Source organism: Ruegeria sp. CL3 (assembly GCF_056536505.1).
Genome location: NZ_JBQFPT010000008.1, coordinates 57422 through 115092 on the forward strand (window position 1 = coordinate 57422; position 57671 = coordinate 115092).

55 protein-coding genes (2 of these 55 running past the window's edge) are annotated in these 57671 nt (G+C 59.5%); 33 read left to right on the plus strand and 22 right to left on the minus strand.

The genetic code is table 11. From position 1 onward, the window contains the following. The 8 genes from ACR0NO_RS13300 to glnT all read left to right on the plus strand — a co-directional run. Window positions 1-920 carry the 3' portion of a GHMP family kinase ATP-binding protein gene (locus ACR0NO_RS13300; RefSeq protein ID WP_170675906.1) on the plus strand. The gene continues 211 nt to the left of window position 1, outside the view, so the window shows 920 of its 1131 coding nt (coding positions 212-1131); its start codon lies off the left edge, out of view; its stop codon occupies window positions 918-920. Next, a complete protein-coding gene (locus ACR0NO_RS13305; RefSeq protein ID WP_480724286.1) occupies window positions 917-1819 on the plus strand; it encodes a mevalonate kinase family protein in 903 nt (300 codons plus the stop codon). The genes ACR0NO_RS13300 and ACR0NO_RS13305 overlap by 4 nt, the downstream gene beginning before the upstream one ends. Next, complete coding sequence (mvaD, locus tag ACR0NO_RS13310; protein ID WP_480724287.1) at window positions 1812-2816, plus strand: diphosphomevalonate decarboxylase; 1005 nt, start codon at window positions 1812-1814, stop codon at window positions 2814-2816. Before ACR0NO_RS13305 ends, mvaD begins: the two co-directional genes overlap by 8 nt. Window positions 2817-3076: 260 nt before the next feature. After that, a complete protein-coding gene (locus ACR0NO_RS13315; RefSeq protein ID WP_480724288.1) occupies window positions 3077-3700 on the plus strand; it encodes a helix-turn-helix domain-containing protein in 624 nt (207 codons plus the stop codon). A gap of 201 nt (window positions 3701-3901) precedes the next feature. Then, window positions 3902-4825, plus strand: a complete 924-nt coding sequence (locus ACR0NO_RS13320; protein ID WP_480724289.1) for a class II glutamine amidotransferase — start codon at window positions 3902-3904, stop codon at window positions 4823-4825. A gap of 1 nt (window position 4826) precedes the next feature. Further along, entirely contained in the window at window positions 4827-5510 is a 684-nt protein-coding gene (locus ACR0NO_RS13325; protein ID WP_480724290.1) for a protein GlxC, read from the plus strand. Window positions 5511-5530: 20 nt separating this feature from the next. After that, window positions 5531-6859, plus strand: coding sequence for an FMN-binding glutamate synthase family protein (locus ACR0NO_RS13330; protein ID WP_480724395.1), 1329 nt, complete (start codon window positions 5531-5533; stop codon window positions 6857-6859). An 81-nt stretch (window positions 6860-6940) separates the two neighbouring features. Further along, window positions 6941-8269, plus strand: a complete 1329-nt coding sequence (glnT, locus tag ACR0NO_RS13335) for a type III glutamate--ammonia ligase (protein ID WP_480724291.1) — start codon at window positions 6941-6943, stop codon at window positions 8267-8269. A 138-nt stretch (window positions 8270-8407) separates the two neighbouring features. Here glnT and ACR0NO_RS13340 read toward each other — a convergent pair whose 3' ends face one another. From ACR0NO_RS13340 to ACR0NO_RS13405, 14 genes are all read right to left on the minus strand, one after another. After that, a complete protein-coding gene (locus tag ACR0NO_RS13340) occupies window positions 8408-11047 on the minus strand; it encodes a molybdopterin-dependent oxidoreductase (RefSeq protein ID WP_480724292.1) in 2640 nt (879 codons plus the stop codon). Continuing rightward, window positions 11047-11379, minus strand: a complete 333-nt coding sequence (nirD, locus tag ACR0NO_RS13345; RefSeq protein WP_480566745.1) for a nitrite reductase small subunit NirD — start codon at window positions 11377-11379, stop codon at window positions 11047-11049. Before nirD ends, ACR0NO_RS13340 begins: the two co-directional genes overlap by 1 nt. Beyond that, on the minus strand, window positions 11376-13811 hold the full coding sequence (nirB, locus tag ACR0NO_RS13350) for a nitrite reductase large subunit NirB (protein ID WP_480724293.1): 2436 nt from the start codon (window positions 13809-13811) through the stop codon (window positions 11376-11378). Before nirB ends, nirD begins: the two co-directional genes overlap by 4 nt. 4 nt (window positions 13812-13815) lie before the next feature. Further along, window positions 13816-15495: an ABC transporter ATP-binding protein gene (locus ACR0NO_RS13355; protein WP_480724294.1), complete on the minus strand. Its 1680-nt coding sequence runs from the start codon at window positions 15493-15495 to the stop codon at window positions 13816-13818. 5 nt (window positions 15496-15500) lie between these two features. After that, entirely contained in the window at window positions 15501-16583 is a 1083-nt protein-coding gene (locus ACR0NO_RS13360; protein ID WP_170378572.1) for an ABC transporter permease, read from the minus strand. A gap of 73 nt (window positions 16584-16656) precedes the next feature. Further along, window positions 16657-18021: a CmpA/NrtA family ABC transporter substrate-binding protein gene (locus tag ACR0NO_RS13365; protein WP_480724396.1), complete on the minus strand. Its 1365-nt coding sequence runs from the start codon at window positions 18019-18021 to the stop codon at window positions 16657-16659. Between the two features lie 270 nt (window positions 18022-18291). Beyond that, window positions 18292-19461, minus strand: coding sequence for a CmpA/NrtA family ABC transporter substrate-binding protein (locus tag ACR0NO_RS13370; RefSeq protein ID WP_480724295.1), 1170 nt, complete (start codon window positions 19459-19461; stop codon window positions 18292-18294). After that, window positions 19458-20042: an ANTAR domain-containing response regulator gene (locus ACR0NO_RS13375; protein WP_170467312.1), complete on the minus strand. Its 585-nt coding sequence runs from the start codon at window positions 20040-20042 to the stop codon at window positions 19458-19460. Before ACR0NO_RS13375 ends, ACR0NO_RS13370 begins: the two co-directional genes overlap by 4 nt. A 148-nt stretch (window positions 20043-20190) precedes the next feature. Continuing rightward, the gene (locus tag ACR0NO_RS13380; protein WP_480724296.1) at window positions 20191-21123 is read right to left on the minus strand and encodes a hypothetical protein; all 933 of its coding nucleotides are present in this window, start codon (window positions 21121-21123) and stop codon (window positions 20191-20193) included. Window positions 21124-21129: 6 nt separating this feature from the next. Further along, on the minus strand, window positions 21130-22443 hold the full coding sequence (locus ACR0NO_RS13385) for a TRAP transporter large permease (RefSeq protein WP_170461618.1): 1314 nt from the start codon (window positions 22441-22443) through the stop codon (window positions 21130-21132). A gap of 4 nt (window positions 22444-22447) precedes the next feature. Next, a complete protein-coding gene (locus ACR0NO_RS13390; RefSeq protein ID WP_480724297.1) occupies window positions 22448-22981 on the minus strand; it encodes a TRAP transporter small permease in 534 nt (177 codons plus the stop codon). Between the two features lie 69 nt (window positions 22982-23050). After that, a complete protein-coding gene (locus ACR0NO_RS13395; RefSeq protein WP_170378565.1) occupies window positions 23051-24031 on the minus strand; it encodes a TRAP transporter substrate-binding protein in 981 nt (326 codons plus the stop codon). 50 nt (window positions 24032-24081) lie between these two features. Continuing rightward, the gene (locus ACR0NO_RS13400) at window positions 24082-25332 is read right to left on the minus strand and encodes an NAD(P)/FAD-dependent oxidoreductase (protein ID WP_480724298.1); all 1251 of its coding nucleotides are present in this window, start codon (window positions 25330-25332) and stop codon (window positions 24082-24084) included. Then, window positions 25329-26462 (minus strand): enolase C-terminal domain-like protein, encoded by a 1134-nt coding sequence (locus tag ACR0NO_RS13405; protein ID WP_480724299.1) that lies wholly within the window; start codon window positions 26460-26462, stop codon window positions 25329-25331. Before ACR0NO_RS13405 ends, ACR0NO_RS13400 begins: the two co-directional genes overlap by 4 nt. Window positions 26463-26553: 91 nt before the next feature. On the opposite strand from ACR0NO_RS13405, the gene ACR0NO_RS13410 reads away from it, so the two are divergent. From ACR0NO_RS13410 to ACR0NO_RS13455, 10 genes are all read left to right on the plus strand, one after another. Further along, on the plus strand, window positions 26554-27480 hold the full coding sequence (locus ACR0NO_RS13410; protein WP_475219663.1) for a LysR family transcriptional regulator: 927 nt from the start codon (window positions 26554-26556) through the stop codon (window positions 27478-27480). A gap of 73 nt (window positions 27481-27553) precedes the next feature. Then, window positions 27554-28264, plus strand: coding sequence for an aspartate/glutamate racemase family protein (locus ACR0NO_RS13415; RefSeq protein WP_480724300.1), 711 nt, complete (start codon window positions 27554-27556; stop codon window positions 28262-28264). 172 nt (window positions 28265-28436) lie between these two features. Next, complete coding sequence (locus tag ACR0NO_RS13420) at window positions 28437-30176, plus strand: ABC transporter substrate-binding protein (protein ID WP_170378557.1); 1740 nt, start codon at window positions 28437-28439, stop codon at window positions 30174-30176. Window positions 30177-30262: 86 nt separating this feature from the next. Further along, window positions 30263-31312 carry an ABC transporter ATP-binding protein gene (locus ACR0NO_RS13425; protein ID WP_480724301.1) on the plus strand — a complete coding sequence of 350 codons (1050 nt, stop codon included), beginning with the start codon at window positions 30263-30265 and terminating at the stop codon, window positions 31310-31312. A 1-nt stretch (window position 31313) separates the two neighbouring features. After that, complete coding sequence (locus ACR0NO_RS13430) at window positions 31314-32387, plus strand: ABC transporter ATP-binding protein (RefSeq protein ID WP_480724302.1); 1074 nt, start codon at window positions 31314-31316, stop codon at window positions 32385-32387. Then, a complete protein-coding gene (locus tag ACR0NO_RS13435) occupies window positions 32387-33250 on the plus strand; it encodes a carbohydrate ABC transporter permease (protein WP_085807799.1) in 864 nt (287 codons plus the stop codon). The genes ACR0NO_RS13430 and ACR0NO_RS13435 overlap by 1 nt, the downstream gene beginning before the upstream one ends. Further along, window positions 33247-34044 carry a carbohydrate ABC transporter permease gene (locus ACR0NO_RS13440; RefSeq protein ID WP_170378551.1) on the plus strand — a complete coding sequence of 266 codons (798 nt, stop codon included), beginning with the start codon at window positions 33247-33249 and terminating at the stop codon, window positions 34042-34044. Before ACR0NO_RS13435 ends, ACR0NO_RS13440 begins: the two co-directional genes overlap by 4 nt. Window positions 34045-34052: 8 nt before the next feature. Next, a complete protein-coding gene (locus ACR0NO_RS13445; protein WP_170378549.1) occupies window positions 34053-34454 on the plus strand; it encodes a DUF2160 domain-containing protein in 402 nt (133 codons plus the stop codon). Window positions 34455-34519: 65 nt separating this feature from the next. After that, window positions 34520-34915 carry a BlaI/MecI/CopY family transcriptional regulator gene (locus ACR0NO_RS13450; RefSeq protein ID WP_170643270.1) on the plus strand — a complete coding sequence of 132 codons (396 nt, stop codon included), beginning with the start codon at window positions 34520-34522 and terminating at the stop codon, window positions 34913-34915. After that, the gene (locus ACR0NO_RS13455) at window positions 34902-35999 is read left to right on the plus strand and encodes a M56 family metallopeptidase (RefSeq protein ID WP_480724303.1); all 1098 of its coding nucleotides are present in this window, start codon (window positions 34902-34904) and stop codon (window positions 35997-35999) included. Before ACR0NO_RS13450 ends, ACR0NO_RS13455 begins: the two co-directional genes overlap by 14 nt. 15 nt (window positions 36000-36014) lie before the next feature. Here the strand turns inward: ACR0NO_RS13455 and urtE are convergent, their stop codons facing one another. The 6 genes from urtE to ACR0NO_RS13485 form a co-directional block, all read right to left on the minus strand. Then, complete coding sequence (gene urtE, locus ACR0NO_RS13460; RefSeq protein WP_170643272.1) at window positions 36015-36710, minus strand: urea ABC transporter ATP-binding subunit UrtE; 696 nt, start codon at window positions 36708-36710, stop codon at window positions 36015-36017. A gap of 3 nt (window positions 36711-36713) precedes the next feature. After that, the gene (urtD, locus tag ACR0NO_RS13465; protein WP_170549284.1) at window positions 36714-37454 is read right to left on the minus strand and encodes an urea ABC transporter ATP-binding protein UrtD; all 741 of its coding nucleotides are present in this window, start codon (window positions 37452-37454) and stop codon (window positions 36714-36716) included. Next, window positions 37451-38680, minus strand: a complete 1230-nt coding sequence (urtC, locus tag ACR0NO_RS13470; RefSeq protein ID WP_480724304.1) for an urea ABC transporter permease subunit UrtC — start codon at window positions 38678-38680, stop codon at window positions 37451-37453. The genes urtD and urtC overlap by 4 nt, the downstream gene beginning before the upstream one ends. 3 nt (window positions 38681-38683) lie before the next feature. After that, window positions 38684-40636, minus strand: coding sequence for an urea ABC transporter permease subunit UrtB (urtB, locus tag ACR0NO_RS13475; protein WP_480724305.1), 1953 nt, complete (start codon window positions 40634-40636; stop codon window positions 38684-38686). Window positions 40637-40697: 61 nt separating this feature from the next. Further along, window positions 40698-41978 carry an urea ABC transporter substrate-binding protein gene (gene urtA / locus ACR0NO_RS13480; protein WP_480724306.1) on the minus strand — a complete coding sequence of 427 codons (1281 nt, stop codon included), beginning with the start codon at window positions 41976-41978 and terminating at the stop codon, window positions 40698-40700. A gap of 205 nt (window positions 41979-42183) precedes the next feature. Further along, window positions 42184-42327, minus strand: coding sequence for a hypothetical protein (locus tag ACR0NO_RS13485; protein ID WP_480724307.1), 144 nt, complete (start codon window positions 42325-42327; stop codon window positions 42184-42186). Between the two features lie 169 nt (window positions 42328-42496). On the opposite strand from ACR0NO_RS13485, the gene ACR0NO_RS13490 reads away from it, so the two are divergent. Genes ACR0NO_RS13490 through ureG form a run of 8 tightly spaced genes read left to right on the plus strand, consistent with a single transcriptional unit; the run spans window position 42497 to window position 47463 of the window. Continuing rightward, a complete protein-coding gene (locus tag ACR0NO_RS13490; RefSeq protein ID WP_480724308.1) occupies window positions 42497-43195 on the plus strand; it encodes an urease accessory protein UreD in 699 nt (232 codons plus the stop codon). 1 nt (window position 43196) lies between these two features. Further along, entirely contained in the window at window positions 43197-43499 is a 303-nt protein-coding gene (locus ACR0NO_RS13495) for an urease subunit gamma (RefSeq protein WP_170378531.1), read from the plus strand. Window positions 43500-43514: 15 nt separating this feature from the next. Further along, the gene (locus ACR0NO_RS13500) at window positions 43515-43676 is read left to right on the plus strand and encodes a hypothetical protein (protein ID WP_480724309.1); all 162 of its coding nucleotides are present in this window, start codon (window positions 43515-43517) and stop codon (window positions 43674-43676) included. Beyond that, on the plus strand, window positions 43673-43978 hold the full coding sequence (locus tag ACR0NO_RS13505; RefSeq protein ID WP_170643278.1) for an urease subunit beta: 306 nt from the start codon (window positions 43673-43675) through the stop codon (window positions 43976-43978). The genes ACR0NO_RS13500 and ACR0NO_RS13505 overlap by 4 nt, the downstream gene beginning before the upstream one ends. Next, on the plus strand, window positions 43978-45738 hold the full coding sequence (gene ureC, locus ACR0NO_RS13510) for an urease subunit alpha (RefSeq protein WP_480724310.1): 1761 nt from the start codon (window positions 43978-43980) through the stop codon (window positions 45736-45738). The genes ACR0NO_RS13505 and ureC overlap by 1 nt, the downstream gene beginning before the upstream one ends. A gap of 18 nt (window positions 45739-45756) precedes the next feature. Then, a complete protein-coding gene (ureE, locus tag ACR0NO_RS13515; protein ID WP_170666679.1) occupies window positions 45757-46209 on the plus strand; it encodes an urease accessory protein UreE in 453 nt (150 codons plus the stop codon). After that, window positions 46181-46846, plus strand: coding sequence for an urease accessory protein UreF (locus ACR0NO_RS13520; RefSeq protein ID WP_480724311.1), 666 nt, complete (start codon window positions 46181-46183; stop codon window positions 46844-46846). The genes ureE and ACR0NO_RS13520 overlap by 29 nt, the downstream gene beginning before the upstream one ends. Further along, complete coding sequence (gene ureG, locus ACR0NO_RS13525; protein WP_170461571.1) at window positions 46843-47463, plus strand: urease accessory protein UreG; 621 nt, start codon at window positions 46843-46845, stop codon at window positions 47461-47463. Before ACR0NO_RS13520 ends, ureG begins: the two co-directional genes overlap by 4 nt. A gap of 83 nt (window positions 47464-47546) precedes the next feature. Here ureG and ACR0NO_RS13530 read toward each other — a convergent pair whose 3' ends face one another. Then, the gene (locus ACR0NO_RS13530) at window positions 47547-48581 is read right to left on the minus strand and encodes an NADP-dependent oxidoreductase (protein WP_480724312.1); all 1035 of its coding nucleotides are present in this window, start codon (window positions 48579-48581) and stop codon (window positions 47547-47549) included. Window positions 48582-49053: 472 nt separating this feature from the next. Here ACR0NO_RS13530 and ACR0NO_RS13535 point away from each other — a divergent pair, with 472 nt between their 5' ends. Beyond that, on the plus strand, window positions 49054-50103 hold the full coding sequence (locus tag ACR0NO_RS13535) for a TauD/TfdA family dioxygenase (protein WP_480724397.1): 1050 nt from the start codon (window positions 49054-49056) through the stop codon (window positions 50101-50103). Between the two features lie 45 nt (window positions 50104-50148). On the opposite strand, the gene ACR0NO_RS13540 is transcribed toward ACR0NO_RS13535, so the two are convergent. Further along, entirely contained in the window at window positions 50149-51066 is a 918-nt protein-coding gene (locus tag ACR0NO_RS13540) for a GlxA family transcriptional regulator (protein WP_480724313.1), read from the minus strand. Window positions 51067-51165: 99 nt separating this feature from the next. Here ACR0NO_RS13540 and ACR0NO_RS13545 point away from each other — a divergent pair, with 99 nt between their 5' ends. The 6 genes from ACR0NO_RS13545 to choV form a co-directional block, all read left to right on the plus strand. Continuing rightward, a complete protein-coding gene (locus ACR0NO_RS13545; RefSeq protein ID WP_480724314.1) occupies window positions 51166-52326 on the plus strand; it encodes an acyl-CoA dehydrogenase family protein in 1161 nt (386 codons plus the stop codon). A gap of 2 nt (window positions 52327-52328) precedes the next feature. Beyond that, window positions 52329-54344 (plus strand): acetate--CoA ligase family protein, encoded by a 2016-nt coding sequence (locus ACR0NO_RS13550; protein ID WP_480724315.1) that lies wholly within the window; start codon window positions 52329-52331, stop codon window positions 54342-54344. Window positions 54345-54347: 3 nt separating this feature from the next. Next, window positions 54348-55127, plus strand: coding sequence for a carnitinyl-CoA dehydratase (locus ACR0NO_RS13555; protein ID WP_480724316.1), 780 nt, complete (start codon window positions 54348-54350; stop codon window positions 55125-55127). A 339-nt stretch (window positions 55128-55466) separates the two neighbouring features. Continuing rightward, window positions 55467-56393 carry a choline ABC transporter substrate-binding protein gene (gene choX / locus ACR0NO_RS13560; protein WP_170467374.1) on the plus strand — a complete coding sequence of 309 codons (927 nt, stop codon included), beginning with the start codon at window positions 55467-55469 and terminating at the stop codon, window positions 56391-56393. Window positions 56394-56479: 86 nt separating this feature from the next. Then, window positions 56480-57310: a choline ABC transporter permease subunit gene (gene choW / locus ACR0NO_RS13565; RefSeq protein ID WP_170378502.1), complete on the plus strand. Its 831-nt coding sequence runs from the start codon at window positions 56480-56482 to the stop codon at window positions 57308-57310. A gap of 3 nt (window positions 57311-57313) precedes the next feature. After that, window positions 57314-57671 carry the 5' portion of a choline ABC transporter ATP-binding protein gene (gene choV, locus ACR0NO_RS13570; RefSeq protein WP_170549346.1) on the plus strand. The gene runs 668 nt beyond the window's last position, so 358 of the gene's 1026 nt are visible here — the first part of the coding sequence; it begins with the start codon at window positions 57314-57316; its stop codon lies off the right edge, out of view.

Here is a 57671-nt window from a genome sequence, read left to right on the forward strand (position 1 = left end):
CTCAGTTCAAGTCGTCACTGGATCAGCGCTTTGATCAATTCACGCGCGGCGAGTTGGATGTCCACAAGATCCTCACGCGTCCGGATGATCTGGCGGTCTATACTCTGGCCTCTTTGTTGCATGACAGCCTCGCAGCGCCCGGATCCGTGATCCCCGGCATTGGTGCGATGAACAGCAAACTGGCCCCGGGACAGCTGGCCAGTCGATCAGAGCTACCGATCGGCGCGGGTATGGGGTCGTCTGCCGCCATCGTCGCGGCAACAACGGTGTTGTTCGAAAACCTGTTGGAGCGGCCTAAGACGCTTGAAGAGAGGTATGAGCGGGTCCGGTTTTGCGAGCGTCTCAAGCATGGGCGTGCAGGGCCGATAGATGCCGCCGCAGTTGTCCGAGGCGGCCTTGTGCGTGCAGGCGAAACGGGTATCGCGGCGCCGGAATTGCCGCTGGATCATGGTTTACTGACGGGGAACGGGTGGTATTGGGTCCTGCACGGCCGGCCTGAAAGCAGCACCGGCGAATGCGTCAGTGCGGTCAAGGCCGAACACGCACAGAACGACGCCCTTTGGCAACGTTTCGGCGACTGTACGACCGCGTTTTTGACCGCGATTGCCTCGGGGCATGACCCGGACGATGCGATTTCCGAAAACCAGCGATTGCTGGAAATGATCGGTGTCGTGCCAGACCCTTGCCAAACGTTTGTCAGACAGATCGAAGGCATTAGCGGTGCGGCTAAAATCTGCGGTGGGGGGTCTGTACGCGGTGATTTCGGCGGGGTGGTTCTGGTGCACATGGAGGACCATGACAAAATGGCCGATTTCATGTTGGGCTATCCTCAGATGCAATGGTCCGCGCTGCGTCTGGCCTCGGCAGGTGCAGCGATGGGCAAGGCCCCTAGCCGCAGCTCAGACGGGGCCAATTCATGATACGGGCCAGCGCACCGGGATCGGTCATGATGACCGGAGAACATGCAGTCGTTTATGGCTCCAGAGCCATCGTGGCCGCGATTGAACAAAGACTAACGGTGACGCTGCGACCGCGCACCGATCAACTGGTGCGTCTCTCCTCCGAGATTGCCGAAACGCAAACGGTCGATTTGGATCAGGTGCAAGCTGCAGGGCCCTACAAGTTTGTCCTTGCTGCAATCGCCATGCACAGGGATGCGATTGACGTCGGGATGGATATCTCGATTACGTCGGAGATTGACCCGACGCTTGGGCTGGGGTCGTCCGCCGCCGTGGCCATTGCCGCTCTGGGGGCCGTTCTCACGGTCACGGGTCAGCCGTTGAACGGTATTCACTCCAAGGCCTATCAGATCATTCAGGACATTCAGGGCCGCGGCAGTGGCGCCGATTTGGCCGCCAGCTTGCAGGGCGGTATGCTGGCTTACCGCGCTCCACCAAACCCAGAGATGGTGGCACTGCCTCACCCTCCGACGATCAGCCTGCGATACTGTGGATACAAGACCCCCACCTCGGTTGTGTTGCAAAAGGTTGCTGAACGGATGATCGTAAGAGAGGCCGAGTTCAAAACGCTTTATGCCGATATGGGTGACTTGGCCGATCATGCCATCAATGCAGCAAAGGACCGCGATTGGGTGGCCTTCGCGGACGCCCTGATGAACTATCAAAACCGGATGGAGGATTTGGGTGTGAGCGACGAAACCTTGAACCGGATCATCACATCGGCCCGACAGGCCGAAGGAGTCATGGCGGCCAAGATCTCGGGCTCTGGCTTGGGCGATTGCGTTCTGGCCCTGGGAGCGCCGCCTGACGCGTTCACTCCGATGACACTGGCCAGCGAAGGACTGATCATACATGACTGACGCCGTTCAGACCCTCATTCAGCAAGCGATGCGAGACGCGGACGGGGTTCAAAGCTTCAGCGCCTATGCCCCAAGCAATATTGCGTTGTCGAAATACTGGGGCAAGCGGGACAGAGCGTTGAATCTGCCGCTCAACAGTTCCTTGTCGATCTCTTTGGCGGAATGGGGGTCTCATACAACTGTCGAGCCATCCCAGAGCGGGTCGGATCAGGTTTTGCTGGACGGTCAGCCTCTGCCGCCGACCTCAGAGTTCGCGCGCAAGGCGCTTGCGTTTGCGGATTTGTTTCGCGGTGGCCGCGATGTGCCACTGATGATTTCGACCAGAAACACAATTCCGACGGCGGCCGGTTTGGCATCCTCCGCCTCGGGCTTTGCTGCGTTGACCCGCGCGCTATGTGGCAGTTTCGGGTTGGACCTGCAAGCACAGGACATGAGCCTGATCGCCCGATTGGGCAGCGGCAGCGCAACCCGTTCGCTCTGGCACGGCTTTGTGCGTTGGGACAAGGGCATGCGCGCTGACGGCGGTGACAGCCACGGCGTGCCGCTTGAGCCGGTATGGCCGGAGTTCCGCATTGCCATTGTCGAGGTGGACACAGGCCCGAAACTGCACTCGTCCCGCGATGGAATGAACCACACAGTCGATACAAGCCCTCTGTTTTCCAGCTGGCCCGAGATGGCCGATCGGGACTGCAAGACCATCGAGCAAGCGATCAATGAGAGAGACTTTGAAACCCTAGGCCAAACGGCCGAGGCAAATGCGTTGGCCATGCACGCGACCATGCAAGCTGCGCGCCCTTCGCTGACCTACCTTTCAGATCAAAGCTGGGTGATCCTGCATCGTTTGTGGCAGGCCCGCAAAGATGGTCTTGCAACCTATGCCACGATGGATGCGGGGGCGAATATCAAGCTGGTTTTCCTGAAAGAAGCCGAGGCAGATGTCCTGCAAGCGTTTCCTGACGCCCGCGTGATATCTCCGTTCGAATGGTCAAACGCATAGAAGCCACGACACAAGATTGAGTGGTCGCCGCTGCCGAACGTGTCACGCTTTGGAAGGTGACCGCGCGCGATCCAATGCACGCTCACCAGGCGTTGGAGGTTGGCAATGCCCTCAAGTCTTCCTGCCCTTTGGCGGGCAATAGACTTTCACCAAAGGCTTCGCTATCCAACTTGCAGGCTCAGCGCCTTGCCGAACAGGCTCAAACACTTGTAGCAAGGGCAGTGGATATGACGGCCAACCCAAACGACAGAGCCTCTACAATGAAACTCACGCAGGATCCTCATTCGATCCGGTCTGGTGACCGGGAAAAGGTTCTGGAAGTGGCCATCGGTCGCGAGGTTCGGGCCTTTCGCAAGCAACAGAACACTACTGTTGCCGAGTTGGCGCAGGTTACCGGCCTGTCGATCGGGATGCTGTCCAAGATCGAAAACGGCAACACGTCGCCTTCGCTGACCACGCTGCAACTGCTGGCCGATGCGTTGTCGGTTCCGCTGACCAGCTTTTTTCGCCGTTTTGAAGAACGTCGCGACGCTGTCCACACCAAGGCCGGTGAAGGCGTCGAGTTAGAGCGTGAAGGTACGCGGGCGCATCACCAATACAACCTTCTTGGCCATTTAGGCGCCAATGGTTCGGGCGTGATTGTCGAGCCTTATCTGATCACTCTGACCGCGGAATCGGATGTTTTCCCAACCTTCCAGCATGGCGGGATTGAAACGATCTATATGCTGGAGGGTGAGGTGGATTATCGCCATGGTGATCGGGTTTTTCCGTTGAAACCCGGTGATACTCTGTTCTTCGACGCGGATGCGCCACATGGACCTGAAAGATTGGTCAGCCTGCCAGCGCGGTACCTGTCGGTGATCAGTTACCCTCAGACAAGCTGATCCGCCTTTTAAAAAAATGTTGATGATCAGCTAGCCGAATGGCGCGTTATCCGGACCTACAGGGGACGGCGTATTACTGTGCGCTCAGAGATTAGGCAAAATTTGCCTGGTAGGAAAAAACATTTCCTCTAGTTATTGAGGATCCGATGTTTTGTTGCTAGCGTACATGCGTAACGAAACACGCAAGGAGAGCTGTCTGCCATGTGCGGAATTGTCGGACTATTCCTTAAAGACCAGTCACTGTCGCCCAAGCTGGGTGAGATGTTGACGGATATGCTGATCACCATGACCGACCGTGGCCCCGACAGCGCTGGTATCGCGATCTATGGCGATCCATCTCGGGGCATCACGAAGGTTACCGTTCAGTCTGCAAACCCCGAACAGGACTTTGCCGGACTGGCGGATGAGCTGGGCCAGAGCCTGAATACCTCCGTGACCCAGACGATCAACGATACCCATGCGGTGTTGGATATCCCCGGCGATCAATTCGAGGTTGCACGCGCCGCGCTGGCCGAGATCCGCCCCTCGGTCCGGATCATGAGCCGAGGGGAGAGCCTTGAGATCTACAAAGAGGTCGGACTGCCCAAAGATGTTGCCGCGCGCTTCAACCTCAGCGGCATGACCGGAACGCATGGGATCGGCCACACGCGAATGGCCACTGAATCAGCGGTGACCACGATGGGTGCGCACCCGTTCAACACTGGGGATGACCAGTGTTTGGTGCATAACGGATCGCTGTCCAATCATAACTCGCTGCGGCGCAAGCTGCGCCGTGAAGGAGTACATATCCAGACTGAGAACGACACCGAGGTGGGCGCCGCTTACCTGACGTGGAAAATGATGAACGGCGCGTCTCTCGGCGAGGCGCTGGAAAGCAGCCTTGAAGATTTGGACGGGTTCTTCACCTTTGTCGTCGGCACCAAGGACGGGTTCGGCGTGGTCCGTGACCCGATTGCCTGCAAGCCGGCGGTCATGGCGGAAACCGATCAATATGTGGCCTTTGGCAGTGAATACCGCGCCTTGGTGAACCTGCCCGGCATTGAAGATGCCCGCGTGTGGGAGCCGGAGCCGGCGACGGTCTACTTCTGGTCCCACACAGAATTTCCCAACAAAAAGGCCGCGTAAAATGCAGACCTACGATCTTGAGGCCGACGGCCTGCGCGGGTTGAACGCGTCCTTGCAGGAGCAAAGCAAAGAGACCAACCTGACCAGCTGGGAGGTGGTGAATCCCAAGGGCAGCCACGCCATCGCGGTCGGGTTGGACGCACCGATCGAGGTGACCGTGAAAGGTTCGACCGGGTACTACTGTGCAGGCATGAACCAGCAGGCCACCGTGCGGGTCGAAGGCTCGGTTGGGCCGGGCGTGGCCGAGAACATGATGTCTGGTCAGGTGATCGTCGATGGCGATGCCAGCCAGTACGCTGGGGCCACAGGCCATGGCGGGCTGCTGGTGATCAAGGGCAATGCCAGCTCGCGCTGCGGGATCTCGATGAAGGGGATCGACATCGTGGTGCACGGCAACATCGGCCATATGTCGGCCTTCATGGCGCAGGCGGGCAATCTGGTGGTTTGCGGTGATGCTGGCGACGCGCTGGGGGATTCCCTCTACGAGGCGCGGCTGTTCGTGCGCGGCTCGGTTAAAAGCCTCGGCGCGGATTGTATCGAGAAAGAGATGCGCCCGGAGCATCTCGAGATCCTGAAGGATCTGCTTGACCGCGCAGGCAGCGATGCCAAGCCGGAAGAGTTCAAACGCTATGGCTCGGCGCGTCAGCTGTATAACTTCGACGTCGACAACTCGGCCGCTTATTAAGGATGAAGGGTATGAAAGATATGGACGATCAGACCCCCCGCACCGTGCCGATCCAGTCGGCGACTTTTTCCAACCCGATCAACGCCGAGATCCGCCGCGCGGCGGCCACCGGTATCTATGATATCCGGGGTGGAGGCGCCAAACGCAAGGTACCGCATTTCGATGACCTGCTGTTTCTGGGGGCCTCCGTCTCACGCTATCCGCTGGAGGGCTATCGCGAACGCTGTGATACCTCGGTGACGCTGGGCACGCGTTTTGCCAAGAACCCGATCCAGTTGGATATCCCGATCACCATCGCAGGTATGAGCTTTGGCGCGCTTTCGGGACCGGCCAAAGAGGCCTTGGGCCGCGGCGCTTCAGCGGCCGGCACTTCGACCACGACTGGCGATGGCGGTATGACGCCCGAGGAACGCGGCCACTCGACCAAGCTGGTCTATCAGTATCTGCCCTCGCGCTATGGCATGAACCCCAACGACCTGCGCAAGGCTGACGCGATTGAGATCGTGGTGGGGCAGGGGGCCAAACCCGGCGGCGGCGGCATGCTTCTGGGCCAGAAGATCAGCGACCGCGTGGCCGAGATGCGGACCTTGCCCAAGGGGATCGACCAGCGCTCGGCCTGTCGCCACCCGGACTGGACCGGGCCGGATGATCTTGAGATCAAGATCCTCGAATTGCGTGAGATCACCAACTGGCAGGTGCCAATCTACGTCAAGGTCGGCGCGACGCGGCCTTACTATGACACCGCACTGGCGGTAAAAGCCGGAGCCGATGTGGTTGTCATGGACGGCATGCAGGGCGGCACGGCGGCCACGCAGGATGTGTTCATCGAACATGTGGGCATTCCGACGCTGGCCTGTATCCGACCCGCAGTGCAGGCGCTGCAGGATTTGGGGGTGCATCGCGAGGTGCAGCTTGTGATCTCGGGCGGTATCCGCACCGGGGCAGACGTGGCCAAGGCGATGGCGCTTGGCGCGGATGCGGTGGCGATAGGCACCGCGGCTCTGGTTGCCCTTGGCGACAACGACCCGAAATGGGAAGCTGAGTATCAGAAGCTGGGCACCACAACCGGGGCCTATGACGACTGGCATGAAGGGAAGGACCCCGCGGGCATCACCACCCAAGACCCCGAGCTTGCCGCGCGTCTTGACCCGGTTGATGCCGGGCGACAGCTGCGCAACTACCTGAAGGTCATGACGCTTGAGGCGCAGACCATCGCGCGGGCCTGCGGCCACAATCACTTGCACAATCTTGAACCCGAGGACTTGTGTGCCCTGACGATGGAGGCGGCTGCGATGGCAAAAGTGCCCCTGGCAGGCACCGACTGGTATCCGGGCAAGGCCGGGTTCTGATCTGACATTCGGAAGGCGCGGTCCCACGAGGCTGCGTCTTTCTTCTATTGGGATTGATAAACAGGGAAAGGAAGGCCGACCATGACGACAGATCTGGCAGCTTTCGCCAAAGAAAAAGGCGTCAAATATTTCATGATTTCGTTCACCGACCTGTTCGGTGGACAGCGGGCCAAACTGGTTCCCGCACAAGCCATTGCCGACATGCAGAAAGAGGGCGCCGGTTTTGCCGGGTTCGCCACTTGGCTGGATATGACCCCCGCGCATCCCGACATGCTGGCGGTGCCGGACCCGTCCTCGGTGATTCAACTGCCATGGAAGCCCGAAGTCGCTTGGGTTGCCGGTAATTGCGTGATGCAGGGGCAGGATGTGGCCCAAGCCCCACGCAACGTGCTACGCCGTCTGATCGACGAGGCCGCCGAGATGGGCCTGCATGTAAAAACCGGCATCGAAGCCGAGTTCTTCCTGCTGACCCCCGATGGCGAGCAGATCAGCGACCCGTTCGATACCGCGGAAAAACCCTGTTATGACCAGCAGGCTGTAATGCGCCGCTATGACGTGGTGCGCGAGATCTGCGACTACATGTTGGACCTTGGCTGGGGCCCGTATCAGAACGACCACGAGGACGCCAATGGCCAGTTCGAGATGAATTGGGAATTCGATGATGTTCTGAGAACCGCCGACAAGCATTCCTTCTTCAAGTTCATGACCAAATCCGTGGCCGAGAAGCATGGGCTGCGCGCCACTTTTATGCCCAAACCGGTCGAAGGGCTGACGGGCAATGGCTGCCACGCCCATATCTCGGTTTGGGACGCGCCGGGCGCGGATGCGAAGACCAACGTGTTTGCGGGCGACGGCGACGGCCCTACCGGAGAGGTTGGGCTAGGCGAGCAGGGCAAATACTTTCTCGGCGGCATCATGAAACACGCCAGCGCGTTGGCGGCGATCACCAACCCGACGGTGAACAGCTACAAGCGCATCAACGCCCCGCGCACCATGTCAGGCGCCACATGGGCGCCCAACACAGTGACATGGACCGGCAACAACCGCACTCATATGGTGCGCGTCCCCGGCCCGGGGCGGTTCGAACTGCGCCTGCCCGATGGGGCGGCGAATCCGTATCTGCTGCAGGCGGTGATCATCGCCGCCGGTCTGTCGGGCATCCGCAGCAAGGCTGATCCGGGACCGCGCTACGACATCGACATGTACGCCGAAGGCCACACTGTCACTGACGCGCCCAAACTGCCGCTGAACATGCTGGATGGGTTGCGCGAATACGACAAGGATGCCGAGTTGAAAGAGATGATGGGGCAGGAGTTCTCTGGCGCTTTCCTGAAGATGAAGCATCAGGAGTGGAACTCGTTCGTGTCCCACTTCTCGAACTGGGAAAAACAACATACGCTGGACATCTGAGAGCAAAAAAGAGGCCGCAGCAAAAGCAGCGGCCTCGGTCTTTTTGGCCACGCCTTTAGCGCGCAGGACCACGCGCCAGATATGCTTATCTGTGTGGAGAAATTGGCGACCTTGCAGGACCCAGATCAGGTCCTGCGCCTAGGGTTCGACGTCCTGCAAAATCGGAACCGAGAATTTGGTGAGCAATCCTGACAGTTCCGGGCGGCATGAGCCACAGTTTGTACCCGCCTGCAAGAGCCTGCCAATTTCATCGACATCACCGATGTTCTGGGTACCGATGGCCCGGACGATCGTATTGAGTCCGACCCCGAAACAGGAGCAGATAATCGGCCCGCCATCCTCGACGCCGTTTGCGGATCGTCCGGACAGGAGATGATGAGTTTCGGCATCGGGCAGGGTTGCAATATACTCCCTCATCAAGGTCACAGGTTCCCGAGAGACAAAGAGAACAGCAAGGACGCGTGGACCGTTTGATAGAGCGATCCTGAAAGACCCCCGCTTAGGGTCTTCGACCGATGTGGACAGGGCGTCCGGTAGTTGGAACCAGTCTCGGGCCGTTTTCTCCCAGTCCGAGGGCATCTCATATCCCGCCAGCTCTGTTCTGTAGCCGTTTTCGGTTTTCGCCGTTGCCCTATACTCTGCCGCCGGTGACGGAGGCGTCGCGGAGACTGCAAAACCATACCAACCCGCCTTCATGGGTTGCAGGGACACGGCAGCGGCTTTGCTTTCGGGTTGGCCTGACACAGGATCTGTGACGCCGGGTATCAATGCATCGACACGGGCCGAGGGGGCTGTTTCGCCTGTCCAGTGGATCGGCGCGAACACCTGTCCGGGCGCGACGGCATCGGTTGCCTTTAGTCGGAAGATACATGCCCCGACCGCGCTTTTGACCTCGACCAAGCTGTCGGGGTCTAGCCCGAAACGATCCGCATCATCCGGGTGAACCTCAATGAAAGGCTCAGCAAAGTGCGACGACAGGCGCGGTGACAGGCCAGTGCGGGTCATGGTGTGCCATTGGTCCCGTGTACGCCCGGTGTTCAGAAGGAACGGGTAGCGGTCCGAGGCCTTCGCCTCGGGCGGTCTGTGGCTGACCGGGATCAGGCGGGCTTTGCCGTCAGGGTGGAAGAACTGCCCGTCGCCAAAGAACCTCCCTCCAGTGCCGTCAGGCGTCACCGGCCAGCGGGTTGGTTGCAGCTCGGCATAGTCGTCGTCCGACAAGTCAGCATATCCAGAGATGTCGAAATCGCGCCCAAAGGGTTTGGCCACCAATGACAGGGCAGCGTATTCGCGGAAAATCTGCGCAGGCGAGGTATAATTGAACGCCTCTTGCCACCCCATACGGCGGCCCACCTCCGCGAGGATGTCCCAATCGGCCCGCGCATTGCCCGGAGGAGTCAGGACGGCGCGCTGGCGGCTGATCGTGCGGTCCGAGTTGGTAACGGTGCCGCTTTTCTCGGCCCATCCAGCTGCGGGCAACACCACATCTGCGACGCGGGCGGTGTCTGTATGTTCGGTCAGGTCGCTGACAACCGTGAAGGGACAGGCTTTGATGGCGGCCTGCACCCGGTCGGCCTCGGGCATGGTGACGGCGGGGTTGGTATGGATCACCCAGAGAGCCTTGATCTGCCCTTTTTCGATCTCTCGAAACAGGTCGACGGCTTTCAGCCCCGGTTTCTTGGGCATGTTTGGTGCAGCCCAGAACCGCTGAACCGCCGCGCGGTGGTTTTCGTTTTCGATATCCAGATGGCAGGCGAGCATATTGGCCAACCCACCGACTTCTCTCCCGCCCATGGCGTTCGGCTGCCCGGTGACGGAAAACGGCCCCATGCCGGGTCGACCGATCCGGCCCGCAGCCAAATGGCAATTCAGGATCGCGTTGACCTTGTCCGTCCCGCTGGAAGACTGATTGACACCTTGGCTAAAGATCGTGACCACGCGCTCGGTCCTGATCCACATGTCGCAGAAGGTGTCGAGGTCTTTTTGATCCAGATCGGTCGCCGCCGGGTTGTCCTTTTGCGCGGCGGCCAATGCGTCGGTGAACCCTTTCGTATGGCTCAGAAAACCCGCGTCGACCTTTCCGGATTCGTGAATGCGGCCAAGCAGATAGTTGAATAGGGCCACATCGCTGCCCGGTGCCAGAGGCAGGTGTAGATCCGCCTGATCGCAACTTGCCGTTCTGCGCGGGTCGATCACAACGATCCGGGTCCCACGCGCCTTACGTGCCGCCATGAGCCGTTGATAGAGAACCGGATGGCACCACGCGAGGTTTGAGCCGACCAGAATAACCAAATCGGCCTGATCCAGATCCTCATAGGTTCCGGGCACGGTATCTGTGCCAAAAGCGCGTTTGTGCCCGGCCACGGTGGATGCCATGCAGAGCCGCGAATTGGTGTCGATATTCGCCGACCCGATGAACCCCTTCATCAGCTTGTTGGCGACATAGTAGTCCTCGGTCAGCAATTGCCCCGAGACGTAGAAGGCAACACTGTCCGGCCCGTGCGCCTTGATCGCCGATGAGAACCGATCCGCAACCAGTTCAAGGGCGTCATCCCAGCTGACATCCTCACCAAATGCGCGCGGGTTTCGCAGGCGGTGGTCGAGGCCGAGGGTCTCACCCAAAGCCAAGCCCTTCGAACAGAGCCGGCCATGGTTTGCCGGGTGGTCCGGGTCGCCGCGTACGGCCAGCCCTCCGGCCCCGTCGGGGCGCAGCAGGACGCCACAGCCGACCCCGCAATAAGCGCAGGTCGAGCGGACCTCGGGCAGGCCAGTGCCGTCCATCAGGCGGCGCTCCGGTGAGAGACTGTGCTGGCATCCAACAGGATGCGCCCGCCTTCGAGACGCACCGGATAGGTGGCGATCTGCCCCTCGTCAGCGCCCTGCGCCTGACCTGTGTTCAGGTCGAAGACCCAGTTGTGCAGAGGGCAGGTGACCGAATGCCCATGCACGATCCCCTCGGACAGCGGCCCGCCTTTGTGGGGGCAGCTGTTGGTGGCGGCGAAGACCTCGGCCTCGGCGGTGCGGAAGACCGCGATACAGCCGATATGCGTTTTCACCAAACGCGCGCCACGTAGTGGGATGTCTTCGATATGTCCGATGTCAATCCAGCTCATTCCGCGGCCTCCAGTGTGAAATCTGCGATCGGCGCATAGGTCTGCGCCTTGTCTTTGACGTGTTCCGCCCACGGATCCTTGCGGTAGATGCTTTGGGACAGTTCGAACCGTTCGACCAGAGCGGCACGGTTCTCCCGGTCCTCGACGACCTGAGCCTTGACCCAGTCCATGCCCACCTTGCCCAGCCATTTATACAAGCGGTCCAGATACTTGCCGCCTTCGCGATAGGCCTGAGTGACGGCCATCACGACCTCGATCGCTTCGTCTTCAGTTGGAACCTGACACAGGAGCTCGGTCTCTTTGACGTCCATACCGGCGGCCCCGCCGATGCTGATCTGGTACCCTGATTCCACGCAGACCACACCGATATCCTTGCAGGTCGCCTCGGCGCAGTTGCGCGGGCAACCTGACACCGCCAATTTCAGCTTGTGCGGGGTCCAGGAGCCCCACAGGATTTTCTCAAGCTTGATGCCTAGACCCGTGCTGTCTTGCGTGCCAAAGCGGCAATGATCGGTGCCGACGCAGGTTTTGACGGTACGCAGCCCCTTGGAATAAGCATGCCCCGAGACCAGACCGGCCTGGTTCAGATCAGACCAGATGGCGGGCAGATCTTCACCCTTCACGCCCAACAAGTCGATGCGCTGACCGCCGGTGACTTTCACCGTGGGCACGTCGTATTTGTCCGCCGCATCCGCGATGGCGCGCAATTCTTCGGGGGTGGTGATGCCTCCCCACATGCGCGGGACAACGCTGAATGTGCCGTCTTTCTGGATGTTGGCGTGCTTGCGTTCGTTCACGAACCGGCTTTGCGGGTCGTCTTGGTATTCCAGCGGCCAGTCGGCCAGAAGGTAGTAGTTGATTGCAGGGCGGCAGACATGGCAGCCGTTCGGCGTTGTCCAGCTTAGCTCTTGCCAAACGGCGGCCTGGCTTTTTAGTTCCTGCCCCTTGATCAGACGGCGTACATCTTCATGGGTCAGATCGGTGCATCCGCAGATCGGTTGCGCCGTTGGCATTTGGAACTCATCGCCCAGAGTGACTTGCAACACCTGTTCAACCAGCCCCGTGCATGTCCCGCAGGATGCGCTGGCCTTGGTGCTTGCACGCACGGCGCCCAGATCGCTGGCACCTGCGTTGATCGCCTCGACAATGTCACCTTTGCATACGCCGTTGCAGCCGCAAATTTCCGCCTCAGGCGGCAATGCTGCAACGGCTGAAAGAGGGTCCGCGGTATCTCCTCCCTGATAGGCGGGCCCAAAGATCAGCGTCTCACGCATGTCTTCGATACTGGTGCCGTCCTTGATCAGCCCGAAGAACCAACTTCCTTCGGCAGTGTCGCCATACATGACCGCGCCGATCAGACGATTTTCTTCGATGACCAGCCGCTTGTAGACGCCGCGCGAGGGGTCGCGGAATACGATATCCTCGCGTCCAGGCCCATCCGCGAAATCGCCCGCGCTGAACAAATCGCAGCCGGTGACCTTCAACTTGGTCGAGAGGGTTTTCTGAACAAACGCAGCCTCTTCGCCCAACAGCGCCTGCGCCGCCACTTTCGCCTGATCATAGAGCGGCGCGACAAGGCCAAAGACCGCCCCTTCATGTTCGACGCATTCGCCCACCGCGTAGACATCCGGGTCCGAGGTCAGCATCTGGTCGTCAACGTGGATACCGCGCCCTGTGGCCAGACCAGCCTCTTGCGCCAGAGCCGTATTGGGGCGAATACCCACGGCCATGACCAGCAGATCACAGGGCAGTTCGGTCCCGTCGTCCAGAAGCAGCGCGCGGACTTTGCCATCTTGCCCGAGGATTTCTTTCGAGTTCGCCTGCAGGCAAATCTTGATGCCTTTGTCTTCCAGCGATTTCTTCAGCAGATAGCCTGCGGCTTCGTCCAACTGGCGTTCCATCAGATGGCCCATGATGTGAACGACGGTCACGTCGACCCCATGCGCGGCCATACCCGCGGCGGCCTCAAGCCCCAGCAGACCTCCGCCGATGATGACAACCTTGTTGCCCGAGCCCATGCCCATCATCCGCTGGGTGTCTTCGAGGTCGCGATAGGCGATCACGCCGTCCAGATCATGACCGGGTAGCGGGATGATGAACGGATTTGACCCTGTCGCAATCACCAGCTTGTCGTAGGGCACATGTCCGTTGACGCCCTCGACCACCTTCATCTCACGGTCGATCTTGGCCACCTGCTCGCCAAAGCGGCAGGTGATGCCACGCTCGGCATACCAGGCGTCGTCATGGGTGACGATCTCTTCGTATGTCTTCTCACCCGACAGGACTGGGCTGAGCATGATGCGGTTGTAGTTCCCGCGCGGCTCGGCGTTGAACAGGGTGATGTCGAACGCATCCGGCGCGGTGTCAGTCAGGTGTTCCAGCACCCGGCCTGAGGCCATCCCTGCGCCAATGACAACAAGTCTTTGCTTCATGATCTCACTCCGCTGCAATCGCCTTGGGGGCGCGCGATTTCGGCTTGGCGCCGTGTTCGTATTCTTCGAGGAAATCGAGGACCTCCTGCCGGTAGGCGTAGTAATCCGGGTGCTCCAACAGGGCCTTGCGTGTGCGTGGACGCGGTAGGTCGACATTGGTGATCTTGCCGATCGTCGCCTGCGGGCCGTTGGTCATCATCACCACGCGGTCGGCCAGAAGGATTGCCTCATCCACGTCGTGGGTGACGCAAATTGCGGTGACCTTGGTGCGGGACCAGACCTCCATCAGAACTTCCTGCAATTCCCAACGGGTCAGGCTGTCGAGCATTCCAAACGGTTCATCCAGCAGCAGCAGCTTGGGAGACAGAGCAAAGGCGCGGGCGATGCCGACGCGTTGCTTCATACCGTTCGAGAGATCCGAGGCAGATTTGTCCATCGCGTCAGCCAGTCCGACGCGTTCCAGATAGTACTCCACCACATCCTGCCGCTCGGAGATGCTGGCCTTGGGATAGACCTTGTCGACGCCAATCGCGACGTTCTCCTTGGCGGACAGCCAGGGGAACAGGTTGGGCGATTGGAACACCACCGCGCGTTCCGGGTCGGCCCCTTCGACATGGCGGCCATCCAACTTGATCGCGCCTTTCGAGATGTCGTTCAGACCCGCAGCCATAGTCAAAACCGTGGACTTGCCGCAGCCGGAATGGCCGATCAGCGAGATGAACTCGCCCTTGTCGATCTTCAGGTCGAAATCCTCAACGACGGTCAGGGGGCCTTTGGGCGTCGGATACACCTTGTGCAGCTGCGAGAAGTCGAGGAAGCGGTTCTCGATCATCCCTTTCTGCGCCTCGGCGACCGCTGTTGGAACCCCGTGGATTGGGGTGACATCCGGCAGGATACGAGAGCCTTCGACCTTGGCCTCGATCCCCACATCCATCAGGTATTTGGTGACGTCCGAGCGCAGGCGTTTGAAGGTCTCGTCGTTGTTCATCGCACCACGCTCGCGCGGACGCGGAATCGAAACGCGGAATTCCTGCCCCAGAGTGCCATCCGGGTTCAGGGCAATGATACGGTCGGCCAGAATGATCGCCTCATCAACGTCATTGGTGATGAGGACACAAGTTTTCTTGTCGGCTTCCCAGATATGTTCGATCTCATCGGCCAGATTGGCGCGGGTGAGCGCGTCGAGCGCCGATAAAGGCTCATCCAGCAGCAGAACTTCGGGGTTCATCGACAAGGCACGCGCCACGTTGACCCGCTGGCGCATCCCGCCGGACAACTCCGCCGGGCGGCGCGATGCGGCATGGCTGAGTCCAACCATCTTCACATAGTGTGCGACTTTCTCGGCTTTCTCGGCCTTGCTGAGGCCGGGAAAGACCGTATCCACTGCCAGACCCACATTGCCGCTGACCGTCAGCCAGGGCATCAGCGAGTAGTTCTGGAAGACTACGCCACGCTCAGGGCCCGGACCCTTGATCGGAGTACCTTTGAATGTGACCTCGCCCTTGGTTGGCGTATCCAGACCGGCCATCAGGTTGATCAGGGTCGTCTTGCCAGTGCCCGAGAAGCCGAGGATCACCAGAAACTCACCCTCTTGCACGTCAAGGTCGATGCCTTTCAGCACATCGGTGCGTGCGGTGCCTTCACCGAAGGATTTCGAGGCGTTCTTGAAGCTCAGAATGCTCATCTCGATCACCGGTTATTCGTGAAGGTAAACAGGGATTGCAGCGCGTACATCACGCGATCCAGCAGGAAGCCGATGATGCCGATGGTGAATACTGCGACCATGATCTTGGCGAGCGAGCTAGACGAGCCATTCTGGAACTCATCCCAGACAAACTTGCCCAGACCGGGGTTCTGCGCCAGCATTTCCGCGGCGATCAGAACCATCCAGCCGACGCCCAGCGACAGGCGCAGGCCGGTGAAGATCAGCGGCAGAGCAGAGGGCAGCACCAGTTTTGTGATCTTGGTATAGGTGTTCATTTTCAACACCTTGGAGACATTCACTAAGTCCTTGTCGATCGAGGCTACACCTAGCGATGTATTGATCAGTGTGGGCCACAGCGAACACAAGGTGACGGTGATGGCCGAGATCAGGAAAGACTTGGCGAACCAGCCGTCATTTGTGACGTAAACGGCCGAGACGATCATGGTGACGATCGGCAGCCAGGCCAGCGGAGATACCGGTTTGAAGATCTGGATCAGCGGGTTCAGCGCGGCATTGGCGGTCGGAGACAGGCCGGCCGCGATGCCAAGAGGCACGGCGACCACTGTGGCGATCAGAAAGCCGAAAAACACCGTTTTGATCGAGGTCCAGATTTGCTGGTAATACGAAGGCGCCCCGGTAAAGGCGACTTCCTTCACCTTTTCGGGCTGACCGGCATCAATGAACTTCTGGTTGCGCTTTTCGACCATCGCTTCGAATTTGGCGCGCTTGGCGGCCTTGGCCTGTGCGTCTTCGTTCAGGCTGACCATCTCACTCCAGACCTGCGCAGGTCCGGGCACCGCACCAAGCGAGGTCTGCACCTTGGGGGCCAGTGTGGCCCAAAGCAGCAGAAAGGCACAGATCGACAGCAGGGGAACGATCAACAACCGCCAAATCTCGGTCATCTGGGCGCGTGGGTTGTCTCCTGCGGCGGCCTTCAGGACGGGCGTAGCCCAGCTGAGGCCCAACACCTGGAACCACTTGTCGGCTGCGTTGATGCGGGTGAAAAGGCGGGCGCGACGTTCCTCTCGGGCGGCGTCTGCGTTGAATTCGGGATCGACCGTTGTCATCTGATGTGTCCTTGCGATGGCGGGGCACTTTGGGGTCCGCGCCCGGCGAGGGCCGGGCGCGGCGTTTGGGGGATTAGCCTTGTACGTCGGAACCGACGATCTTCTGCTCGCCCTTCAGACCGATGGACAGGCTTTCGAGATAGGCGTTGGGGGTGCGGCCGTCATAGGCGATACCGTCGATGATATCTTCGGCCGGGGTCGGGGCTTTATAGCCGTCGCTGTCCCATGGGAAATCAGCTTCGTTCGCCAGCCCTTCGTCGACCAGCAGGCGCGCGGCCTCGAGGTAAATTTCGGGCTTGTAGACCGACTTGGCGACTTCGTCATACCAGCTGTCGGGCTTGGCCTCGGCGATCTGACCCCAGCGGCGCATTTGAGTTAGGTACCAGACGGCGTCAGAGTAGAACGGGTATGTCGCATTGTAGCGGAAGAACACGTTGAAATCGGGAACCTCGCGCTTGTCGCCCTTTTCGTATTCGAACGTGCCGGTCATCGAGTTGGCGATGACGTCATAGTCCGCGCCAACATATTCCGGACGGCTTAGGATCTCGACTGCCTCGGGGCGGTTGGCGTTGTCGTTCTCATCCAGCCACTGCGCCGCGCGGATCAGCGCTTTGGTCACAGCCAGAGTGGTGTTTGGGTACTCTACGGCGAACTCGGCCGTGATGCCGAAGACCTTTTCAGGGTTGTTTTTCCAAAGCTCATAGTCGGTGATGACCGGAACACCGATGCCTTTGAAAACGGCCTGTTGGTTCCACGGCTCGCCCACGCAATAGCCATAGATCGTACCGGCCTCCAAAGTGGCGGGCATTTGCGGCGGAGGCGTCACAGATAGAAAGACGTCCGCGCCGATCTGACCGGTCACGTTTTCGGGGCTGTAATACCCCGGATGCAGACCACCAGCGGCTAGCCAGTAGCGCAGCTCGTAGTTATGGGTCGAAACTGGGAAGACCATGCCCATGTTGAACGGCTTGCCTTCGGACTTGTATTTCTCAACGACCGGTGCCAAGGCCTCAGCACTAATCGGGTGCTGCGGGCGACCGTCATCCATCTTTGGGATATTGGGCTTCATTTCTTCCCAAATCTCGTTAGAGACGGTGATGCCATTGCCGTTCAGGTCCATCGAGAAAGGCGTGATGATATGGGCTTCGGTCCCGTATCCGATGGTCGCCGCCAAAGGCTGGCCTGCCAGCATATGCGCGCCGTCAAGTTGCCCGCCGATCACGCCGTCCAGCAGCACTTTCCAGTTGGCTTGCGCTTCCAGCGTCACGAACAGACCCTCTTCCAGGAAGTAGCCCTGTTCGTAGGCGACGGCCAACGGGGCCATATCCGTCAGCTTGATAAAGCCAAAGGTCAGTTCGTCTTTTTCCAGTTCCAGCTCGGCCAATGCCGGAGAGACAAGCGCGGTAGACGCAATAAGGCCCAGAAGTAGCTTTTTCATCTCGATCCCTTTCGGTTCAGCCCAATCGCGTTGGGCAAACAAAAAAGCCGCCGACACACACCGCCGGGAGGATTGGCGGGTGGTCGAGCGGCTCTGCTCTTGGTGGATGCCCATTTCGGCGGGCGAATTCTTACGGTGGGCGTCGTTGCCTGCCGTTGACCCGATTAAGCCTTGTCGGGTTTGGGTCGTCATCCTTTTTTGGCATTTCAGAGGTACTTTTTCTGCAATGCAGCGTTGTCGAATGCTGCACTGCAAAAAAATTAGGCAATCTTAACCGGTCGGCTCGAAAATGCGCCGGTCGAAAAAGACATTCGGGGGCAGAATCAGGCTGCCATGGGTTGAGGCCACAGCGGTTGAGGTGGGCAGCGCGCCCTCCAGCTTTTCCGAGGCTCCCGGTGATTCCACGCCCAAACCCTGCAGTTCACGACGATAAAGATCGCTGCGAAAGACCTTGGCGGCCTGACGCTCGGCGGTTGCGACATCCAGCCCGTTTCGCAGGGCCAATTGATGCGCCATCCATTTCGCCTGGCTGCGCCACGGGAAGGTGGCGGCCCCATCAAAGAACTCGACGAACCCGTCAACATGACGCTGTTCGCCGCGGGCAGAGATCGTGAACTCTCCCATCAGGGCGCGGTCGATCAGTTCGGGCGAGACGTTGAGATAGGATTTGCGGGACAGCATCTCGGACGCGGTTGTGCGGCTGTCTTCACTTGATAGCCAACGCCCGGCGCGCCAGACAGCCCGCATCAGACTGCCGAGCAGATGTGGCTCTGTCTCGGCCCAGTCGTTGCGCACCGCCAGAACCTTTTCCGGAGCGCAGGTCCAGATCGCCTGACCCGGCAGAAGCAGACTGCCGACATTGTCGTCGACCGCGAAGGATCCCCAGGGTTCACCCACGCAGAAGGCGTCGATCTCGCCTCCTGCGAGGGCCTGTGCCATCAATGGCGGCGGTACGGTGCGGATTTCCACCTTTTTCGAGGCCAGCGGCGTTCCCGCCACCCAGTAGCGCAACAGTTCGACATGCATCGAGAAAGGGAAGGGGACGCCAAAGACGAGAACGTCTCCGGCGGCTTTTGCCAAGGCTACGCCGGCTTTGGCGGCATCGGCGAAATCAAAACCATATCCCTGATGTGCTAGCCGCCCGGCCAATTGCGTGCCAATGCCAATCACGGTGCCATTCATCGACAGCACCGACACGGCCGAAAGCGGGGTTGCGATACCGCCAAGTCCCAAGGCCATCGCCACGGGGACCGGGGACAGCAGATGCGCCGCATCAACATGCCCGAAGGCCAGCATGTCGCGCAGAGATGACCAGGATGGGGCAGGGCGCAGATCCAGCGAAACGCCCTCGGCGTGATCGAACCCCATCTCGCGCGCGACAATCAACGGGGCGGCATCGACCAGCGGCATGTAGGCGACGGGCAGGGTGACGGTCCTCATGACAGCAACCCCGAGGCCGTAACCAAAGCCTCGGCGACCTCGGCCACCCTGCGGTTCTGGTTCATTGCGGTTTTGCGCAACAGGGCATAGGCCTCATCCTCGGGCACGCCTTTGGCTTTCATCAACAATCCCTTGGCGCGATCGATCACCTTGCGTTCTTCCAGAGCGCGGCGGGTCTCGGCCAGTTCGGTCCGCATCTGGCGCAGCACCTGAAACCGGGCGATGGCCGTGTCGATCACCGGCTTGATCCGCTCGGCCTGCAGGCCGTCGACCACATAGGCTGAAACACCCGCCTCAACAGCGGCTTTTGCCAAACCTCCGGCCGCACCGGACACAAACATGGCGACGGGACGCTCCAAGGGACCTGAAGCAACGGTCAATTCCTCGAGCATGTCGCGCGACGGATTGTCGATATCAATTAGGACGATATCGGGGCTGTGGGTGGCAATCTTCCGCGCTAAACCAGATGCATTGCCGATCACGAATACATCGACATCTCCGGACTCCTTCAGCGCATCCACGATGGCAAAGGCCCGGTCTTGGTTCTGTTCTACAACAACAACTGTCAGGTTCTGGCTCATACGGAGTCAGTTGGGCGCGCCGCATGGGGTTGGCAACAGATCGATTGCTGCGCTTGCAAAGGGACCACAAGTGTAGATCAATTTTTGGGCGAACAACGTCTGAGTGCGTATTCTTCAGGCAATCACAGGGCGCAGCTATTGGTACTACCTAGGGGTCAGAAGCTTTCGTTCGATATAGTCGCCGCATCAGGGTCGGCGTCAGGTACATCGGAATCTGGTAGGCCCCGATAAAGACCATGATCGGCGCAATGACCTCGGGCGGCAAAGCGACAAAGAACAAGGCAATATTGCGATTGCCTGCGATCAAAGAAACAGCCGTTGCTTGTGCTGGTGGGCTCCGCCTGCGCAATAGGCTGGACATCACGGCCTGAGCGCCAAAGTTGATCACGCAGGCAAAAGCGACCCAAAACAGCGCTATGCCGGGGGCCTCTAAGGCAGTCGCGCTGAGTGATGGCATCAGGCCGATGACAAAGACCGCCAGGGTGATCGCGCCCAGCCCTTCAAGATTGCTGAGCGTGGACGCGGACGGGTTTCTGAGGACAGTCAGGCGCAAGACGATCGCGGCGGAGGCCGCAACGGCGATGGTCAGGAACAAGCGGGCCGAGGCACCGGTGACGGCGCGAATATCCTCCAGCTCTGGCATGAGCCAGAAGACGGGCAGCGCCGTCAGGGGCAAAAGCGCGGTTCCCACCACCACTAGCCGCACTGCGTGTTCCGCCGGGTGACCCATCATCAGGCACATGTTCGGGCTACCGGAAATCGAGGGCGCTGCGGCGACGATGAGCAGCGACAGGAAGATCGGCGAACTCATCCAGCCAGCCGTGTATCCAATAGCCAGAAGCGTCAGCGGCACCGCAAGTTGCAGTGCTGCAATCGTGCGGATCACGCTGCGCAGGTCTGACAGCGAGCCAATGAGTGTTTTTGGCTCCATCCTCAGGACGGTTACGAACAGAAGCACCATGACGAGCGGCGGCAACAGCGGGCGCATCGGCTCGGCGAGGCTAGGCAAGAGCAGACCGGCAACCAGCCCCGCGACCAGTACAATGGGGCCATTGCGGGCCGCCAGATGTAGCGGGTTCAAGTGGCGCTACCCGCCGGGGCTCTGACGCAGGTTCTCGGGCAGCCAGGTAGCCAGTTCAGGGAACCAGATCAGAACAAATACCATCAGCACCATGATCAGGAACATCGGAATGGCGGCGCGGGCGATATAGCTCATCTCGTGGTTGGTCATGCCCTGCATCACAAACAGGTTGAAGCCGATGGGCGGCGTGATCTGGGCCATCTCTACGACAACGACGATGAAGATACCGAACCAGATCAAGTCAATGCCAGCATCGCGGATCATCGGCTCGACCACGGCCATGGTCAGCACGACCGAGGAGATGCCGTCCAGAAAACACCCCAGAATGATGTAGAAGACCAGCAGCACCATGAGCAGCTCGAACCGTGTCAGTTCCCACCCGGCAATGAGGTCGGCGAGGCCTCGGGGCAGGCCAGTGAAGCCCATCGACAACGACAGGAAGGCCGCGCCTGCAAGGATCAGGGCAATCATCGCGCTGGTGCGCGTTGCGCCCATCAAGCTTTCGGTGAAGGTCTTCCAGTTGAGCGAGCCTTGACCGGCGGCCAGCAACAGCCCTCCGATCACGCCAAAGGCGGCGGCTTCGGTTGCAGTGGCATAGCCCAGATACATCGAGCCAATCACCACCGTGATCAACAGGATCACCGGCAACAGGAAGCGAGAGTTGTGGATTTTCTCGCGGAAGCTCAGCTTGGCTTCGACGTTGGGCTGCCAGTCCTTGCCAAGTTTCGAATAGATCGCAACATAGCCCATGAACATCGCGGCCAGAACGAGGCCGGGCAGGATGCCGGCAAAGAACAGCTTGGTGATGGATTCATTGATGGTGACACCATAGACGATCAGCGTCAGTGAGGGCGGGATCATCAGGCCCAATGTAGCCGCTCCGGTCAGGGTGCCGATGATCATACGTTCGGGGTAATTTCGCTTGCGCAGTTCCGGGATCGACATTTTGCCCACGGTGGTCAGCGTGGCCGCAGATGAGCCAGACACCGCAGCGAAGACCGTGCAACCGACGATATTGGTATGCACCAACCCGCCGGGCAGAGGGGCCATCCATGGCGAAAGCCCCTTGAACATATCCTCGGATAATCGCGTTCGATACAGGATTTCCCCCATCCAGATGAACATAGGCAGCGCGGTCAGGGTCCAGGACGAAGACGCGGACCAGATCGTGGTGATCATGACGTCGCCGACGGGGCGGGTCGTGAACAGCTCCATCCCGACCCAGGCGACGCCCATCAGGGCAAGGCCGACCCAAACTCCGGTGCCCAGCAGGGTGAAGAGGACGAAGATGAACAGGATGATGATCGAAAGGTTTTCCATACGCTCATTCCCCCTGGCTTTGGTCGGCCAGATCGGGGGTGATGCGGTGATCCCCCTTGAACAGCACGTGGAGCAGATGGTCGGTTAGTGCGACGGCGAGGATCACGGCGCCGATCAGCATGGCGGATTGAGGAATCCACAGGGCTGTTCTGTCCTGCCCCTGACTGACATCGTTGAATTTCCAGCTCCAATAGACAAAGCGGTAGGCGTACCAGCAGAAATACCACATCACCGCTGTGCCGATGGCGAAACACCAGATTTCCAGAACACGCCTGAATCCGTCCGGCACGGCGTTCAACAGAATGGATACACGGATATGACTGCCTCGGTTCAGCGCATTGGCAAAGGCCAGAAAGGACGCGGCCGCCATGGCGTATCCGGCATAGTCGGGCGCGCCGGGAAAGACCTCTCCGGTCCAGCGGGCCAGCATCTGCACCACGATCAGCAGCAATATGGCGATCAGGCTCAGTGCGGCCAGAACGCCTGCGGCCTGATAAATGAAATCCAGAACGGACCGAAGCCCACGCATAACCGCCATACTGTCCCCGCTTAGTTTGTTTTTTTGAGATGGTGCGGGCGGCAGAAGGACCTGCCGCCCGATTTGGCGTTATTGCTGCGCGGCGTTGAACGCATCGACGATGGCTTTGCCCTCGTCGCCCGCAGCCTCAAGCCATTCGTTGGTCATGGTGACGCCGATTTCTTTCAACTCACCCACCATCTGGTCAGAGGCCGGACCAACGGTCATGCCACCGTCGCGCAGACCTTGCAGTGTGAAGCCGGTATATTCCTTGGCGCGCCAGTTACCGGCATACTCGGCCAGCTCCGCACAGGCTTTGATGACGTTCTTGTTGGCGTCAGACACACCAGACCAGACGTCCGAATTGACCATCACGTAGTTGCGCGGCAGCCAGGCGTCGACTTCGTAGAAATAGTTCAGGCTTTCCCAGACCTTGCGGTCATAGCCGGTCGAGCCGGAGGACACCATCGAGTCCGCCACGCCCGTTGCAAAGGCCTGGCTGATCTCTGCGGCTTCAATCGTCACCGGCAGCATGCCCGTCAGTTCAGCTAGACGTGAGGTGGCGTTGTTGTAGGAGCGGAACTTGATGCCTTTCATATCGGCGACCGAGTTCACCTCATTCTTGAAGTACAGCCCCTGCGGTGGCCAAGGCACGGCGTAAAGCAGCGTCAGGTTTTGCTCGGCCAGCAGGCTCTCGATCGAGGGCTTGGCCGCTTCCCACAGCTTGGCGCTGTCGTCGAAGGACGTGGCAAGGAAGGGGATCGAGTCGAAGCCGAACAGCGCGTTTTCGTTCTGGTGGCCGGACAACAGGCGCTCGCCAATCGGGGCCTGCCCGGTCTGGATTGCGCGCTTGATATCGGCACCTTTGAACAGCGAGCCCGAGGGGTGGGTCACGATCTCGATCTCGCCGCCGGTTCCGGTTGTTACGCATTTGGCAAATTCAGCACCCGTCGCCGAGTGGAAGTTCGAGGCCGAATAGGCCATCGGCATGTCCCATTTCTCGGCCATGGCGGGGGCAGCCGCGGCGGCGGTCAATGCGGTTGCCGCGAGAAGGCTAGTGAGTTTCTTCATGATAGTCTCCCTATTGTTATGCGTTGGACTGGCTTCTTGAGCCGAATTATTCATGTTGCGAACCGTGCTGGCGCGTAGATGCTGGTATCTGTGTTTGGCGTGCGCTCTGCGATCATCTGAGCCAGCAAACGGCCGGTTTTTGGGCCGCCGGTCAGGCCGATATGGTGGTGGCCAAAGCCCATATAGGCTCCGGAAATACCGGGAACCTCACCGATGATCGGGATCGAGTCCGCAGGGGCCGGTCGGTGCCCCATCCATTCAATTTCCTCCTTCCATGTCACGCCGGGCAGGGCTGCTCGGGCGTTCTTGCGCAGCAATTCAAACGGCGCGCGTGAGGGCGGAGCGTCCAGCCCGCCAAATTCGACAATACCCGCCAACCGTATGCGCCCATCCATCGGTGTGGCAACAAATTTACCGGAGGCCACCATGACCGGGCTGCGGGGCATGGCCGATGGTTCAACCAGTTCCAGATGGTAGCCGCGCTCGCTTTCCAGCGGGACCGTGATGCCCAGCCGTTTGGCCAAAGGCCCGGACCAGACGCCCGCGCTGACGATGGCCGTGTCGCAGGAGATGGTCTCGCCGCCCGCGCGCACGCCGGTGACTTTGCCTGCTTCACGGATGACATCCTCAACCTCGGCGCGCAGAATGCGCCCGCCATTGGCCTCGACATGGGCGGCAAGGTCTTTCACATAGCGGCCCGGATCTCTGATATGGCCGTGATCCGCCAGCCGGGTCGCAAATGAGATGTCGCGACTGAAGACAGGGTCATAGTCATGCAAGGCCTGCCCTTCGAGCTCATCCCAGTGAAACCCATGCTTGCGCCGGATGCCCCACCCAAAGGCGTCCCCTTCGAAATGAGCCCGGTCGCGGTAAAGGAACAGATAGTCCGACGGGAGCAGCCATTTCTCCGCCCCTGTCCCTTCGGCTAGGGCCTTGTGGTCGTTCAAACTGTCGCCAATGATCGGAGTCAGGGCGGCGGCGATCCGGTCTACCTCGTGGGCTTTTGCATGGCTCAGATAACGGGTCAGCCAAGGCACAAGCTTGGGGAGGTAACCCCATTTCATGAACAGCGGCTCAGATGGGCTGAACAGCATGCGGGGGGCTTTGCGCAGCAGGCCCGGCACTGTCACCGGAACGATTGAGCAGGAGGCAAGTACCCCGCCATTGCCATGAGACGTCCCCTCGGCAGGTCCTGCTTTGTCAATCAGGATTACATCATGTCCATCCCGCTGCAGCCAGACCGCGGCCGAAACGCCGACAATCCCAGCACCGATGATTGCAATGGTCTTCCTGTCGCTCATGCTGCCCCCGATTTCGCAACCGCATAGTGGTTGAGCTTGGCCAGATCCGGCCTGCCGCCCAGTCCGGGGTCGTCTGGCACGATGACTTGACCGTTCCGCACCTCGAAAGGGGTTTCGAGGATATCTTCTTTCAGAAAATAGCTGGCCTGATAGAACTCACAGCCCAATGTGATCTCGGGCGTTGCGGCGATCATGTGGGTACCGGCCAGATGGGCCAAGCCTGCTTCGAACATGTCGCCGCCATAGGCGCTCAACCCATGGGCGGCGGCCATGCGGGCGACCGTTTGACCCCGTGTCAGACCGCCAGACTTCATGATCTTGATCGAAACGCCATCGCAGATCCCTTCGTTTGCTGCGCGCTCCATGTCCTCGGGGCCAAAGACGCTTTCATCGGCCAGCAGAGGGACGTCGATCATCTGCTTCAGCTGGGCCATCATGCCAAAGTGCTGCGCCCGTACCGGTTGTTCGATGAAGTCGGGTTGAAACTGGGCCACGTCGCGCACCTGCGCCGGGGCGTCCTCAATGCTCAGCCCCTGATTATAGTCCACGCGGACGGCCATCTCGGGGTGGTTCTGGGCCAGATATTCAAGCCGCATGATGTCGAACGCATGATCCTTGAACCCTGTCTTGAGTTTCACGATCCGCACGCCATCATCGCGCAACCGCGCCAACAGGTCGATATCCTGCGCAAAGTCAGGATTGGCGATGGAGCAGCTTAGCGGGATCGCATCACGGCACTTGCCGCCCAACAAGGCCCAAACCGGTAGGGCGGAGATGCGGCCAGTCAGGTCCAGCAGCGCGGCCTCCAACGCGGCCTTGGCTTCGGTACAGTGGGCGACCGCGTGGGCGGCCTGGGCCATGATCGCGGCCCGGTCGGACAGGCGCGCGCCTAAAACCAGCGGGCGCAGATAGCGGTCCAGCGCGGCAAACGTGGCCTCGGGCGTGCCGGTAAACACCGACCAGGGCGAGGCCTCACCAAACCCTTGCGTGCCGTCCTCAGCGGTTAGTCTGAGGATGACGACTTCGCACACCCCCTCGACCGAACCGATGCCGTGATCCCGACGCGATGTCACCGGCAGCGCAAGATGCCATAGATCATAGCCCGTAATTTTCTGTTGTAGATCAGACATCCCACCTCCGGTCAGGACGCAGCCTGCCTTGACCGGAATATCATTTCAAATACTATATCTTGCTTATACTATCAGAAAAAGTGATGTTCGGATGTCCCTCAGATTTCGTCAGTTACAGGCTTTTCACGCGATCATGGAGACAGGGACGGTCACCGGCGCCGCGTCAGTGCTTGGCATTTCACAGCCGGGCATCAGCAACCTTCTGTCTCAGCTAGAGCGCGAGGCGCGTTTGCCCTTGTTCGAACGCACAAAGGGACGCTTGCTGCCCACGCCCGAGGCCGAGCTTCTCTATCGTGAGGTCGACACCGTGGTGCGCGGGTTGGATCACGTGGCGCAGGCCGTAACGGATTTGCAGAACAAACACCCCGGTCAGTTGCAAGTCGCCGCCCCGCATATGCTGTCATTCGGCTTCATGCCCCGCGAGATTGCGCGATTCTCGCAATCCCGTCCCAATCTGTCGGTCAGCTTTCAATCGCAATATTCGTCGAAAATTCAGGAATGGGTGACGTCGGGCCTGTTCGAGATCGGCATTGTCGAGATGCCCATTCTGCACGATACCCTAAATGCAAAGGTTTTTCGGTTTGAAACGCTGGCGACGTTTCCCGAAAACAGCCCTCTGGCCGCGCACGAGGTCCTGACCCCTGAACTGCTTGAAAAGGAGCCGTTCATCGTGATGGGGCCGGAGCATCAAACACACCGTCGGACCCGCGAGGTGTTCCAGAAGGCTGGGTGCGATTGGCGGACCAAGATCCACACGCATTTGTCGGAAAACCTGCTCAGCTTCGTCAAGGAGGGCATGGGTGTAGCCCTAATCGACCCGTTTACCGTGTCTTTCGATGGCGAGGACGGCTATCAAACCCGGCCGTTTCAGCCGCCCGTGATGCTGGATCTTGCGGTCATCACCGCCAAAGGCCGCCCGCTCTCCGCCATCGGGCAGGCGTTTCTGGCGCAGTTGATGACCTCGATTGAGACCTTTGCCGAGGGCGTGGTACCTGACGAACGGCAGACGAGCGGATAACGCTGTTGGCAAGTCGCATAAGGATGTGAAACTGTCGGGCGAATTCGACGCTCAGAACGCAGGAGGAGGGCAGATGATCGCACAGGGAGGGAAATCCATCTACGGAGCGTCGGTGGGTATTTTGATGCTCGACGCGCGGTTTCCGCGCATTCCGGGCGACATGGGCAACGCGACGACCTGGCCGTTTCCGGTGCTGTATCGGATCGTGCGCGATGCCTCGCCTGACCTTGTTGTGAGGCGTGGGGCCGAGGGCATGTTGAGCGCGTTTGTCGATGCAGCCCGTGACCTTGTTCGCGATGGCGCGGACGGCATCACCACGAATTGCGGTTTTCTGTCCTTGTTCCAGCAAGAATTGTCCGAGGCCGTTCCGGTTCCAGTCGTGACCTCGTCGTTGATGCAGGTTGAGATGGTCAATCGCACCCTCCCAGCTGGAAAGCGTGCTGGGGTCCTGACCATCTCGGCCTCGACCCTGACCGAGGATCATTTGCGAATAGCACAGGTGCCCGAAGGAACGCCGATCGGAACGACGGAAGGGGGGCAGGAATTCACGCGCGCAATTCTGGGGAATGAGGAGTCTCTGGATGTCGAAAAGGCGCGCGCAGACAATGTCGAGGCGGCTCTGCGGCTGCAAAAAAACCATCCTGAGCTGGGCGCAATCGTTCTGGAATGCACCAATATGTGCCCCTATGCGGCCGATATCCAAAGCGCGACGGGGTTGCCTGTTTTCTCGATTGTCAGCTTTGTGACGTGGTTCCAATCCGGTCTTTTGCCGCCAAGGTTCTGAAAACGCGTTACTGCGATAGGTTGGGAAAATTAAATAATAACAATGTATAAGACAGAATTTTTCTGCCCTCGCGTCAATTACTAAAAATTTAGTTTGACAGATGCGCGGTAAATCGCTGATGTTGGTTGCCATCCGGTTCGCGCCGGAATCCATAGTTTTTGGGAGGAAACAGATGCGGAGACATCTACTTTCCGCAGTGGCGGCGGCTGCCGTCATTGCGGGGCACGGTCCCGTTTGGGCCGACGAAGCCGCAGCACAACGTTGGATCGACGACGAATTCCAGCCATCGACTCTGTCGAAAGACGAGCAGATGGGCGAGATGAAGTGGTTCATCGAAGCTGCACAGCCTTATGCCGGTATGGAAATCAACGTTCTGTCAGAAGGCATTCCAACGCACTCGTATGAATCCGAGGTGCTGACCAAGGCGTTCGAAGAGATCACCGGGATCAAGGTCAACCACCAGATCCTCGGCGAGGGCGAAGTGGTTCAGGCCGTTCAGACCCAGTTGCAGACGGGCCGGAACCTCTATGACGGCTACGTCAATGACAGCGACCTGATCGGCACGCACTCGCGCCTGCAACTGGCCTATCCGCTGACCGACATGATGGCAGGCGACTGGGCGGCGACGACCTCGCCGACGCTGGATCTGGATGACTTCATGGGCATTCAGTTCACCACAGGTCCGGATGGCAAGCTGTATCAGCTGCCCGACCAACAGTTCGCGAACCTCTACTGGTTCCGCAAAGACTGGTTCGATGACGAAGCCAACAAGGCTGCGTTCAAGGAAAAGTATGGCTATGACCTTGGCGTTCCGGTCAACTGGTCCGCTTACGAAGACATCGCCGAGTTTTTCACCAACGACGTGAAAGAGATCGACGGTGTGACAATCTACGGTCACATGGACTACGGCAAACGCGCGCCTGACCTTGGCTGGCGTATGACCGACGCGTGGCTGTCGATGGCCGGTGCCGGTGACGTAGGTGAGCCGAACGGTATCCCCGTTGACGAATGGGGCATCCGCATGGAAGCGGGCACCTGTAACCCTGTGGGGGCCTCCGTCTCGCGCGGTGGTGCGGCCAACGGTCCGGCTGCGGTCTACGCGATCCGCAAGTGGGATGAGTGGCTGCGGGCATACGCTCCTCCAGGTGCGGCGTCTTATGACTTCTACCAGTCGCTGCCAGCGCTTAGCCAAGGCAACGTGGCCCAGCAGATCTTCTGGTACACCGCCTTTACCGCTGACATGGTGAAGCCGAAGTCCGAAGGCAACAACACCGTGGACGACGAAGGCACGCCGCTGTGGCGGATGGCGCCCAGCCCGCACGGCCCCTATTGGGAAGAAGGCCAGAAGGTCGGCTACCAAGACGTGGGTTCCTGGACGTTCCTTAAATCGACCCCCGAGGATCGTGCTCAGGCGGCTTGGCTCTATGCTCAGTTCGTGACGTCGAAGACTGTTGATGTGAAGAAGTCCCATGTGGGTCTGACCTTCATCCGCGACAGCTCGGTCAACCACGAGTCCTTCACCGAACGCGCACCCAAGCTGGGTGGTCTGGTCGAGTTCTACCGCTCGCCTGACCGTGTGGCATGGTCGCCGACCGGCATCAACGTGCCGGATTATCCGAAGCTGGCCCAGATTTGGTGGCAGCAGATCGGTGACGTGAACTCGGGCGCCTTCACCCCGCAAGAGGCGATGGATCGTCTTGCCGAGGAAATGGACATCACCATGGCCCGTATGCAGGCCGCGGATGAAAGTGCCGGTGTCTACGGTGGCTGCGGCCCACGTCTGAACGAGCCGCAGGATCCTGCCTTCTGGCTGGAGAAAGAGGGCTCGCCCAAGGCCAAGCTTGAGAACGAAAAGCCGCAAGGCCAGACCGTCAACTATGACGAACTGGTTCAGCGCTGGCAGTCTCAGTAAGCGATTGAAACCGGGGGTGCCGATTGCGGCATCCCCATCCCAAGACCAAGACAGCGCATCGCGCTGCGGGATCGGAATTCACGGACATGATCGAACTTAAAGACGCGACCAAACGGGTCGGGAACGTCATCCATATCAAACCCACATCCCTGACGCTGCAGACCGGCCATTTCAATGTGCTGCTGGGTGCGACGGGATCGGGCAAGACCTCTCTGATCAAGATGATGGCCGGGTTGGACCCGATCGCCTCGGGCAAGGTCTTAATGGATGGGCAGGATGTGACAAAGCTGAACACGCAGAAGCGGCAGATCAGCCTGGTCCACCAGTTCTTCGTGAACTACCCTCATATGACCGTCTTCGACAACATCGCCTCGCCTCTGCGCGTTGCCGGGATGGCGAAATCCGAAATCGAAGGCCGTGTGGAAGAGGCTGCCGATCTGCTTCAACTGCGCCCGATGCTGCATCGCCGCCCGCACGAACTGTCTGGTGGCCAGCAACAACGCACCGCCTTAGCCCGTGCGATTGCGAAAGAAAGCCGCGCCGTATTCCTGGATGAGCCGCTGGCCAACCTCGACTACAAGCTGCGCGAAGAACTGCGTGAGCAGTTGCCGGATCTGTTCGCCGGGCGCGGGGCCGTGGTGGTCTACGCAACCTCGGAGCCCGAAGAGGCGCTGTTGCTGGGCGGTCATACCGCTCTGATGGAAGACGGGTATGTGACGCAGTTCGGCCCGACGGCTGATATTTACCGGAATCCCGAAAATCTGGCCGCGGCACGCGTATTCTCCGACCCGCCGATCAACGTGGCGCGTATCACGGTATCCGGCGCACAAGCGCAGCTTGCCGGAGGCGGCGGTTGGGCGGTTCAGAACATGGCCGATGGCGAATACATGGTCGCTGTGCGTCCGCATCGCGTCACCCCGATCCGGACGTCCGAGGCCGACGTGGAGCTAACAGGCCGCGTGATCGTGACCGAACTGTCGGGATCGGACTCCAGCGCGCATTTCCGGCATGGCTCGGACGACTGGGTGTCTTTGGCGGCAGGGGTTCACCCCTATCAGGTCGGCGAGGATCACAGTTTCTATATGAACCCGGCGCATTGCCGGTATTTCGGCCAAGACGGCCAAAGGGTGGCCTGATATGGCACAGATCAAGCTTTCTAACCTGCGACACAGCTATATGCCCGCGCCGAAAGGCCCCGAGGATTACGCTCTGAAGGAAATCGATGTCACGTGGCGCGACGGCGGAGCTTATGCGCTGCTGGGGCCGTCTGGCTGCGGCAAGTCCACTCTGCTGAATATTATCTCGGGGCTGCTGACGCCGTCTGAGGGGAAGATTCTGTTTGACGGTCAGGATGTTACGGCCCTTCCACCCGATCAGCGCAACATTGCGCAGGTGTTCCAGTTTCCTGTGATCTACGACACGATGACCGTCGGTGAAAACCTGGCCTTTCCCCTGAAAAACCGAGGCGTCGACCCCGCCAAGATCAAACGGCGCGTCGATGAGATCGCCGAGATGCTGGACGTCACGGACATGCTGAACACCCGTGCCAGCGGCCTCAGCCCGGACAACAAGCAGAAGATCTCGATGGGGCGCGGACTGGTGCGCGACGATGTGAACGCGGTGATGTTTGACGAGCCGCTGACCGTGATCGACCCGCATCTGAAATGGAAGCTGCGCTCAAAGCTGAAAGAGCTGCACCAGAAAGTACAGGCAACCATGATCTACGTGACCCACGACCAGACCGAGGCGCTGACCTTCGCGGATGAGGTGGTCGTGATGCAAGACGGCGAGGTCGTTCAGATCGGTACCCCTGTTGAGCTGTTCGAGCGCCCGCAGCACACCTTCGTTGGCCACTTCATCGGCTCCCCCGGCATGAATGTTCTGCCCTGCGAGGCCAAAGGCGACCGGGCCGTGTTCGAGGGACATGAAGTGGTGCTAGAAGGCCCTACTCACGGCGACGGAGGACGCACCGATCTGGGTATCCGCCCGGAATATGTGGGCTTCGGCGATACCGGCATTCCGGCGCATGTCACCAAAGTGTCCGATATCGGCCGCCACTATGTGGTCAGCGCGATGGTCGGCAATACGGCCCTCAAGGCGGTGACCGAACATAGTGTGCCTGAACCGGGCTCAGAGGTCTTCCTGCAATTCAAACCAGAACAATCTCGCGTTTACCGCGACGGCTGGATCGCAACCGAGGAGCGCAGCTGATGAGAACGGAAAACCAAAAAGCCTGGTTCTTTGTCCTGCCGGTGTTGGCACTGGTCGCGTTCAACGCGCTGGTGCCGATGATGACGGTGGTCAACTACTCGGTGCAGGAAACCTTCGGCAACAACCAGTTCTTCTGGGAGGGGCTTGGCTGGTTCGAGCAAATCCTGCGTTCGGACCGCTTTCAGGCCGCGCTGGGACGGCAGTTCCTGTTCACCTTCCTGATCCTGCTGATCGAGGTGCCGTTGGGCATCATCGTCGCCCTGTCTATGCCGCGCAAAGGGTTCTGGGTACCGGTCTGTCTGGTGCTGATGGCCCTGCCGATGCTGATCCCGTGGAACGTGGTCGGCTCCATGTGGAACATCTTCACGCTGCCCAAGATCGGCCTGCTGGGCTACTTCCTGAATGACGTTCTGGGCATCAACTATGACATGACGCAACAGCCTCTGTCGGCTTGGATCACCGTCGTCGTCATGGATGTTTGGCACTGGACGTCGCTGGTTGTGCTGCTGTGCTACGCGGGCCTCGTGTCGATCCCGGACGCCTATTATCAGGCGGCGAAGATCGACGGCGCCAGCCCGTGGTCGGTGTTCCGCTATATCCAACTGCCCAAGATGAAGACTGTCCTGACCATCGCCGTTCTGCTGCGCTTCATGGACAGTTTCAACATCTATACCGAGCCTTTCGTCCTGACCGGCGGTGGCCCCGGCAACTCAACAACCTTGCTGTCGATCGACCTTGTGAAGATCGCGCTGGGACAGTTCGACCTCGGCCCTGCAGCTGCGATGAGCCTGATCTACTTCGCCATCACGCTGCTGGTCAGCTGGGTCTTCTACACTCTGATGACAAAGGATGACGCGCAATGAAGAAGCGGTCTCTTATCCCGATCCTCTATATCGCGTTCCTGATGCTGCCGATCTATTGGCTGGTAGCCATGTCCTTCAAGACCACGAACGAGATCCTGTCGGGCTTTTCTCTGTTCCCTCAGACCTTCACGCTGGAGAACTACACCACCATCCTCACCGATCCGACGTGGTACTGGGGTTACATAAACTCGATCATCTATGTGACGATCAACACGGTGCTGTCGGTCTGTGTGGCCTTGCCGGCGGCCTATGCGTTCTCGCGTTACCGCTTTCTGGGCGATAAGCAGCTGTTCTTCTGGTTGCTGACCAACCGGATGGCTCCGGCGGCGGTGTTCGCGCTGCCGTTCTTCCAGCTCTATTCCTCGATCGGGCTGTTTGACACCCATCTGGCCGTGGCCTTGGCGCATACGCTGTTCAACGTGCCGCTGGCGGTATGGATTTTGGAAGGGTTCATGCGGGGTATCCCGAAAGAGCTGGATGAAACCGCCTATGTCGACGGCTATTCCTTCCCGCGCTTCTTTGTGACGATCTTCCTGCCCAACATCAAAGCGGGTGTGGGTGTGGCGGCGTTCTTCTGCTTCATGTTCTCGTGGGTCGAGATGCTTCTGGCAAAAACACTTACGGCGGTTGAGGCCAAGCCCATCGCCGCCGTGATGACTCGTACTGCATCCAGCGCGGGGTATGAATTGGGTCTGCTGGCAGCCGCCGGAACCCTGACCATCATCCCCGGTGCCATCGTCATCTGGTTTGTCCGCAACTACATCGCGCGTGGTTTCGCGATGGGACGTGTGTGAGGTTCGATATGCGCAAACTTCTTATCATCCTTCCCTTCCTGCCCTCTGCCGCATTTGCCCAGCAGGCGGGTTGGGGCAGCGTCGGCCAGCAAGAGGAAAAAGGCTTTTCGTGGACCGATCCGCTGTGGCCTGATTTCTGGATGGCTTGGACGCCAGCCACGCTGGCTTTGTTCGTCGGCATCTTCTCGGCCATTGCACTTATCGGCGTGCTGGAAGGGTTCAAATTCCGCGATGGCATTGAACGCAAAGGCGTGCTGGGTCTGACCACAACGCTGGGCGACCGCCTGTTCATCACGCTGCTTGGCTCGGCCTATATCTTTCTGGCCTGGCTCGGTTTCGTGGGTCAACCGGTCTGGACACCGCTGTTTCTGTCCATCGGTTGGGGTTTCTTCGTTTTCTGGAAAGTTTAGGCTTTGACAAAACACGAAAGGATGCTTGTCTGACAGGCACACCAATCATGACGACACCAAGAGCAATGCGAAAGAAAAAGACGACAAATCTGCTGACCGAGGTTGAACTGGAGTTCATGAACGAACTCTGGGCCCTAGGGGAAGGCTCGGTGCGTGATGTATTGGACCGCCTGCCACCGGAACGGAATCTGGCCTATACTTCAGGTGCAACGATCCTGCGTATTCTCGACGAAAAAGGTTTTGTCGAAAGCCGTAAGGACGGAAAGACCCTGATCTACAGACCGCTTCTGGACAAGGATCGGTATCAGGCCCGCTCGCTTCAGAACCTTTCGCGGACGTTGTTTGACAACACACCAGCCTCGCTGGTTGCGCGCTTGGTGGATGATGCGGGTCTGAGCGAGGCGGATCTTGAGGATATTCGGGCATTGGTAGAAAGGAGACTGCAAAATGACAGCGGTTAAGCCGGTTCTCGATGCCTATCTCGAACTGAATTTTGTTCTGATCCTATCGGTCGTGTTGTGGTTCTCAGCCCGATTTGTTCTGTCTCGAACCTCGATGCGACTGTCCTTTTCCGATCAGTTTCGCCTGCTCAGAGCGCTGGTGCTTTGCCTTATGCTCAGCCCCGTGCTGGCCTTTGGGGTGGCGCATCTGTTCGAACTTCTCTGGCCCGGTCAGCCGATGGCCATCGGCGACGTGGCTGTTGCGGCCTATCTGAGGGGTGAGATCGCTCTGCCTGCAACCCAGTTTGAAACGCTTTTGAACACGCGCCAGCGCTGGGTCGAGGCCGCTTTGGATGGCAGCTCAATCTGGGCGATCGCCGCACTTGCGGCTTTGGCTTTGGTTTCAACCATGCTGGTCATCCGCGTGATCTGGGCGGCGCTGCAAATTCGTCAGACGGTCCTGGACAGTTTCCTGTGGAAACGTTCGGCCAAGGTGGATGTCCGTCTGTCGGATCACATCAAAGTTCCCTTTGCCGTGCGGGGCCTGCGCCGTCGCCACGTAATCCTGCCCAGCAACCTTCTTAACGATCGCCACGAATTGCGGTTCGCAATCGCGCATGAGTTCCAGCATGTGCGCAGCGGTGACGTCGAATGGGAGCTGGTGCTGGAGTTTCTGCGCCCGCTGTTTTTCTGGAATCCGGCCTATCACATCCTGCGATATCAGTTTGAGCGGCTGCGCGAGCTTGGTTGCGATCAGGCCATTGTCGCCAGACGCAGGCTGGATACGGTGGATTATGCCAAGTGCCTGTTGGACTATTGCGCCCGCACTGTCTCGCGCGAGCGTCCACAGGTCCTGAATGTTGCGCTGGTCAATGGGAACAAGGCGAAGCGGGTTCTGCGACAGCGTGTGATCGCTTTGGCAGACGGACCCAAAGGGGGTCATCCGCTGCATGCGATGGTTCTGTCTTTCAGCCTGATCTTTGCGATTGTGTTGGCCTGGGGCTCGGCCAGTTTGCGCGAGACCGACGGGTGGAGCCAAGACCGGCTTATGCTTTCGACCGTTGTCAACCTTGAGCGGCTAGAACGTCGCAACAGCGGTAATTGAAAAGCGTCGTCTCGGTCAGACAGAGACGCCTTGAAGGACTTGATCCCGTGACACATCCTGCTTGCGGCCTTCGAGCAGGATTTCGCCCCGACGCAGGACGACAAACCGGTCGGCGAGGTCGTAGGCAAAGTCGAAATACTGCTCGACCAGAAGGATCGCCATCTGGCCCTGATCGCGCAGGTGGCGGATCACTTCGCCAATCTGCTGGATGATGTTGGGCTGAATGCCCTCGGTAGGTTCATCCAGCAGCAAGAGCCGGGGTTTTGTGATCAGCGCCCGGGCAATCGCCAGCTGTTGTTGCTGGCCACCGGACAAATCTCCACCGCGCCGATGCTGCATCTGGGCCAGAACCGGGAACAGGTCAAAGATCTCATCCGGAACGAAGTGTTCAGCCGCAGGAAGGCAGGCGAACCCGGTTTCGAGGTTCTCGCGCACAGTCAGAAGCGGAAAAATCTCACGCCCTTGTGGGACATAGGCGACACCTTTCCAGGCCATCTGATGCGCAGGCAGTGGGCCGAGGTCTTCGCCGTCCAGTGTCAGCGACCCGCCAGAGCGGGGATGGGTGCCCGAGATCGCCTTGATCAGGCTGGTCTTGCCGACACCATTGGTGCCCATCACGCATGTCACCTCACCCCTCTCGGCCTCCATCGAGATACCGTTGAGGATTTGTGAATGGCCATAATGCAGGGTCAGATCGTTCAGTTTCAGCATCGCTCAGCGCCCCAGATAGACGTCGATGACGTCCTGATTTGATGTCACGTGGTCCAGGGACCCTTCGGCAAGAACCGATCCTTCATGCAGGACGGTGACCTTGCAGTTCAGGCGGCGGACGAACTCCATATCATGTTCGACGACCACAACGGCGCGGGTCTTAGCGGCCTGTACCAGCAGATCGGTCGTATGTTCACGCTCCTGCGGGGTCATCCCGGCGGCAGGCTCATCAACCAGCAACAGACGCGGTTCCTGCGCCAGCAACATCCCGATCTCAAGCCATTGTTTCTGCCCGTGGCTCAGCTCGCCCGACTTGCGGTCAAGTTCGTCCTTCAGGCCGATCTCATCGGCCAGTTCCTCGACCTTCTCCAGATCGTCTGGTGAGGGCCGATAAAATAGGACACCCAGCCACCCGCGTTTGTTCTTGAGGGCCATCAGCAGGTTTTCTCTGACGCTTTGATCCTCGAACACGGTGGGTTTCTGGAATTTCCGGCCAACCCCGGCCTGCGCGATTTTCGCCTCGCTCATCCGCAGCAGAGAGACGGATTTCTCGCCCCAGATTACACGGCCTTCGTCTGGCCGCGTCTTGCCTGTGACGATATCCATGAAGGTCGTTTTTCCGGCCCCGTTCGGGCCAATCACTGCGCGCAGTTCGGCCTCGCCGATCTGGAAGGACAGATTGTTGATGGCGCGGAACCCGTCGAAGGTGACCGAAACGCCGCTAACCTCTAGCAGAGTGCTCATTCAGTTGCCTCCTTTTCGCGTAGGGCGCCGTCGTCGGGCCCAAGCGGCGCGCCATGGCGCTGCGGCGCACGGCGGTTGGTCCAGAGGTCGAACAGGCCACCGATACCCTTTGGTGCGAACAGAGTTACCAGTACGAAGGAGACGCCCAGCAGTACCTGCCACCAGTCAACCCATTTGATCGTGTAGAACCCCAGCGGGATATCCGGGGCCTGTCCGCCGGTGAACCATGTGCTGAGCAGGCTGACGAAAGCCGCCCCGATGACTGCGCCGTACAGGCGGCCCCGCCCACCGATGGCAACCCAGACGGCCAGATAGATCGAAGCAATGGGGGCCATTTCCTCGGGGTTGATGATCCCGGCCTGCGGGTAGTAGAGCGCCCCCGCGATGGCTGCGATACAGGCAGTCAGGGTGAAGACAGCCAGTTTGTAAACCTCGACAGAATAGCCAAGGAACCGCACACGTGCCTCGTTGTCGCGGATGCCACGGATGACCGAGCCGAACTTGCCCGATACGCCCCACGCCGCCAGCATGTAGCCCAAGCCAAGCGCAAGCGCAGAGGCCCAAAGAAACCAGATCGACACCACGTCCTGCGAGGCGGTCACACCCGGCAGGTTCTGCAAGCCCGACAGGCCATTGTTGCCGCGCAATCCGCTGTCGTTCTGGAACAGGTAGAGGGCCAACGCCAGCGTCATGGCTTGGGTCAGGATCGACAGGTACACGCCCGTCACCCGGCTGCGGAAGGCCAGCCAGCCGAAGATCAGCGCCAGAAGTCCGGGCACCAAAACGACCAGTATCAGTTGCAGGGTCAGACTATGGGAAAAGGCCCAGATCAGCGGAAAGTCCGATGATCCGACCACTCCAAAAATCTGCGTTCCGATGGCGTCCACAACCTCGGACGGGGTAGGGGGGATTTCGGCTTGTGACAGAGACTCGACCACGATCAGGCGGGTGCGTTCGTACATCAACCACATGCCGATCATATAGCCTCCTAGCCCGAAGAAGGCGAAATGCCCCAGTGAAAGGATGCCGGTGAAGCCCCAGACCAAATCCATCGCCACGGCGATCAGGCACAGGCACAGAGTCTTGCCCAGCGTCTTGACGAAACTGGTCGAGATAACGCCGATCCCGAACCCTTCGGACAGGACGGTCACGCCCAATGTGAACAGGGAAAGGATGGCCAGAAAGACCAGCACCGATGGGTTCTTGGCGACAAAACTACGTTCCATGGCTCAATCCCCCGCCGCGCGGCCTTTGAGGGCGATGATGCCCCTTGGCCGGAACTGGATGAAAATGATGATGAAGATGATCATGTAAGTTTGGGCCGCGAGGGTGTTCGAGGGGTTCATCCACTCGATCCCCTTTTGCAGGAAGCCAATCATGCCCGCGCCCGCCAACGCACCCCAGATATTGCCGACCCCGCCAACAACCACGGTCATGAAGCTTTGAACGATATAGTCGCTGCCCAGATCGGACGTGACCTTGGCGAACAGCCCAATCGCAACCCCGGCGATCCCGGCGATGCCGGAGCCAAGCCCAAAGGTCAGCATGTTCACCCGCCCCGGATTGATGCCCATCGACCCCGCCATGCGTGGGTTCTGCGTCACCGCGCGCATCTCAAGCCCCAACCGGGTGCGTTTCATGATGTAGAGGAACAGTCCAAGAAAGATCATCGCCAGCACGAAGATCGCGATGCGGATGTAGCTGATCGAGACCACATCGTTCAGCACCCACGCCCCGTCCAGCCAGCCGGGCGCAGTTAGCGGTCGGGCCTGCGTGCCGAAGATGTTCTTGGCCAGCTGTTGCAATGCTATTGAGATGCCGAAGGTTGCCAGCAGGGTCTCAAGCGGGCGCGAATAGAGCCAGCGGATCACCAACCGCTCCATCGCGACGCCCATGGCGAAGGTGACCGCAAAAGCCATCGGGATGGCGACGATGATCGAGAGCGTATGGTCGGGGATGAACTGCTGCACCACGTAGCCGGTGTATGCGCCCATCATGATGAACTCACCGTGGGCCATGTTGATCACGCCCATTACGCCGAAGGTGATCGCCAGACCGATGGCGGCCAGGAAATAGATTGACGCCAATGAGATCGCGTCCAACGTCAGATCGAGGGTCTGGTTCAGGCCGACCTTCAGCTCGATCTGTTCCAGCGCCTTTTCGGCGGCGGCTGTGACTTCGGGTGAAGGTTCGGCATAGGTCTCAAAAAAGACGTGCGTTTCCAACGCGGTATCGATATCGGCCTCGTTGATCAAAGCGGGGACGAGGCCGGTTTCGGCGAGCGCAGCGTAGGCCTGAACACGCGTGGCGTCAGAGTTCAGTTGCGCGACAGGAATGCCCCCCACGCGGCCGCCGTCGATATTGGCGGCCAGTGCGGCGCGTATGTCATCGGGCGACGTGCGCGGTGCGGCGAGGTCATTGGCGACCAACAGGTCATATGCCTCATCCCGCGACAGGGCTTCTGATCCGGGGTCCAGAATTGTGGCGATATTCGCGTCAGCAGGCAGATCAGTGCCCGCCTGTCGTTTCGTCACGACCAAAGGGTTCAGAGCCGCGCGGACGTCCACGCCCAGATCGTCGGACATGTCTTCAATCGCAGCCACACGTGCTGCGGTATCTTCGTCGTAGCCGATGGTCAGCAACCGCTCGAGACGTTGCTTCTGCGCTTTCAGATCGGCATCGGGCTCGTCCTCAATTGAGGCGCGCAGCGGCTCCAGCAGAGCGCCTTCGGGATCGCGTTGAATAGAAGTCAAAGCTGCCAGACGTTTTGCCCGGTCCGGGTCGGTCAGTTGGAACTGGACCAAAGCTGTTCCAATCATCGCGCGGATGCCGCTATTGGGCTTCAACTGCTTCAGGTCGGATTTTTGATACGTTCCAACGACCTCTCCGGTGTCGAAATCGGTCAGCTCATACGAGCGGCCCTCGGCCTTTTTACCCGAAAAGAACAGGCCGTCCGACTTGCGCATCCACACGTCTTTGGCGGCCCATGTCTCAAGCATCACCTGCGCTTGCGGTAGACCGCTGCTGGCAATCGCATCAATCGCCGGTTTGATCGTCTTGCGCGAGCTTTTGGCGATGATTTCCTGATGCTCTTGCAGGATCGGTTGCAAACCGCTCTCTTGCGCATTGGCCGATAGGCAGGCGCACAGGATTGCGAGACCCGCAAGGAATAGTCGTAACATGTGGTGAAACCCGAGGTGTCTTTAGAGCAAGGCGGGCGATGACACCCGCCTTGCGAGAATTTTAGTAGTTCGACAGGGTCTGAACGCAGGTCTTGGTCTCGGTGTTGTACATACCGCAACCCAGCTCTTTCCAATCCGAGATCAGAACCGCCGATTCTGGCAGGAAGTCGGTCCATGCATCACCTGGAACGACGTCAGTTTCGCTGATGATATCGAACTGTCCATCTTCCTGAATCTCACCGATCAGAACCGGCTTGGCCAGGTGGTGGTTCGGCAGCATCACGGCAGTGCCACCGGTCAGGTTCGGGAATTCCTGCCCGTACATGGCCGAGCGTACATCGTCGACCTCGGTCGATCCGGCTTCGGTCGCGGCGTTTACCCACATGTTGAAGCCGATGTAGTGCGCCTCCATCGGGTCGTTGGTCACGCGGTCTTCACCCATGGTGGCTTTCCACGTCTCAACGAATTCGGCGTTCACATCGGTATCTGCCGACTGGAAGTAGTTCCACGCGGCCAGGTGACCGACCAGGTTGGTGGTATCCAGACCCGAGAGTTCTTCCTCACCGACCGAGAAGGCTACGACCGGGATGTCATCCGCCGAAACGCCCGCAGCCGCCAGCTCTTTGTAGAAGCCAATATTTGCGTCGCCATTGATAGTTGAGATCACGCCGACCTTCTTACCATCTGCACCCAGCGCGACCACGTCCGCCACGATCTTGGACCAATCAGAATGACCAAAGGGGGTGTAGTTTACGAAGATATCCTCGTCCGCGATGCCTTTACCCTTCAGATAGCTTTCCAGAATATTGTTGGTGGTCCTGGGGTAGACATAGTCTGTGCCGAGCAGAGCGAATTTCTCGACCCCCAGTTCCTCCAGAAAATAGTCGGTCGCAGGGATTGCCTGCTGGTTTGGTGCGGCACCGGTGTAGAATACGTTTTTCGAGGATTCCTCGCCCTCATACTGAACCGGATAGAACAGTATGCCGTTCAGTTCTTCGATCACGGGCAGAACCGATTTTCGGCTGACCGAGGTCCAGTTGCCAAAGATCACATCCACCTCATGTACGGTCAGAAGCTCGCGCGCTTTTTCAGCAAAAAGCGGCCAGTCAGAGGCCGGGTCGACCACAACCGCCTCAAGCTGCTTGCCCAGCAGGCCGCCCTTGGCGTTTTGCTGGTCGATCAGCATCAGCATCGTGTCTTTCAGCGTGGTTTCCGAGATTGCCATCGTGCCGGACAGCGAATGCAGCACGCCAACCTTGATTGTGTCTTCAGCCGACAGTGCGGCGGTGGCCATGGCAGCAAATACCAGTGATCCGGCGAGCGTGGATTTGAGCGATTTCATGTAATCCTCCTGGGCGGGGCCGGGAGAGAGGGCTTGCACAAAGGCGCACTCTTCTTCTACCTGATCCCCGCAACTGTTGTTGCGTTATCGTGTGGCGGTTGTGTCCGAGGTCCAATTCGCGCAGCCGTCACACACCCTTCGAGATGTTTCCCCCGACGAGCACCCATACGGTTTCTGCATCGCGGCAATCTTGGCAACCTGTCGGTCAGGTAAATGCAAAAATCAGCCGCATCTGATTAATTTTTAATCCATTGCCGGAGTGCGTGCCAAAAATTTGGTCACCTGCATCGGTTTTGTGTTCGATTGCGACACCGAAGAATGGTTTTCCGCCATCCCAGACCTGAAACACATGGCATGAACTAACGCCTCGGGGGTGCCCAATTACTAGTCTTGCCCAAATAACACCCACAGCGGACAAAACCCCGCCCCGTGCCAAGGGGGCCGTGTCGATCCGCACCAAACCGTTGGGCAGGCGGTCGGTTCTGGACGTATTCCGCCAATCTGGTTCTTTTAAGTGCTTGTTCCCGCGCGCAGAATCGCACGCGTTGGACGCGGTTCTGCTGAATACAGCGGGTGGCGTCACCGGTGGGGATGCGTTTCGGTTTTCCGGAACAGCGGATGAAGGCACCACGCTGACGATGACGACTCAGGCGTGTGAGCGCGCCTACAAGGCTCAGCCCGGCCCCTATGGTCAGGTCGTTAATCATCTGACCGTCGCGTCCGGCGCTCGCATGAACTGGCTGCCGCAAGAGACAATCCTGTTCAACGGCAGTGCTCTGGATCGTCGACTATTGGTCGAAATGGAGCCGGACGCGACTTTGCTGATGGTCGAGCCTTTAGTCTTTGGGCGCGCGGCGATGGGCGAAACCCTGACGGATATCCGTTTGCGGGACCGGATCGAAATTCGGCGCGGTGGAGCTCCTCTGTTTTTGGATACAATGCGATTTTCCGGCGACCTGCACGCCCATCTCGCGAAGCCCCATATTGCAGACGGGGCGGGTGCAATGTCGCTGGTCGTCTTTGCCTGCAGTTCGGCCGAAGGGCAGTTGGACACGGTGCGCCAGATGTTGCCCGAAACGGCAGGTGCAACGCTGATCCATAGCGATCTGCTGGTGATCCGGATGCTGGCCGAAAACAGCTTTGCCCTGCGCCGTGCGCTGATGCCGGTTCTGCGGCAGCTCAACAACAACACTCTTCCCCGATGCTGGATGATCTGAGATGAACCTGACCCCTCGTGAAAAAGACAAACTGATGGTCGCCATGGCCGCCGAAGTTGCCCGCAAGCGCCTTGCCCGAGGCGTCAGGCTGAACCACCCCGAGGCCATCGCCCTGATCACCGACGCTGTTGTCGAAGGTGCGCGCGACGGTCGCTCGGTGGCTGACATGATGCAGGCCGGAGCCGAAGTGATCACCCGGGATCAATGCATGGAGGGCGTGCCCGAGATGATCCACGAGGTTCAAGTCGAAGCCACCTTTCCCGACGGCACCAAGCTTGTGACCGTCCACAACCCCATTCGCTAACAAAGGAACCAAGATATGACCCGTATGCTTTTCCCCGCCCTGATCGTTGCAGGCCCTGCCGCCGCCCACACCAATACGCATATCCATGCGCACGGCATGGACTACGCGACCCTTGGCGTTGGCCTGGCGGTTGTCGCACTGGCCGCAATCGCGCTGATGATAAAGTTGAACAAATGATACCCGGAGAGCTGTTCCCGGCCGAGGGTGAGATCACCCTGAATGCAAGTGCAAAGGCAATCACCCTGATGGTCGCCAATACCGGCGACCGCCCGGTTCAGGTCGGCTCGCACTATCATTTCGCCGAAACCAACCCGGCGCTCGACTTTGACCGTGCAGCGGCACACGGGCTGCGCCTGGACATCGCGCCGGGCACCGCCGTTCGGTTTGAGCCCGGTCAGGCGCGCGAGGTCTCGCTGATCCCAATCGGCGGCGCGCGCAAAGTCTATGGGTTCAATCAAAAGGTCATGGGGTCGCTCTGATGCCGGCAACAATCAAACGTTTTGACTATGCCGCCATGTTCGGCCCGACCACCGGCGACAAGCTGCGGCTGGCCGATACCGATCTGGTGATCGAGGTCGAACGCGACCTGACCGCTGAACGTGCGGGCGCTGCCGCTACCGGTGGGACGGGCGATAATGCGCTGCTCTACGGCGAAGAGGTCAAGTTCGGCGGCGGCAAGGTGATCCGCGATGGGATGGGGCAGTCTCAGGCCACGCGGGCCGAGGGGGCCGTGGATACGGTTATCACCAATGCGCTGATCGTGGATCACTCGGGTATCTACAAGGCGGATGTGGGCCTGAAGGACGGACGCATCGCCAAAATCGGCAAGGCCGGGAATCCCGACACGCAGCCCGGCGTCGATATCATCATCGGTCCCGGCACCGAGGCCATCGCGGGCGAGGGGCGCATCCTGACTGCAGGGGGCTTCGACAGCCATATCCACTTTATCTGCCCTCAGCAGATCGAAGATGCGCTGCATTCCGGCCTGACCACCATGCTGGGCGGCGGGACAGGACCGGCTCATGGCACTCTGGCCACCACCTGCACACCGGGTCCTTGGCATATTGGACGGATGTTGCAGGCCGCCGACGCGTTTCCAATGAACCTGGCTTTTGCTGGCAAGGGAAATGCCTCACTGCCTGCCGCGCTGGAGGAGCAGGTCAACGCAGGGGCCTGCGCTCTGAAACTACATGAGGATTGGGGCACGACCCCTGCCGCCATCGATTGCTGCCTTTCAGTGGCCGACGCGATGGACGTGCAGGTCATGATCCACACCGACACGCTGAACGAATCCGGCTTTGTCGAGAACACCGTGGGCGCCATGAAAGGCCGCACGATCCACGCCTTCCACACTGAGGGCGCAGGCGGCGGCCATGCACCGGACATCATCAAGATCTGTGGCGAGAACCACGTTCTGCCCTCGTCTACCAACCCCACGCGCCCCTTCACCGTGAACACGGTCGAAGAGCATCTGGATATGTTGATGGTGTGCCACCACCTCGACAAATCCATCCCCGAGGATGTGGCCTTTGCTGAAAGCCGCATCCGGCGCGAGACGATCGCGGCCGAGGATATCCTGCACGACATGGGCGCGTTCTCGATCATCGCCTCCGACAGTCAAGCCATGGGCCGGGTGGGGGAGGTGCTGATCCGTACGTGGCAAACCGCCGACAAGATGAAGAAACAACGCGGCCGCCTACCCGACGAGACAGGTGAAAACGACAACCTGCGGGTCCGTCGTTACATCGCGAAATACACCATCAACCCGGCGATTGCGCATGGCCTGAGCCATCAGATCGGCAGTATCGAGGAAGGCAAACGCGCCGATCTGGTCCTGTGGAACCCGGCCTTTTTCGGGGTGAAGCCCGAGATGGTCTTGTTGGGTGGCACCATCGCCTGCGCGCAGATGGGCGACCCGAATGCCTCAATCCCAACGCCGCAGCCGGTCTATAGCCGCCCCATGTTCGGAGCTTACGGCCGGTCGGTTGAAAACTCAGCGATTACATTTGTCTCGGAGGCCGCGCAAGCGGGCGGGATCGGTGATACACTGGGACTGGCGAAACAAACCGTCGCCGTGCGCAACACGCGCGATATCGGCAAGCAGGATTTGCTGCTGAATGATGCAACGCCCCAGATCGAGGTTGATCCGGAAACCTATGAGGTCCGAGCCGATGGGGAGCTGCTCACCTGTCAACCTGCCGAAGTGCTGCCGATGGCGCAGCGCTATTTCATGTTCTGATTTGAAAAGGAGGCCACGATGACCACTGCGATCAAAACCGCCAGAATCTATCACGATCACCACCACGATCCGGCGCATGCTCAGGTCTCGCTGGACTATGACGGGCGTTTCCTGCGCCGTAAAATGCTGGCCACAGATGATGGTGAGTCCTTTTTGGTCGATCTGGCGCACACGAAATCCCTCGACCATGGCGGGGTTCTGGTGCTGGAGGACGGGCGCGAGATTGAAATCATCGCCGCACCGGAAGAGTTGCTGGAAATCAGCGGGGCCAACCTGCTGCACCTCGCCTGGCACATCGGCAATCGCCACACGCCCTGTCAGATCGAAGCCGACCGGCTCCTGATCCAACGCGATCATGTCATTCGCGATATGCTGCTGAAACTGGGGGCCGAAATCCAAGAGGTCGTTGAGCCCTTCACCCCCGAAGGCGGCGCTTATGGTCATGGCAGGACACATGGCCACGCCCACTAATTCCGATATCCTGACCCTGGTGCAGTGGTTGTCTCCGGCTTATCCGGTCGGCGGCTTTGCCTACTCTCATGGGCTGGAGGCCGCGATTGAACTTGGTTCGGTTGCCAGCCCTCAGGACACGGGCGCCTGGGTGTCGGACGTGCTGGAGCATGGCTCTGGCTGGAACGACGCGCTTTTTCTGGGGGTGGCTTACGCCGCCGAAACCCCGGTCGACTTGACCGACATCGACGCCACAGCCCGCGCGTTCAGCGCCTCATCCGAGCGGTTGATGGAAACCAGTTTGCTCGGGCAGGCGTTTGGAGCCGTGACCGGGGATGTCTGGGGCTTGGACTTGCAGCACCTGACCTATCCGGTGGCTGTAGGGCGTGCAGCACGATTGCAGAATTTGCCGTTGCCATTGGTTACTGAGATGTTCCTGCAGGCGTTCCTGAGCAATCTGGTCACCTGCGCAACGCGCCTTGTGCCCTTAGGTCAAACGGACGCGCAGCGGCTGATACGGGACCTGATACCCCTCTGCACAACGATTGCCGCCAAGGCACAGGACGCGGGTCTGGAGGATCTTAGTTCAACGGCATTCCTCTCGGATATCGCGGCAATGAAGCATGAAACACAGTATTCAAGGATTTTCCGAACATGAGCAGTACGAACGGCCCCCTTCGCGTCGGCATCGGTGGCCCCGTCGGCGCGGGCAAAACCACCCTGACCGCCGCGCTGTCTGAGGCGCTACGAGATGTCTGTTCGGTGGGCGTGATCACCAACGACATCTACACGCAGGAGGACGCCGAGGCGCTGATGCGGATGCAGATCCTGCCTCAGGACCGGATCATCGGCGTGGAAACCGGCGGTTGCCCGCATACCGCGATCCGTGAGGACGCCTCGATCAACCTTGCGGCTGTGGCCGAAATGCAGTCGCGCCATCCGGAGATTGAGGTCGTGCTGATCGAAAGCGGCGGCGACAACCTGTCGGCTACGTTCAGCCCGGAATTGGCGGATGTAACGCTCTACGTGATTGATGTGGCTGCGGGCGAAGAAATCCCGCGCAAGGGTGGGCCTGCGATCACGAAATCGGATCTGTTGATCATCAACAAAACCGATCTCGCCCCGCATGTGGGCGCGTCGCTTGAGGTGATGCAGGAAGACGCCACGCGCATGCGCAAGGGTCGGCCGTTCTTGTTCGCCTCACTGCGTCAACGGCAGGGCGTGCCCGAAATCGTCAGCGCACTGGCTGCGATTGGTGGGCTTGAAACGGCTTGAAGGAGAACAGTCGCCGCTGCTCGGTGCGGCGACTGTCGTTTCTAATTAGGAGTGGGGTGCCAACTAGAGGTTGACCAGGGCCATCACGCCCCGACATTCACCACCATCTTGCCGAAATTCTCACCGCGCAGCAGCTGGTTCAGTGCCTCGGGCGCGGCCTCTAGCCCCTCGACCACGTGCTCGCGATATTTGACCGATCCGTCCTGAATCCAGCTGGTCATATCCCTGACGAAATCCTTGTAGAGCGAGGCCGGGAAGCTGTCGAAGATGATGAAGCCCTGCGCCTTAACCTTCATCCGCAGCAGCGTTCCCATAATCGCAGGCCCCATATCCGGGCCATCCGGCAAGCCAGGCAGGTTGTACCACGAGACGACGCCGCAGATCGGGATGCGCGCAAAAGCGTTCAGCAGGGGCAGCACACCATAAAGCACCTTGCCGCCGACATTTTCGAAGTAGACATCAATCCCATCCGGGCAGGCGGCCCGTAACTGATCAGCGAAGTCGGCGGCCTTGTGGTCGATACAGGCGTCGAACCCCAGATTTTCGACGACATGCGCACATTTCTCGGCCCCGCCCGCAACGCCAATGACCCGGCACCCTTTGATCTTGGCGATCTGCCCCACGGTTGCTCCGACCGGGCCAGATGCGGCGGCAACGACCACCGTTTCTCCGGGCTTGGGCTCGCCGATCTGCAGCAGCCCGGCATAGGCGGTGTAGCCGGGCATACCCAAAATACCCAACGCCCAAGACGGGTTTTGGGGCGCTTTGCCCATGTTTATGACCTCGGTCCCGTCCGAGATCGCATAGTCCTGCCAGCCACTGCCCGACAGCACGTAGTCACCCGACTCGAACCCGTCTAGGTTCGAGGTCACAACCTGTCCAACAACCTGTCCGGTCATGACCCCGCCAATCGCCACAGGCTCGGCATAGGATTTTGCGTCATTCATCCGTCCGCGCATATACGGGTCCAGCGACAGGTAGCGGGTGCGGACCAGCATCTCGCCCGCGCCAGGAGTGGGAATATCTGTAGTCTCCAGCCGCAGCGTATTGTCATCGGGTTCCCCCTTGGGGCGTTCGTTCAGAACGATGCGGCGGTTTGTGTCTGCGGTCTGGGGCATGGTCTTGTCTCTCTGCTGAGTCTGGTTTGTCGCGCCGGCACGTCACAAGCGTCGAGGCGTCGAATTTTGTCACACCGTTCTGTATTTCGGGCGGCGCGTCAATCTTTTCACAACGTTCTGCCGCAGGGTTTGCTCAGCAAAACAGCAGGGTCGAAGATTGCCGTAGGTTCTATGTCTTCCGGCGCGTTTTCCGTTTGACTGCACCGCAAAACAATTTAAGCCTTCGCAAAGAGATAGCCCCCAAACCAGACCTTCGCATGCCATCTAGCTTAGAAAAACCAGCGACGTTGGGCCGCCGACCCGGGCATCCTTACAGGAAGGCCTATGATTGGTGGCCGCCCCCATCCCCGCGCTGAGATTGAACCCGAATTTCAACTCAACGCGAAAGACTGACATGACAACTCAAACTCTCTCGAAACCGGTTCAGGTTGAACTGGTCGAAACACATGTGCGCATCACCTGGCCCGACCATATGACCGGGGATTTCCCGTTCATCTGGCTGCGCGAAAACGACCCTGCAGGGTTCCATCCGCAGACGCAGGAGCGCCTGACAGACCTCACCGCCATTGCGCTGGATATCAAACCCGTGCAGGCCTTCCAGTCCGACAACAATCTGCATGTTATCTGGGCCAAAGATCAGGCGCCCACCGTTTTTGATCTGGACTGGCTGCGCGATCGCCGCCCTGGACAACCTGCTTTCGATCCCGCCGACACCGGTTTTGTCACATGGCGGGCCGAACTTTCGCTCGCCGGTATCCCACGCGCGAATGCCGACGCGGTGCTGACACAGGACAGTGCTTTGAAGGACTGGCTGATCGCCGCGCGTCAATACGGGCTGAGCATCGTGGACCATCTGGCCGATACAACCGACGCTGGCATGGATGTCGCGCGCCGGATCGGCTTTCTGCGCGAGACCAATTTTGGACTGACCTTCGAGGTCAAATCCAAGCCCAACCCGAACAATCTTGCCTATACGCCGGTTGCGTTGCCCCTGCACACCGACCTGACCAATCAGGAACTGCCTCCGGGGTTCCAGTTTCTGCACTGTCTCGCAAACGAGGCTGAGGGCGGTGAGTCGCTGTTCTGCGATGGCTATGCGGTGGCAGAGGATCTGAAATTGGAAGACCCCGATGCCTTTGACGCCCTGTGCGAAATCTCGATCCCGTTCCGGTTCCATGATGGAGAAACGGACATCCGCTCGCGTAAACGTGTCATCACCTGCGATGAAAACGGCGACGTGATCGAGATCTGCTTCAACGCGCATCTGGCTGATTTTCTTGATATCGAGCCCGCTCTGATGCCGCGTTATTACCGCGCGTATCAGAAGTTCATGGCGATGACGCGCGATCCCAAATACCTGCTTCAGCTCAAGCTGAAAGGGGGCGAAATGGTGGTCTTTGATAACCGCCGCGTGCTGCATGGGCGGTCGGCGTTCGATCCCAACACAGGCCACCGTCACCTGCATGGGTGCTACGTGGACCGTGGTGAATTCGAAAGCCGCCTGCGTGTTCTGTCGCGTTAAGTGCCTGACAAAAGAGCAGCGCCGTCTTGGGGCGGCGCTGTCCCTCTACACCCTGTTGCGGAAGGCCGAGGGGGTCTGCCCGAACTCGGCCTTGAAAGCACGGGTCATCGCGCTGGCGTTCTCGTAGCCCGACCGGCTGGCGATCTCGGCGATGGATTGCTCGGTCTCTTCAGTCAGCCTGCGCGCAAGGTTCAGACGCAACCGACGATAGAGCGATTGCGGTGTAGTTTTCAGGTCCGCCTGAACGCGCATTTCCAGCCGTTTCTGAGTGCAGCCCGCTTTGCGCGCGACCTGCGTGATCGACAGCGGTGTTTCAAGGTTTGCTTGCATGATGGCCAGGGCGCGATTCACCAGAGTGTCTTCGGTTTGCATCGGTAAGGCATAGTGGTCGCTCCGGCCACGGCTCATAAACAGATGGGCGACCTCCATCGACAACAGCGGGCCGTGATCCTTGCGGACAAGCGCAAGCGCTAGATCAAACGCCGCCATCGCCCCGGAACAGGTCAGACGGGCGCCATCAATGACATAACGCTCTTGTACGACGTCCACGGCTGGAAAGGCTTCTTCAAATCGGGAAAGCTCATCCCAGTGAATGGTCGCGCGCTGCCCATCCAACAACCCGGCCTGCGCCATCAACCAGCTACCTGTGTCAAGCCCCGCCACCTGTGCGTGCCTTTTTGCAGCAGCCAACAAGGCGCGCAGGGTTTTGGGCTTGCCCAATTGCAAGAACCCGTAGGAGGGCATCACGACCAGAACATCCCCTTTGTGGTCGGTCAAGGCGACATCCGGCGTCACCGCAAGCCCGCTGGAGCTGTGGACGGGTTCTCCGTCAACGGAACAGAACCGCCACTCATACAAAGACTGCCGGGACAGAGTGTTGGCCGCCCGCAGAGGCTCGACCATGTTGGCGAGGCAGTGGTTCGAGAATCCATCGAACAGCAGAATGTTAAATCTGTGACTCAAAATTTTACCAACTTTGCATGATAGATGGCGAAAACTGCATGCCGTGACCATGAGGAATCTCGTTTCCTGCGTCAATCACCTATCCAAGGATATCGCGCCATGCAGTTTGGTCTCACCGAAGAACAGGACATGATCGTCTCGACAGTCCGCAGCTTTGTCGAAAACGAAATCTACCCGCATGAAGCCGAGGTCGAACGCACCGGTCAGGTGCCCCATGAGCTGGGCCAAGAGATCAAACAGAAATGCATCGACCTGGGCTTTTATGCCTGCAACTTCCCCGAAGAGGTTGGCGGCGCAGGCCTTTCGCATCTCGACTTTACGCTGGTCGAACGTGAGCTGGGTCGTGGATCGATGGCTCTGACCCATTTCTTCGGTCGACCGCAGAACATTCTGATGGCCTGCAACGATGAACAGCGCGAACGCTATCTGCTGCCTGCTGTGCGCGGCGAAAGGATGGATGCGCTGGCGATGACCGAACCGGATGCGGGCTCGGATGTGCGGGGGATGAAGTGTCAGGCTGTGAAGGATGGTGGCGATTGGGTCATCAACGGCTCCAAACACTTCATTTCGGGCGCGGAACACGCGGATTTCTTCATCGTCTTCATTGCGACCGGTGTGGATGAGACACCAAAAGGGCCCAAAAAGCGGATCACAACCTTCCTGGTGGATCGCGGCACGCCCGGGTTTGAGGTGCGCGAGGGGTATAACTCGGTCAGCCACAAGGGCTACAAGAACTACATCCTCTACTTCGACAATTGCCGGCTGCCTGACGCGCAGGTTCTAGGCGAGGTCGATGGCGGTTTCGCTGTCATGAACGAGTGGCTCTATGCGACTCGCCTGACGGTTGCGGCCTTCTCGGTCGGTCGGGCGCGGCGCTGTTTCGACTATGCGCTGAACTATGCTGCCGAGCGCAAACAGTTTGGCCAGCCCATCGGTAAATTCCAGGGCATTGGTTTCCAGATCGCCGATATGATCACCGAGATTGATGCCGCGGATTGGCTGACTCTGTCTGCTGCCTGGCGCCTGGACGAAAACCTGCCCTCGAACCGCGAAATCGCCTCGGCTAAGCTTTATGCCTCGGAAATGCTGGCGCGGGTCACCGACGCGACGCTGCAAATCTATGGTGGCATGGGTCTGATGGACGACTTCCCGATCGAACGCTTTTGGCGTGACGCGCGGGTTGAGCGGATATGGGATGGCACCAGCGAAATCCAGCGCCACATCATCAGCCGTGATCTTCTGCGTCCGTTGGGCGCCTGAAGATGACGAAAGACCTCACCCGGCTTTTGCGCCCGAACTCCATCGCCGTGATTGGCGGTGGTGCTTGGTGTCAGCAGGTCATTCTTCAATCTGAACGCATGGGCTATGCGGGTCAGATCTGGCCTGTTCACCCCAAAGCGACCGAGATCGCTGGCCATCGGGCCTATGCCAGTCTCGAAGACCTGCCTGCACCGCCAGATGCCGTTTTCATCGGCATCAACCGCCACGCCACGATTGACGCGGTGCGCACCCTTTCCGCCGCTGGCGCAGGCGGTGCAGTTTGTTTTGCGTCAGGTTTTTCCGAGGCCGCGGCCGAGGATGACACAGGGGGCGATCTGCAGGCACAACTGGTCTCAGCTGCGGGCGACATGCCCATTCTGGGCCCCAATTGCTATGGTTTCATCAACGCGTTGGACGGGGCTTTGTTGTGGCCCGACCAACACGGGGCCAAGCCGGTCGAGTCGGGCGTTGCGATCCTGACGCAAAGTTCGAATATCTCGATCAACCTGACCATGCAAAAACGCGCGCTGCCCATCGCCTATATGGTGACCTGTGGGAACATGGCGCAGACCAGTCAGGCGCAGATTGCCTCGGCCTTACTGGACGATCCGCGTGTGACTACCGTTGGCCTGCATATCGAAGGCTTCAAGGACATCCGCGAATGGGAGGCTCTGGCCCAGAAGGCCCACTCCAAAGGTATCCCTCTTGTGGCGCTTAAGGTCGGCGCGTCCGAGCAGGCTCAGGCCGCAACCGTGTCGCACACCGCCTCCTTGGCCGGAAGCGACGCGGGTGCGCAGGCCCTTTTGGAGCGTCTCGGCATCCCACGCCTATCGGCGTTGCCTGATTTTCTGGAGACGCTGAAACTGCTGCATTGCTATGGCCCGTTTTCAGGCAGCAACATCGCCTCGATAAGCTGTTCCGGGGGTGAGGCCAGCCTGATCGCGGACATGGCCGTTGGAACTGGGTTGTCCTTCCCCCGCCTGAGCGACGGTCAGAAAGCCCGCCTGCGCGAAGCACTCGGACCGATGGTGGCGCTGAATAATCCGCTGGACTACCACACTTATATCTGGCGCGATGAAGCGGCGATGGCGAAAGCCTGGGCTGGGATGACGGGCGACGACATCGATCTGACGTTCTCGATCCTCGACTATCCGACCACGGATGCGAGCGACTGGGCCTACGCCTCTCGTGCTGCGATGAAAGTGCGTGCGGAGACCGGCGCGCGATTTGCTGTTGCCGCGACTTTGCCCGAGTTGATGCCCGAAGATGTAGCGCAAGAGCTTATGGACGGCGGCGTGGTGCCCTTCATGGGGCTGCGCGAAGCTCTTGCCGCAACCGAAGCGGCAGGCCAGATCACAGACCCTTCGGACAAACCGGTCACATTGCCCGGAACGGCTGAGGCCAAAAGGACACTCACCGAAGGCGAGTCCAAACGCGTTCTGGCCGAGTGTGGACTGCGCATCCCGCAGAACCGCACAGTCGCAGGTGCCGACCAGGCGCGCGCTGCCGCTCAGGACATGGACGCGCCATTTGCGGTCAAGGGCGTGGGGCTGGCTCATAAGTCAGAACACGCGGCTGTGCGATTGGGTGTTCTTGCCGAAGACGTGGCCGACGTCGCCGCAGATATCGGCACCCTTGAAATTCTGATCGAAGAGATGATCACCGGAACAGTGGCCGAGCTTCTTGTAGGCGTGGTGCGCGATCCAGCACACGGGTTTGTCCTGACCCTGGGTGCAGGCGGTGTTCTGACCGAAGTGCTGTGCGATACCGCCTCCTTGCTGGCACCCAGTTCTGCTGATGACATCCGCAACGCCTTGGGTAAATTGAAGATTGCACCGCTTCTGGCAGGCTATCGTGGTCAACCGGCGGCTGATATGGATGCCATCGTGGCCGCTGTTGAGGCCGTTCAGGCCTATGTCATGCAAAACGCCGACACGCTTGGCGAGGTCGAAATTAACCCGCTCCTCTGCACGCCCGACAAGGCGGTCGCCGTGGATGCCCTCATCAGAAAGGCCTGAGATATGGACCCGATCAAAACCCGCCGCGACGGCGCGATCCTTGAGGTCACATTGGACCGACCCAAGGCCAATGCCATTGATCTGGCCACCAGCCGCATCATGGGCGACGTCTTTGCTGAGTTCCGAGACGACCCGGACCTGCGCGTCGCGATCCTGACGGGTGCGGGAGAAAAGTTCTTTTGTCCCGGCTGGGACCTGAAAGCCGCAGCCGACGGAGACGCGGTCGATGGGGACTATGGCGTTGGCGGTTTTGGCGGTCTGCAGGAATTGCGCGACATGAACAAGCCCGTCATTGCAGCAGTGAATGGCATTGCCTGTGGCGGAGGGTTGGAGCTTGCGCTGTCCGCCGACATGATCCTCGCCGTAGATCATGCGAGTTTTGCGCTTCCGGAAATCCGCTCGGGCACTGTCGCGGATGCGGCCAGCGTCAAACTGCCCAAGCGCATCCCGTATCACATCGCGATGGAGTTGCTGCTCACGGGCCGCTGGTTCGACGCGGAAGAGGCCAACCGTTGGGGCTTGGTGAATGAGATCGTGGCCGCGGATCAGTTGATAGATCGCGCGTGGGAACTCGCCCGCCTGTTGGCCTCGGGTCCTCCGCTGGTCTATGCCGCGATCAAAGAGGTCGTGCGCGATGCCGAAGACAGCAAGTTTCAGGACGCCATGAACCGTATTACCAAACGGCAGCTGCTCACCGTCGATACCCTCTATGCCAGTGAAGACCAGTTGGAAGGCGCGCGCGCGTTCGCGGAAAAGCGTGATCCTGTCTGGAAGGGCAAGTAAGCAAAACTGGGGGTCTGACCCCTCTAGGCGGCTCCGTCTTTGATGGGGCTGCGACATCTAAGTAGCTGCGCTTAAGGGTTCCTTGGTAGGCCTGCTAACGGATTGCATTCGCGTGTCATATTGAAATTGGACATGCCTATCCCCGGGGCACCAGCAACTCGGGCCTGCGCCACAAACTGCTCGCAGACAAACCGAAATCCATGCCACGCAAACCGTGAATTGTTCTGCGCGCGACAGAAACTGTTGCCTGAATCCGGCTGCATGTGAACAATTAGACTTGACTATGTGTCATTTATTTTTCCTAACTAACCAGTCAATCAAAAAAACAGGGAGGCTCCAGTGAAAGCCCTAACAACCATTTCAACCCTTGCCATTCTGGCATCTGCCGGGGCGGCATTGGCCAATTGCGACGAGGTCGTATTCTCGGATGTCGGCTGGACCGATATCACTGCGACCACTGCCGCAACGACAACGATTCTTGACGCTCTGGGCTACGATACCGAGATCAAGATCCTTTCCGTTCCAGTGACTTACACCTCGATGGCCGAAGGCGATATCGACGTGTTCCTGGGTAACTGGATGCCGACCATGGAAGGCGATATCGCACCCTATCGCGAGGCAGGAACGGTTGAAACCGTGCGCGCGAACCTTGAGGGCGCAAAGTACACGCTGGCCGTCAACGCTGCAGCCGCCGAGCTGGGCATCAAGGATTTCGCTGATATTTCAACACACTCCGATGCTCTGGACGGCAAAATCTTCGGAATCGAGCCGGGCAATGACGGCAACCGTCTGATTCAATCCATGATCGATGGCGATTCGTTTGGTCTCTCCGGTTTTGAGGTCGCAGAAAGCTCCGAGCAAGGCATGCTGGCGCAGGTCGATCGCGCCTCGCGCAAAGGCGATCCGATCGTGTTTCTGGGCTGGGAACCGCACCCGATGAACGCCAATTTTGAGATGTCCTACCTAACCGGTGGCGATGAGTTCTTTGGCCCCAACTTCGGTGGTGCGACCGTGTTCACCAACACCCGCAAAGGCTATGCAGAAGAGTGCCCGAATATCGGCGCGCTGCTGAACAACCTTGAATTCTCGCTGGCAATGGAAAACGAGATCATGGCCGCGATTCTGGATGGTGGCGAAGATCCGGCGGACGCAGCCAGCGCATGGCTGAAAGCCAACCCGGATGCCTATACCCCATGGCTGGACGGTGTCACGACCCGTGACGGTGGTGACGCAGTCGCCGCAGTAAGCGCAGCACTGGGTCAATAACCTTAAACGCCCTTCGCCGCGTGTCTGTGGCGGAGGGCTTTTTTGTGGCCTGATTTCAGGCCCGGAATACTCTGAAAGGCAGACAGATGGATTGGCTGACCGACAACAAGATACCCGTCGGCAAGACGGCCCGAGCGGTTTTTGAATGGCTCCAAGAAATAGGGGAGCCATTTTTCGATTGGTTGTCCTGGGTTCTTGAGGCGCTGATTGATGGCATATTGTGGGTGCTGCAAACCCCGCATCCTTTGATCGTTGTGGGCGTCTTCGTAGGCATCACGTGGCTGTTGCAGCGGAATTGGAAAGTTTGCCTGTTTGTGGCGCTGGGGTTCCTGTTCATTCTCAATCAGGGATATTGGGAAGAAACGACGGAAAGCCTGACTCTGGTTCTATCCTCCTGTCTGGTCTGTATGGCGATTGGCGTGCCTATTGGCATCGCAGCGGCGCACAGGCCCAAGCTTTACGTGGCAATGCGGCCGGTGCTGGACCTGATGCAAACCCTGCCGACCTTCGTCTATCTGATCCCCGCGATCGTATTCTTTGGTATCGGCATGGTGCCGGGCCTGATCGCAACCGTGATCTTCGTGTTGCCCGCTCCGATCCGCCTGACCCATCTGGGTGTGTCCTCGACTCCGACCCCGCTACTTGAAGCGGCCGAGGCCTTTGGCGCGACCAAATCCCAGACCCTGTGGAAGGTCGAACTGCCTTACGCGCTGCCGCAGATAATGACAGGGCTGAACCAGACCATCATGCTGTCGCTGTCGATGGTTGTGATCGCCGCTCTGGTTGGCGCTGACGGCTTGGGTGTGCCGGTCGTGCGGGCGCTCAATCAGGTGAACACGGCCCTTGGTTTCGAATCCGGCTTTGTCATCGTTGTTGTGGCGATCATCCTTGATCGCGTCCTCAGAGTGGAGCATTGATCCATGACCGCAGTTGAATTTGACAATGTTTCAATCGCGTTCGGCAACGACCCCAAAAGCGCGTTGCCTTTCATGGACGAAGGCAAAGACCGCGCAACGGTGAAAGAAGCCTGTGGGCAGGTGCTGGGCGTCCACAATTGCTCGCTGACTGTGCATGAGGGCGAAACGCTGGTGCTGATGGGGCTGTCTGGTTCGGGCAAATCCACGTTGCTGCGGGCGGTGAACGGGTTGAACCCGGTGATCCGCGGCGCGGTTCGGGTCTCGGACGGATCGGAGATGGTGGATGTCACCAACGCCGACGCCCGTACCCTGCGCCGGATGCGGCAGAACCATATTGCGATGGTGTTCCAGCAATTCGGCC

Excerpts from the sequence above, each read along its gene's own strand:
- ACR0NO_RS13305 (WP_480724286.1), top strand. The coding sequence starts at position 917 with ATGATACGGGCCAGCGCACCGGGATCGGTCATGATGACCGGAGAACAT.
- mvaD (WP_480724287.1), top strand. The coding sequence starts at position 1,812 with ATGACTGACGCCGTTCAGACCCTCATTCAGCAAGCGATGCGAGACGCG.
- ACR0NO_RS13315 (WP_480724288.1), top strand. The coding sequence starts at position 3,077 with ATGAAACTCACGCAGGATCCTCATTCGATCCGGTCTGGTGACCGGGAA.
- ACR0NO_RS13320 (WP_480724289.1), top strand. The coding sequence starts at position 3,902 with ATGTGCGGAATTGTCGGACTATTCCTTAAAGACCAGTCACTGTCGCCC.
- ACR0NO_RS13325 (WP_480724290.1), top strand. The coding sequence starts at position 4,827 with ATGCAGACCTACGATCTTGAGGCCGACGGCCTGCGCGGGTTGAACGCG.
- ACR0NO_RS13330 (WP_480724395.1), top strand. The coding sequence starts at position 5,531 with ATGGACGATCAGACCCCCCGCACCGTGCCGATCCAGTCGGCGACTTTT.
- glnT (WP_480724291.1), top strand. The coding sequence starts at position 6,941 with ATGACGACAGATCTGGCAGCTTTCGCCAAAGAAAAAGGCGTCAAATAT.
- ACR0NO_RS13340 (WP_480724292.1), bottom strand. The coding sequence starts at position 11,047 with ATGGACGGCACTGGCCTGCCCGAGGTCCGCTCGACCTGCGCTTATTGC.
- nirD (WP_480566745.1), bottom strand. The coding sequence starts at position 11,379 with ATGAGCTGGATTGACATCGGACATATCGAAGACATCCCACTACGTGGC.
- nirB (WP_480724293.1), bottom strand. The coding sequence starts at position 13,811 with ATGAAGCAAAGACTTGTTGTCATTGGCGCAGGGATGGCCTCAGGCCGG.
- ACR0NO_RS13355 (WP_480724294.1), bottom strand. The coding sequence starts at position 15,495 with ATGAGCATTCTGAGCTTCAAGAACGCCTCGAAATCCTTCGGTGAAGGC.
- ACR0NO_RS13360 (WP_170378572.1), bottom strand. The coding sequence starts at position 16,583 with ATGACAACGGTCGATCCCGAATTCAACGCAGACGCCGCCCGAGAGGAA.
- ACR0NO_RS13365 (WP_480724396.1), bottom strand. The coding sequence starts at position 18,021 with ATGAAAAAGCTACTTCTGGGCCTTATTGCGTCTACCGCGCTTGTCTCT.
- ACR0NO_RS13370 (WP_480724295.1), bottom strand. The coding sequence starts at position 19,461 with ATGAGGACCGTCACCCTGCCCGTCGCCTACATGCCGCTGGTCGATGCC.
- ACR0NO_RS13375 (WP_170467312.1), bottom strand. The coding sequence starts at position 20,042 with ATGAGCCAGAACCTGACAGTTGTTGTTGTAGAACAGAACCAAGACCGG.
- ACR0NO_RS13385 (WP_170461618.1), bottom strand. The coding sequence starts at position 22,443 with ATGGAAAACCTTTCGATCATCATCCTGTTCATCTTCGTCCTCTTCACC.
- ACR0NO_RS13390 (WP_480724297.1), bottom strand. The coding sequence starts at position 22,981 with ATGGCGGTTATGCGTGGGCTTCGGTCCGTTCTGGATTTCATTTATCAG.
- ACR0NO_RS13395 (WP_170378565.1), bottom strand. The coding sequence starts at position 24,031 with ATGAAGAAACTCACTAGCCTTCTCGCGGCAACCGCATTGACCGCCGCC.
- ACR0NO_RS13400 (WP_480724298.1), bottom strand. The coding sequence starts at position 25,332 with ATGAGCGACAGGAAGACCATTGCAATCATCGGTGCTGGGATTGTCGGC.
- ACR0NO_RS13405 (WP_480724299.1), bottom strand. The coding sequence starts at position 26,462 with ATGTCTGATCTACAACAGAAAATTACGGGCTATGATCTATGGCATCTT.
- ACR0NO_RS13410 (WP_475219663.1), top strand. The coding sequence starts at position 26,554 with ATGTCCCTCAGATTTCGTCAGTTACAGGCTTTTCACGCGATCATGGAG.
- ACR0NO_RS13415 (WP_480724300.1), top strand. The coding sequence starts at position 27,554 with ATGATCGCACAGGGAGGGAAATCCATCTACGGAGCGTCGGTGGGTATT.
- ACR0NO_RS13420 (WP_170378557.1), top strand. The coding sequence starts at position 28,437 with ATGCGGAGACATCTACTTTCCGCAGTGGCGGCGGCTGCCGTCATTGCG.
- ACR0NO_RS13425 (WP_480724301.1), top strand. The coding sequence starts at position 30,263 with ATGATCGAACTTAAAGACGCGACCAAACGGGTCGGGAACGTCATCCAT.
- ACR0NO_RS13430 (WP_480724302.1), top strand. The coding sequence starts at position 31,314 with ATGGCACAGATCAAGCTTTCTAACCTGCGACACAGCTATATGCCCGCG.
- ACR0NO_RS13435 (WP_085807799.1), top strand. The coding sequence starts at position 32,387 with ATGAGAACGGAAAACCAAAAAGCCTGGTTCTTTGTCCTGCCGGTGTTG.
- ACR0NO_RS13440 (WP_170378551.1), top strand. The coding sequence starts at position 33,247 with ATGAAGAAGCGGTCTCTTATCCCGATCCTCTATATCGCGTTCCTGATG.
- ACR0NO_RS13445 (WP_170378549.1), top strand. The coding sequence starts at position 34,053 with ATGCGCAAACTTCTTATCATCCTTCCCTTCCTGCCCTCTGCCGCATTT.
- ACR0NO_RS13450 (WP_170643270.1), top strand. The coding sequence starts at position 34,520 with ATGCGAAAGAAAAAGACGACAAATCTGCTGACCGAGGTTGAACTGGAG.
- ACR0NO_RS13455 (WP_480724303.1), top strand. The coding sequence starts at position 34,902 with ATGACAGCGGTTAAGCCGGTTCTCGATGCCTATCTCGAACTGAATTTT.
- urtE (WP_170643272.1), bottom strand. The coding sequence starts at position 36,710 with ATGCTGAAACTGAACGATCTGACCCTGCATTATGGCCATTCACAAATC.
- urtD (WP_170549284.1), bottom strand. The coding sequence starts at position 37,454 with ATGAGCACTCTGCTAGAGGTTAGCGGCGTTTCGGTCACCTTCGACGGG.
- urtC (WP_480724304.1), bottom strand. The coding sequence starts at position 38,680 with ATGGAACGTAGTTTTGTCGCCAAGAACCCATCGGTGCTGGTCTTTCTG.
- urtB (WP_480724305.1), bottom strand. The coding sequence starts at position 40,636 with ATGTTACGACTATTCCTTGCGGGTCTCGCAATCCTGTGCGCCTGCCTA.
- urtA (WP_480724306.1), bottom strand. The coding sequence starts at position 41,978 with ATGAAATCGCTCAAATCCACGCTCGCCGGATCACTGGTATTTGCTGCC.
- ACR0NO_RS13495 (WP_170378531.1), top strand. The coding sequence starts at position 43,197 with ATGAACCTGACCCCTCGTGAAAAAGACAAACTGATGGTCGCCATGGCC.
- ACR0NO_RS13500 (WP_480724309.1), top strand. The coding sequence starts at position 43,515 with ATGACCCGTATGCTTTTCCCCGCCCTGATCGTTGCAGGCCCTGCCGCC.
- ACR0NO_RS13505 (WP_170643278.1), top strand. The coding sequence starts at position 43,673 with ATGATACCCGGAGAGCTGTTCCCGGCCGAGGGTGAGATCACCCTGAAT.
- ureC (WP_480724310.1), top strand. The coding sequence starts at position 43,978 with ATGCCGGCAACAATCAAACGTTTTGACTATGCCGCCATGTTCGGCCCG.
- ureE (WP_170666679.1), top strand. The coding sequence starts at position 45,757 with ATGACCACTGCGATCAAAACCGCCAGAATCTATCACGATCACCACCAC.
- ACR0NO_RS13520 (WP_480724311.1), top strand. The coding sequence starts at position 46,181 with ATGGCAGGACACATGGCCACGCCCACTAATTCCGATATCCTGACCCTG.
- ureG (WP_170461571.1), top strand. The coding sequence starts at position 46,843 with ATGAGCAGTACGAACGGCCCCCTTCGCGTCGGCATCGGTGGCCCCGTC.
- ACR0NO_RS13530 (WP_480724312.1), bottom strand. The coding sequence starts at position 48,581 with ATGCCCCAGACCGCAGACACAAACCGCCGCATCGTTCTGAACGAACGC.
- ACR0NO_RS13535 (WP_480724397.1), top strand. The coding sequence starts at position 49,054 with ATGACCGGGGATTTCCCGTTCATCTGGCTGCGCGAAAACGACCCTGCA.
- ACR0NO_RS13545 (WP_480724314.1), top strand. The coding sequence starts at position 51,166 with ATGCAGTTTGGTCTCACCGAAGAACAGGACATGATCGTCTCGACAGTC.
- ACR0NO_RS13550 (WP_480724315.1), top strand. The coding sequence starts at position 52,329 with ATGACGAAAGACCTCACCCGGCTTTTGCGCCCGAACTCCATCGCCGTG.
- ACR0NO_RS13555 (WP_480724316.1), top strand. The coding sequence starts at position 54,348 with ATGGACCCGATCAAAACCCGCCGCGACGGCGCGATCCTTGAGGTCACA.
- choW (WP_170378502.1), top strand. The coding sequence starts at position 56,480 with ATGGATTGGCTGACCGACAACAAGATACCCGTCGGCAAGACGGCCCGA.